Below are 54,409 nucleotides of genomic sequence, written 5' to 3' on the forward strand. Positions count from 1 at the left end.
CTGCTTTATGGCCTTCTCGGCCGAGTCTCGCCTTCGCCGGTGGTCGAACTCAACCGGGCGGTGGCGATGAGCATGGCCTTCGGCCCGGCGACGGGGCTTGCCCTGGTCGACAAGCTGGTCGACGAACCGGCGCTGCGCAAGTACCACCTGCTGCCGACGGTACGCGGAGACTTGCTGGAGAAGCTGGGGCGGCATGCCGAAGCGCGCGAGGAGTTTGTTCGTGCAGCCGATATGACGGCCAATGCGCGGGAGCGGCAGTTATTGTTGGAGCGGGCTACGCGTTGCGTGCCGTCGATCTAAGTTGCCGCGATAAGCACGAACCGAAGTCACTGGATCCCGGCCTACGCCGGGATGACGGCTTAGGAAAGTTAACTTTAATGTGCCGCCACCCACCTATTCGTCATCCCGGCGCAGGCCGGGATCCAGTGGCTGCGGTTTCAGGCTATGGCGAAATCACGACCGCAACTTGTACCCGGTCTTGAATATCCACCACACAATGCCAAGGCAGATCAACAAGAACGCAAACGTCATCGCCGCGCTCACCACCACGTTCACATCCGACACGCCGTAGAAACTCCAGCGGAAGCCGTTGATCAGATACACCACCGGATTGAACAAGGTGATCTTCTGCCAGATCGGCGGCAGCATCTTGATCGAGTAAAAACTGCCGCCGAGAAATGTAAGCGGCGTGATCACCATCAACGGGATCACCTGCAGTTTCTGGAAATCGTCCGCCCACAGGCCGATGATGAAACCGAACAAGCTGAAGGTCACCGCGGTCAGCAGCAAGAACGCCACCATCCACACCGGATGGGCGATCTCGTAAGGCACGAACAAACGCGCGGTCACCAGGATCAGCAAACCCAACATCATCGACTTGGTTGCCGCCGCACCGACATAGCCCAGTATCACCTCGATATACGACACCGGTGCCGAGAGCAGCTCGTAGATCGTCCCGGCCCACTTGGGCATGTAGATGCCGAATGAGGCATTGGAGACGCTCTCGTTCAACAGCGACAGCATGATCAGACCGGGAATGATGTAGGCACCGTAACTGACGCCATCGATATGCCCCATGCGCGAACCGATCGCCGCACCAAACACGACGAAGTACAACGACGTGGACAATACCGGCGATGCGATGCTCTGCATCAGCGTGCGGAACGTGCGCGCCATCTCAAAGCGATAGATCGCCGCAATACCGTAGACATTCATGCGCGCGACCTCACCAGGCTGACGAAGATATCTTCCAGCGAACTCTCGCTCGAATGCAGGTCCTTGAAATCCACCCCTTGCTCGCTCAATCGCCGCAGCAAGGGTGCGATACCCGTGTCCTCGCCTTGCGTGTCGAAGGTGTAGACCAGCGAATGCCCGTTCTCGCTCAACTCCAGCGGCAGGTCGCCCAGGGTCGCGGGAATAGCTTCCAGCGGTGTCTGCAGGTGCAAGGTCAACTGCTTCTTGCCCAGCTTGCGCATCAACACATGCTTGTCTTCCACCAGGATCAGCTCGCCCTTGCTGATCACGCCCACGCGGTCGGCCATCTCCTCGGCCTCCTCGATGTAGTGCGTGGTGAGAATGATCGTGACACCGGCATCGCGCAACCGGCGGACCATCTGCCACATGTCGTGACGCAGCTCGACGTCCACACCGGCGGTGGGCTCGTCCAGAAACAGAATCTGCGGTTCATGCGCCAGCGCCTTGGCGATCAGGACGCGGCGTTTCATGCCTCCGGAAAGCGCCATGATCTTGCTGTCGCGCTTTTCCCATAGCGACAGGTCGCGCAGCACTTTTTCCAGATGTGCGGGGTTCGGCGCCTTGCCGAACAACCCGCGGCTGAACCGAACGGTCGCCCACACGGTTTCGAACGCATCCGTATGCAGCTCCTGCGGCACCAGGCCGATCTTGCTGCGAGCGGCGCGATATTCACGAGCGATATCGTGGCCGTCGGCCAGCACCTGCCCGCTGCTGGCGTTGACGATGCCGCAGATAATGCTGATCAGCGTCGTCTTGCCGGCGCCGTTGGGTCCGAGCAAGGCAAAAATCTCCCCGCGCCGAATGTCCAGGTCGATCTGCTTGAGCGCCTGGAACCCGCTGGCGTAGGTCTTGCTGAGCTTGGAGACGGAAACGATCGGTGGCGCGACCGATGAATGATCTGACGATCCGGTAACTGGCGGCATTCCTGGGGGTCCCATCGTGGCTTGCACCGCCCAGGCATGCGGCCGAATTGCCCGCGTTCAAGCCCACGGCAGCGAATGCCCGCCATTCTCGCGGGCATTCGCCAGCCTGGGCAACGGCTTTGGGCTATGCCGAGGGATAGTCCGCCGAAACGCTCAGCTCACGCCATTGACGATCGGAGGCCATACGAGCCAGATCGGTCTGCTCGGCATAGTTGACCGCATCGGCTCCAAGTAACAGGCGCAACGGCGGAGCATCCATCGCGGCGATCTGCAACATGATCTGCGCGGCACGCACGGGATCGCCCTTCTGCTTGCCGCTGGAGTCGCGCACGAAACGCGTGAGTTCATTGACGCTCGTGTAATCGGGATGGTTCTCGAAGACCCGCATCGAGTCACCCGCCCAATCGGTACGAAAGCCGCCCGGCTCGATGATCGTCACCTTGATACCCAGCGGGCCGACCTCCTTGGCCAGCACCTCGGAGAACCCTTCCACGCCCCACTTTGCGGTCTGGTAGGCACCAATACCTGGCGAACCGATACGGCCACCGATCGAGGATATCTGCAGGACATGACCCGAGCGCTGCTTGCGCAATTGCGGCAGTGCCGCACGCGTGACATTGACCACGCCAAACAGATTGGTTTCTATCTGCGCGCGAAAATCATCTTCGGGCGTGTCCTCGATCGACCCCATATTGCCGTAGCCCGCATTGTTGACAAGCACGTCGATACGGCCGAACGCCTCCACCGCGCTGGCGATGGCCCGACGTGCCGCTTCCGCGTCGGTGACATCGAGCGACAGCGTTCGCATCTGTTCGGGATAACGCTGCTGCAGATCGCTCAATTGTTCAGGCTTGCGTGCCGTGGCAACCAGACGTGCGCCACTCTCCAATACGGCTTCGGCGAGCGCGCGACCCAGGCCGCGTGAGCTGCCGGTAATGAACCAGACTTGTGACATGGAAAACTCTCCTAGCTTCGAATCAGGAAAACGACACGCCGGTCAATTGCGCGGACAGGTCCCACAGGCGTTTGGCGACCGTGGCATCTTTTGCGCGCGCGGATACCTTTGCCTCGGTCGACGTACCGCGCATCTCGAACCAGCCATCGGGGCCGTAATAACCGGCCGGCTTCGCATCGGGTGCCGTAGCCGCCTGCAATGTCGGCCACGCGCCGTCTGCCGCGGACTGACTCATGAACGGCTGTAAAAGCATGCTGAAGCGCGACAGGAACGAATCGGTACCGGGGCCATTGGGGATCAGCTCGGTACGCGCATAGCCCGGGTGCGCCGCATTGCTCAACAAGCGCCAGCCCTGCGCATCGCTGCGCCGCTGCAGCTCGAGCGCGAACATCAACATCGCCAGCTTCGACTGGCCATACGCCCTGGTGGGTGTATAACCGCGCTGCAACTGCAAATCATCGAGGTAAATCTTTCCGCTGCGATGCATCAGGCTGCTGAGGTTGACTACGCGCGGCGCGGGAGCCTTGCGCAACAGCGGCAGCAGGCGCCCGGTCAACGCGTAATGGCTGAGGTAATTCACACCTAGCTGCATTTCGAAACCATCGATAGTCTCCTCCCGCTTGGGCAAAGCCATCACGCCAGCATTGTTCACCAGCAAGTCGATGGGGCGGCCTTGCTCCAGCAAGCTTGCGGAAAAGTCGGCGACTGAGGCCAGGCTCGCCAGATCCACGCGCGCAAAATGCACGTTTGCATTTGGCACGGCCGCGCGTATCGATGCCAACGCATCGCGTCCCTTATCCGCATTGCGCGCGGCAAGAATCACTTCGGCTCCGTGCTGCGCCAATGCCAGCGCGGTCTCGTAGCCAAGGCCACCCGTGGCGCCGGTGACGATAGCAAGCTTGCCCTGCTGCGAGGGCATGTTCTGGGCCGTCCAGCTCACGTCGCACTCTCCGACGTCTTGATCGACCGCTGCGGCATCGATTCTTTCTCGAACGAACGCCACCACGGCGCCAGCAAGGGCGAATCGGGCGACACGGTTTCGCCGGGGCGTGGCTGCACCAGCCGAACGCCCTGCTCTGCCGCCAACGCGCGCGCACGCTCCGCCGGCTCGTCCCAACGGTGCAGCGCCAGATCGAAGGTACCCCAATGCACCGGCATCATCGTCATGCCGCGCACCATCTGGTGTGCCGCTACCGATTGCTCCGGCAGCATGTGCACGTCCGGCCAAGCTTCGTTGTAGGCACCGCACTCGATCATGGTCAGATCGAACGGCCCATAGCGTTCGCCGATCTCGGCAAAGCCTTTATGCATGCCGGTGTCGCCGCTGAAGAACAGGCGCTCCCGACTGCCGAGCACCACCCACGACGCCCATAGCGTGCTGTTGCCGTCGCTAAGACCGCGCCCAGAAAAGTGCTGTGCAGGCGTCGCCGCCAAGGTCAGCGGCCCGAGTTGCGTTTCCTGCCACCAGTCGAGCTCGACGATCTTGGCCGCATCGATACCCCAGCGCTGCAGCCGTTGACCGACACCAAGCGGTGCATAGAAACGCGGCACGCGTTCGGCCAGGGCCAGGATGGTGGCGTGGTCGAGGTGATCGAAGTGATCGTGCGAGAGCACGACCGCATCGAGCGGCGGCAACTGCTCGACACTCAGCGCTGGCGGGGTAAAGCGCTTGGGACCGGCAAATGAAAACGGCGAGGCGCGATCGCTCAATACCGGGTCGGTCAGCAACCGCAGGCCATCCAGCTCGATCAAGGCAGTGGAATGGCCAAGCCAGGTCACGCGCAGTGCTTGTGAGGTCGGACCGTCCAGCACCTCGCGGCGCACCTGAGCGACTGGCAAGGCCTCACGCGGCGTACGACGGATGCCGCGGGCGAGCCAGTACAGCTTCGCTACGTCGGTAATGTTGCCCTTTCTTGTCGCCGCGACATTGCGGAAACGCCCGTCACGCCAGCGCTGCGTACCGGCATAGCGGTCCTGATCGCGTGCCCGGCCGACGCGGCTGCGCCATGCCATGCCCACGAATCCTGCGGCTACCAGCAACACGACCCATACCATGCTCATGATCATCTCGGAAATGTAAACGGTAGCGTTTACTTTATGCCTGGGCGCGCAAGAAGTAAACTACCCCGTATACTTTTGTTCAGCCACGCTTAGCCGGAGCCACCTTGAATCGCAGCGCCAACAAACGCCAAGCCTTGCTCGACGCGGGTATCGAAGAGCTGATGATCCAGGGGCTTGCCGGCGCGAGCATGGAAGCGATCGCCAACCGGGCCGCCGTGTCCAAGCGCACGCTCTACAAGTATTTCCCGTCGATCGACGCGGTTTTCAGCGAAGTGATGGACCTGATGGTCGCGCGCGTCGAGCCTTTAGGCCGCATGCGTTTCGACCCCGGTCGCCCCTTCGGGGAACAGTTGCGCGAGATCGCGCAGAAAGAAATGCAGCTGATCTGCGACGAGGAGTACACCCGCCTCAGCCGCGTCCTGATGATCGAGGCCATGCGTTCGCGCGAGCAAAGCATGCGACTGATGACGCGCTTTCACGAAAAGGAGCTGGGCCTTTATCGTTGGTTTGCCGAGGCGCACCAGGCAGGACAACTCGGCGATATCGCCCCCACGCTCGCCGCCGATATGTTTACCGGCTTGCTTAAATCCTGCGCTTATTGGCAATCGGTGATCGGCTGGCAACCGGCGCCTGAGCTGGCTGTGCAGACGACGATGATCGATGAGGCGTGCCGGATGTTTTTGGCACGACTGGCTTAGAAGGCTCGCTTCGCATCGCCTCTTGCGCCCCCTCACCCCAACCCTCTCCCCCGGCAGAGCCAGGGGAGAGGGGGCACACTGAGGCAAATTTGAATCGTGCGAGCTTTTAGCTCCCTCTCCCCTGGCTCTGCCGGGGGAGAGGGTTGGGGTGAGGGGGCTCTTAAGCCGCCTCGGCAGGCTGCTCCCGCAGATACCGCCGATGCCGCAACGTCACCTGCGCCAACGTAAAAGCGATCAACGAGCAACCGGTAATCCCAGCCACCATCGGCAAGGCCGTGCCGTTGAAGAAACGACCGATCACGCCGACCACCACCGCCCCCACCACGAATTGCATCGTGCCCAGCAGAGCCGCTGCCGTACCGGCGATCTTGCCGTGATCGTCCAGCGCCAATACCGCGGTACTCGGAATCACGAGGCCAAGGAAGCCGTAGCCCACAAACAGCACGGCCATCAACACCGGCAACTGGTTGAAGCCCGCGAGATTGAGCAACAACAGCGCCAGCATCGTCGCGGCGTAGCCGGTCACCGCCGTACGTACCACTTTGGCCAGGCCGTGCTTTGCACCCAGCTTGCCGGCAAACTGCGCCGCGCCGATAAAGGCGATCGCGTTGATGGAAAACGCCATGCTGTACTGCGTTTCGGTCAGACCGTAGTGATTGATCAGGATGAAGGACGAGTTGGCCAGATAGGCGAAGAAGCTGGCCACGCCGAACGATCCGATAAAGATCAGCCCAAGATAGTGGCGATCGCGCAGCAACGTCCTGTACGAGCGCAATGCCGAACCAAAGGTGCTATCCACACGCAACTCGCGCGGGCGCGTTTCCTTCAACACTGTGATCGCCAGGATCAGACCGCATATGGCCGCGCCCATCACGGTCCAGAAAATGCCACGCCAACTGGTAAATTTGATCACCATGCTGCCCGTCAGCGGCGCCAGAATCGGTGACACGCTGAATACCAGCATCAGCAATGCCATCAGGCGCGCGGCATCGTGGCCGGTGTGCATATCGCGCACGATCGCACGCGGGATGACCATGCCCGCACAGGCACCCAGCCCTTGCAAGAAGCGGAAAGCGATCAACGTATGGATATCTGGCGCGAGCGCACAGCCGACGCTGCCGAGCGCAAACACCACCAGGCCGAAATAGATCGGCGTCTTGCGGCCGAGCATGTCCGATACCGGGCCATAGATAAGCTGGCCGATGCCGAGCGAAATGAAGAACGCCATCAGGCTCATCTGCGCGGTATCGACGTCGGTGTGCAGGCTGTCCTTGATCGAAGGCAGCGCCGGCAGGTACATGTCGATGGCGAACGGGCCAATCGCCGACAGCAGACCAAGAATGATCGCCGCCCCAAAAAACCGGGAAGTCATGAAAAGTCCTTTACGAAAGAGCGCCGTGAAATCATCAGGACGACGCGAGCTGGCTGGGGTGCCGCAGCTAATTATTAAACTATTTGGTATAGAAATTCAAGCCCCCACGAATACAACAGGGGCACATTGCAGGATAGCAGCGTAGCGCCCGGCTCTGACGCCATCATGACGCCCATAACGCGCAGTGGCATGCAGGCTCGCCACACGATAGGCTGAGCTCGCCTGGCCTCCCCGCTTCGCGCCAGGCATCGACCACAACGCACGCTCGCCCAGGAGGAAGAACATGGCTTTCTCTGCACGTGTTTCCAGTCCCGCCATCTCGACCATCAACGTCACACCGCTAGTCGACGTACTGCTGGTGCTGCTGATCATTTTCATGATCACCGCGCCGGTGATAACGCACAAGATTCGCACCGACTTGCCGCAACCGGGCCGCACCACCGCCACCGACAACGTCGATCCGATCCGGCTGTCGATTCAAGCCGATGGCAGCATGACCTGGAACGACGCCCCGATTACCGATGCACAACTCGGTGCGCAACTGTCGCTGGCCGCGTCGCGCACCCAACAGCCTGAGCTGCGTATCGATGCAGCAGACGGTGCTCAATACCAGGCGGTGGCCCACGTCCTTTCACAAGCGAAGTCAGAGGGCATGGCACGTATCGACTTCGTCGGGCACTGAGTTTCTTCGTGCGTATGGCGACCTGGCGATATGCCAGGTCGTTTGCATCGTTCGCTGCTTATTTTCAGGCCGTGTCGATCTGGCCATCCGCCGTTCGTCGTTTCCAGGAGGGCCTGCTACCGAAAGGGTGGCGCCCCGCCCAAACCCGATGAGGACATGCCGATGACTACCCGTTTCCAGCGCATCTCGCCGTTTCTCTGGTTCGACAAACAGGCCGAAGAAGCCGCCAGCTTCTATACCAGCGTGTTTCCCAATTCCCGCATTCTTGACAAGGTGCACTACGCCAAGGAGGCATCGGATGCCTCCGGCCAACCGAGCGGTTCGGTCATGACGGTTCAATTCCAGCTCGATGGTCAGGACTTCACTGCATTGAACGGTGGCCCGGTGTTCAACTTCACGCCCGCTCTTTCACTGGTGGTCAACTGCCAGTCCGAAGACGAGGTCGATCATTACTGGAGCAAGCTCACCGAGGGTGGCGACGAAAGCGCGCAACAATGTGGCTGGCTGAAGGATCGCTATGGCTTGAGCTGGCAGGTGGTCCCGACCGAACTGATCGAGATGCTCAAGGGGCCAGACGCTGCGACGGTATCTCGCGTGACGGCGGCCATCATGCATTCGAAAAAACTCGACCTGAAGACATTGCGCAAGGCAGCGGCGGGCTGAACCGTGCACTGGAAATGCGCCCTGCTCCCGGAGAGGGCGCAAAACAGCCGACCTTAAGCCTTGCGCAGGAAACAAACCTTGAGAACAAGGCCCTTGATCTTGTCCGAGTGACCTTCGATATGTTCGGCGTCGCCACCGACGAGACGGATATTGCGAATCACCGTGCCCTGCTTGAGCGGTATCGACGATCCCTTCACCTTGAGGTCCTTGATCACTACTACCGTATCGCCGCTCTGCAACGCATTGCCGTTGACATCGCGCACGATCGTCTCTTCATCGGAGATCGCGTCGGCAACCATCGGCCATTCGTACGCACAGTCCGGGCAGATGTATTGCTCACCGTCGGGATAGGTATTTTCCATGCCGCATTGCGGGCAGGCGGGAATCGTGGACATGACGTACTTCGACATTCGAGGGCCGCACATCATAAAGGCTCGGCGAGATTCATGCTGTCGATGCGACATAGAGCGCCATCCCGCTGGCAACGGTAACGTGTGCTTCGAGCATGAGCCCTGGTCGTTGCATGGCCTCGCAATCGCCGGGGCGAAGGCGTCGGCCATCAAGGCCGCGGATATAAACAAAGTCCCAATTGACATCGATGCCGATCAACGTATCGCCAATCAACCAGCGAAAGCGGGGCAACCGACCTTGCCGCGCGCTCGATATGCCGTCCGATGCGAGTAGCGGCCCTCGAATCACGCGCTTGATACCTGCCTGGTAGTCTGCGCGCGCCAGGTGGCATTGACGAAGCAGGCTCGGCAAGCATCGCAGGCAGAGGAGACCGAGTAGCGCAATACCGGCAAGGGTCGCTAGCGATGCGCCGCCCTTTTTCTCCTGATAGAGCGCCCACCCGGCGCAAACCTCGCCAAGCAGCAAGCACGCCGCCAACAACACTCGAACCAGAAAACGCTGGCGCAGCCGCGCTTGTTCCGCACCGGTCAATGGCGCGGTCGTAATGGACGCTTCGGGCGACGCACCAAAAGGTTGGTATCTTTTTGGAACACCTTGGTTATTCAAAAGATCGGACACGGGAGCAACGATGCGGCGAACCCTAGGCGCGCAACACCCTGCCCACCATAGGAGCAATACGAAACTTCAGCATCGACGGACCGCTTTTCCAACGAGTTCACAAAACTTCCACAGAAAAGTGCCGACCGCCACATGACTGTCATATGGAATGCCTAGGGTTGTCGGATGACATGCGCATTCCGTTTCAGCGGCCTCCTTGCCGCCGTGTTGAACTATTCGTGCAGCACCCTTCGAGGCGACCGGCCATGACCCTGTCGCGACGTCGCTTTCTCGCAGGCGCGGGCGGTCTCCTGGGCGTCTACGCGCTAAGTGACGTCATGCGCCTGGCACAGGCACAGACCATGCATATGCCCATGAAACAGCGCATGGCGATGCCGACCTTGGCCGCACCGAAGGTGCCGATCGTCAATCCGGCGCATCTGGCGCGTTTCGTCGACCCTTTACCGATACCGCCGATCGCGCGTTCGACCGACATGCGTACACACCCTGCCTATCCGGGCAAGAAACTGGCGTATCACCGTATCGAGATGCGCGCGTTCCGCGCCAAGTTGCACCGCGACCTACCCGCAACCCCCATGTGGGGTTACAACGGCCTGTCACCGGGACCGACGATCGAAACCATGCGTGGCGAACCGCTGCTGGTGGAGTGGGCAAATGCGTTGCCCGCCAAACATTTCCTGCCGATCGACCACAACATTCACGGCGCGGAAAGCAGCAAGCCCGAAGTACGCACTGTCACCCACGTTCATGGCGCGCGTGCACCGGCCGGTAGCGACGGCTTTCCGGAAGACTGGTATGCGCCTGGCCACTCCCTGCAGTATCACTATCCCAATGGACAGGACGCGGCCACCCTGTGGTACCACGACCATGCCATGGGCATTACCCGGCTCAACATCTATGCCGGCCTGTTCGGAACATTTCACGTACGCGATCCGGAAGAACAGGCGCTAGGCCTGCCTTCAGGCGAATACGATGTGCCATTGATGCTGTATGACCGGCTGATCGCCGAAGACGGCCAGCTGTATTACCCGGTATCGGACGACCCCGATGCGCCATGGGTATCGGAGTGCTACGGCAACGCCATGCTGTGCAATGGCAAGCTGTTTCCTTATATGGACGTGGAGCCGCGTCGGTACCGGTTCCGGCTGGTCAATGCCGCCAATACACGCTTCTTCGATCTATCGCTTTCGCGCGGCAGCTTTCATCAGATCGCCAGCGACCAGGGCCTGCTGCCTGCGCCGCTGGAACGCACGCGCGTGGAGCTTTATCCCGCCGAACGCGCCGATGTCGTCATCGACTTCAGCGGCCTGGACGGGCAATCGGTGCAATTGCGCCATCAGGCCGATGCCATCATGGAGTTTCGCGTGCGCGACAAAGGCCGCGCGGACACGTCGAAACTCCCGACGAGTCTGCGCCCGGTACCACGCATCGATATAGCCAGCTCCGTGCGAGAACGCATGTTGACGCTCGGCGAACAGGACGACTCGGGCGGCAACCCCATGATGATGTTGCTTGACGGTAAAAGCTGGTCCGATCCAGTGACCGAAAAGCCCAAACAGAACAGCACCGAGATCTGGAGCTTCGTCAACATCACCGGCGATACGCACCCGGTCCACTTGCATCTTGTGCGCTTTCAGGTGATCGATCGCAGGCCCTTCGACATCTTTGCCTGGAACGCCCATCGCACCGTCAAATACACCGGCCCCGCTCGACCGCCGGCGCCGCATGAGATGGGGTGGAAGGATACGGTGCGTGCGGATCCGGGAATGGTGACGCGGATCATCATGCGCTTCGAGGGCGAGCCGGGGCGGTATGTCTGGCATTGCCATTATCTCGAGCACGAGGATAACGAGATGATGCGGCCGTATGAGTTGTTGCCTGCGTGAGGCAACCGAGGGCGCCGTAACTCCCATTTCGCCTCAGCCTCCCTATTTCGTCATTCCGGCCTGCGCCGGGATGACGGATAGGTGAATTGAGGCGAAGGGCAATAACTTGCGAATAGACGTCCAAACCTACGAATAAAACGTGACCTGACTCCCCATCGCCGCGCGCTGTAGCCGCACCGTCACAAACCACGTAAAGCGTGTCTTCCTAACGCCAAAGCAACGTCATGTATACCGACGACACTGCTTGGCGGTCGATGCGATTCCCTGTCTTTCATTCGCATCGATTAACCAGGGGGACCACGCTCGATTCGCGACTTCCATGACGGGAGTTGCTGGGGATCAAGTTATGTCCAAGATGTTCGGCCAAAAGCGGCTTCATCCGCTGTTTCTCGGCATGCTGGCGACCGGCCTTGCTGGTGTCGTCAGCGCACAAACTACAGTTGCACCCGACAAAGACGCCTCTTTCAGGAAAGACATTCCGACCGCTCCCCTGCAAAGCCAGCAGGGTCTGCCGGGCGGCGTGGTGACCTTGCATCGTCCTGGCAAGGGCGGTGGCGACAACAGCAGCAACACGCAGACGCCGATCAAACACGTCATTTTGCTGATCGGTGAAAACCGTACTTTCGACCATGTCTACGCGACTTATAAGGCGCCGCGCGGGCAGACCGTGTTCAATCTGCTCTCCGAAGGCATCGTCAACGCAGACGGTACGCCGGGACCGAACGTCGCCGCCGCGCGTCAGTTCCAGGCCACCCAGAGCGGCAGCTACGAGGTCGCTCCGACCCGCACCGTGCCGTACGAAACGCTGCCCGCCATGAACACCGGTGGTGCGCCGACCCAGGCACCGTTCGCTTCCGCCGCACAGGCGCAGTCGATCGAGCCGGCACTGCCGGACGATGCGTATCAAGAGCTTGCCGAAGGCGGCACGGGTCTGCCCAGCGGCGTGGTCGACACGCGCTTCCCGGGCAATCTGACCAATGCACCGGTCGATATGCACGCCTCGATCAGCTACAACGACTACGCCAACAGCCCGGTGCATCGTTTCTTCCAGATGTGGCAGCAGCTCGATTGCAACATCAAGGAAGCGACCAACAAGAACCCCAGCGGTTGTCGTGCCGACCTGTTCCCGTGGGTCGAAGTGACGATGGGTGCGGGCAATAACGGCGTGACGCAGCCGGCCAATTTCACCGATCAGAGCACCGGTGAAGGCTCGACCTCGATGCAGTTCCTCAATATGGCCCAGGGCGATGCGCCGTACTTCAAGGAATTGGCGCAGACCTATGCACTCAGCGACAACTTCCACCAGTCGGTGATGGGCGGCACGGGCGCCAACCACATCATGCTGGGCTACGGCACGCTGATCTACTACGCCGACGCCAAGGGCAAGCCGGCAACACCGCCGACCAACCAGATCGAGAATCCGAACTCGCAGGCTGGCACCAACAACTGGTGGGTGCAGGACGGCTACGGTGGCGGCTCGTATGTCAATTGCGCGGATGAAAGCCAGCCGGGCGTCGCCTCGGTGAAGAAGTACCTGCGCTCGCTGCCGTACAAGACCTTCAACGGCACGGACTGCAAAAAGAACGCTTACTACCTGGTCAACAACTACAACCCGGGCTACCTCGGCGACGGTACCGCCGCACCGCTGGGCGCGCAGCAGTTCACCATCCCGCCGTCCACGCAGGAAAACCTCGCCACCCTGCTCGAGCGCCATCACGTGAGCTGGAAGTACTACGGTGAAGGTTGGGGCCAGGGCAAGGAAAACGGTGAAGCCGGTACGTTCTGCAATATCTGCGATCCGTTCCTGTACTCCACCCAGGTCATGACCAACCCGGACCTGCGCGCGAACAACCAGGACATCAACGATCTCTATACCGATATCCAGAACAACACGCTGCCGGCGGTGTCGATCGCCAAGCCCGATGGCATTCTGGACGGCCATCCGGCGTCCTCGAAGCTCGAGCTGTTCGAAGGCTACGTAAAGAAGATCGTCGACATGGCCAAGGCCAACCCCAAGGTGTGGGCTGACACGGCCATCGTGGTGACCTTCGATGAAGGTGGCGGTTACTACGACTCGGGCTACATCCAGCCGGTGGACTTCTTTGGCGACGGCACGCGCATCCCGATGCTGGTGATCTCGAAGTACTCCGAAGGCGGTCGTGTGGTGCACACCTATTACGACCACGTCTCGTTCGACAAATTCGTCGAAGCCAACTGGGGCCTGCACGATCAGATCTCCGATCGCAGCCGCGACAACCTGCCGAACCCGATCGCATTGCCGCGCAACCCCTACGTGCCGGTCAACGCTCCGGCGATCGGCAACATGATGGACATGTTTGATTTTGGACGGCATGACCGCAAGGACGACGTCACCGCAGCGACCACGGACTGATCGCCTGCCTTGACACCTGTGCCCTGCCTGGGTAACCAGGCAGGGCACACTCTTTTGATCGAGAGCCACGCCACCCGATGAATATCCTTCCCCGGCCCCGCCGCCGCCCGCTGCAGATCGTTACCCTTGCAACATTCAGCCTCGCCGCCGCACTGGCCGCTCCCGCCGGTCATGCCGACCCCGGCGACTTCGGCGCCATGCCCGGCCTCTGGAAAATCGTCACCCGCCTGTTCAGCCATGGGCAATGGGGCAAACCTGTCGTGCAATGGCATTGCGTCGACGAGGGCGCCGATCCCTGGGCATCGTTCAGCCATATCGACCCGCCCGCTGCGCATCAGTGCCAGCAGGCCGATCAGCGCCGCAGCAGTACCACCCTCGATTGGACCCTGCGCTGCGAAGGAAAGGGCGCGGCCGCCATGCACGGCCATGTCGGTTTCGACGAGGCCGAACACTACACCGCCAGACTCACCCTGCCCGACGGCAGCGACGTAGCGAGGGTGGAAGGAAAGCGCTACGCGGCCTGCACCAGCCCGGCCGATTGAGGCTCCATACACGCAGATCGGAGCCGTGAGTGACGGTTTGGGCGTCTAGGCGTCCGCTTGACTGCGAAATTTTCCGATACCCAAGACCCAAGCCCTTCCCCCACACTGTTGCTGTCGGTCCGGCCCACCGACGACGAAAGGGGGAAGCTATGCGCCGTATCGCACTCATAATCACGCTGAGTCTGCTCGGCACGCACGTTCTCGCCGAGACGGTTGTCGAAGACACGCCACCGGCTGCATGCGTCAGTTTTGCCCGACCGTTTTACCTGATCGCGCGCAATCGCGACCGTGGCGTCACCAAGGCAAGCGCCATGTCGAACTTCAAGCACAACAAGAATCGCGAAGACGACGCCGATCCCAATGCACCGGAAAACTGGATGGCTACGACCGTCACCACGGTCTACAACTATCCGAACGTCACACCCGACGAGCTGCAGAACCGGGCACTGAAAGCCTGTTCGGTCGATGCTACGGGCAAGATCCAGTTCAAGGGGCTCTAAGCTTAGAATCCCGAGGCCGGCATCCGCGACCTTGCTCAAGGCCTTTATGAACGACTTGCCCGAGGCCCTGACAGGGCTGCACGACGCGACACTCGCATCGGTCGAATTCGACTGGTGCGAACGGCGCTGCACCTTCTTTTTTCAGGGCGGCCCCGGCGAAGGGCTTCAGCACGAATTTTCGATTGTCTTCAACGATGTCACCAAACTGACGATTCCGTCCGAACGCCCCTGGGGACCGTCCCTGTCGTTACTGGAAGTCGATAGCGTCGATACGGGACGGTACGTTCTGGTGATGCAGTCGGGCGACGAAATCTGGATCTCTGCCGGCCAGGAACCCATCCGGGTTTTGGGAAACGAGTGACCGAAGCGCGTTTAGCTTTGTGATTTCCACGTAAGCCATGCGAACCAAGAACGATCTAAACGCGCGGCCGAAGAAAACTGAACCGTATCCTCACCATCTTCTAATAAGTGCCAACGCATAGTGGGCGTGTGGGAAAGCTCCACGCCGCCGCCGAGGTCATTACCATGTTCGCCAACACCACGACCCCGACCCCGTCGCCCGTGGAAAACTGGCTGCACCGCATATTGCACGCGGTGCGTCACGTCACAACACCGCAGAAATCCGAGTGCGACTCCGCTCGACCGCTGACGCGTCGACAGATGTTGCTGATGGCGCAAGATCAAAAGCGTGCCCAAGAGCGCGCACGCTGCGCCGAACTGGCACGTATCGCCAAACAGCAAAAGCATCAAGGCTGATTCACGGATCAGGCTGCACGGACTTTTTGATAACCCGGTGGCAGTGCCGCCTGTGGGCGGACACTTATCGACCAGGCCAATGCCAAGCCGGCTTATCCAGCAACCCCTGGCCAGCGACCTTCGTTTCGCTCAGTGTTTTTTCCAGATGGATCGAATGGCAGTCGTCTGCCGCCTCGAGCGCGGCAATCAAGCGCGATGCATGCGATACCACCCAGACCTGGCTACGCGAAGACGCATGCACGATCAATCGCGCCAGCGCCGGTAACAGGTCGGGATGCAGACTGGTCTCCGGTTCGTTCAGCACCATTAACGGCGGCGGACGCGGCGTATGCAAAGCGGCGATCCATAGCAGGTAACGCAACGTGCCATCGGATAGCTCGGCCGATCTCAACGGCCGCAACAAGCCGGGTTGGCTGAACTCCAGCACCAGACGGCCGTCGCTGTCGACAACACTGACCTGGCCGCCGGGAAAAGCATCGTCCACCGAGGCATCGAGCGCTTCCCTCTCGCCCAGTTCGCAAATGGTTTGCCAGGCCGCAGCAAGATCATGGCCATCGTGGCTCAGCACCGTCGTGCGCGTACCGAGTTGCGCCATGCGCGCCGGCGCGTCGGCGTCGGAGCGGAAGTGATCGTAGAAGCGCCAGCGCCTGATCGCGTCGCGCACATCGAGCATCTCCGGGGCGCGCTGCGCGTCGGCCACATGCGTAAACATGCTTTCGAAACCGCTTATATGCTGCGCCAGCACCTGCCACGACTTGCCCGCGCGCGCGCGAATCATCGGGCCCCGTCGTTCCACCAGCATATTGGCCTGACGCAAGAACGGTCCCGCCCAGATCACTTCCGATTTGATCTCCGGATCGAGCGAGAACATCGAGCCTGCCGGCAACTGGTTCGGTAAACCGAAGTCGATGGCGTAACCGAAATCCGTTCCGGAAAAGCCCAGTCGCAACGCCTTGGGCTCCCCTCTTGCCGTGCCTTCGATCGCCACCTCGCCACGCTGCATTCTTCGCGACAACTCCTCGGGGCCGGCCCAGAAGGTCGACGACAAACCGCCTTCGCGCGCCAACGCACCGACCACGCCGCCTTGTGCCGTTTCGGCAAGCAGACGCAACGCGCGATAAAGATTCGATTTGCCGCTGCCATTGGCACCGGTAACCACGTTCAAGCGTCCCAGCGGCACGATCAGCGAGCGCAGGGAACGATAGTTGGCAATCGCCAGCGTGGTCAGCATCGGGCAATCCCTTGCGGTGCGTCAAAGCGCTTTTTTATCACCGCCACGCAAAGGCCGCCAGACAGTCCCTGCCCTCGCGAGGAGGTTTGTTCAACGTAGCTGGCTATCCTTGCTACCGCGACGGTTGAATAGCGCCGCGCCACGCTCCGCATCCAACGCCTCCTGGCACGCCACGCACAGACGCACTCCCGGGACGGCCTTGCGCCGTGCCTCGGGGATAGGCGCCTCGCACTCTTCGCAATGCGTAAGCCCCGGACCTTGTTTCAATTGCCGACGCGCCCGCTGGACTGCGTCACTGACCGTCGCGTCGATCTGGTCCTGAACGGCGCCGTCGCCTGCCCAACCTGTGGCCATGGGAGTCTCCGGGAAGTGCACTCAGGGCGAAGCGTCGCTTCGCCCGAACCGCATTTATGGCGGCGAGATTCGAAAAATCAAGCGATTGAGGACGTTACGCCGCCTCATGCGCAAACTCAAGCCGTCTCAAGATGGCCCTGCCCGCTGGCCACATGCTCGGGAAAATACTGCCGCATCATGCGATCGACATAGGCAACCAGGGACGGATGACGTTCCGCGCCGTGGCGTAAAGGCGATTCGAAAAAGGGCGTCATTACCGACGCGAGCACGCCAAAAGCGGTCGCATCGACCGCGCTATGTCGTTCGCCGAATAGATAACGCTTCTCCCCGAGGAGCACCGCCAGCGTGTCGATCGAACGCAGACCCAGCGCTGCGATCTGATCACGCGAATGACGCCCAAGACCATGGCCACGCAGGTCGTCGAGCTTGCGAGCCTGTATCTGCTGGCGTAGCTGCACGCGATCGGCTTCTGGCGCCCTGTCGGCAAAACGCGCCGGCCCCTTGGCAAAGTTGTCCGGATCGATCCAGCGAAACCACACCATCGCAAAATACAAATGGTCTTCGAGCAGCCGCTCTATCGCCCACGACTCCGCACGTTGCCGCACATCCAGGCCATCGTCCAGATCCAGCTCGTACTTGCGCTCGATATGCGCGCGGATAAAGGTCGAATCGCTGACGACTTCGCCCTGATCTTCGATATAGGGCACCTTGCCATGGGGCGCTTGCGGTGGGATGCAAAAGGCCTTTTCAAAGGCCAGCCCCGCCATCTTCAGTTGCACCTCGGTCTTGAGCACAAACGGGCTGGTCTCGGGCATGCCAAAGCCAGCCCCCGTGGAATACAAGGTAATACCGGAAACTGACATGCCAGGCGTCCTGTCGTGGGAAGTTACGCCAGTGTGGCCGGGTCCTGCTGACAACGTCCTGTCAGCAGGCAGCCGTTTCCGACCCCACCGCACAAAACCATCACACTCGCTTTGAGTAAATCCGTAGCCGGTATACCCTTGCGAGCGCCAGCTGCCAAGGAACAGCACTCTTGCAGGGAATCTGGCTGTCGTTTCGAGTACATCGCGCCGGCGCCCTTGCCGGCCTTAATCACGCAACGGATGTTGCACGTGAGGAGGTTACGCTGATGTCCCGCCTTTCATTCGTCTCGATCTGTCGACAATGCGTCTTCGCCATGGCGGCGCTGAGCATGATCGCCGTATCCATGCCGGCCGATGCCCAGCGCTATCGGCATGGCGGCTATCATCGTCCACCACCGCCACGCTACTACGGCCGTGATCGCCACCGCGGCGGCGGCTCCGGCAATGTGATCGCAGGTGCCTTGCTCGGCGTCGTCGCCGGCGCGGTCATCGCCAACTCCGCTTCGAATGCTTCGCAGCCGCCGCCGGCGGTGGTCTATCGCGATCCACCGCCGCCACCGCCACCGGGCGTGTATTACGACGACGGTTATTGAGCAGCGCGACGCTGTCGCCACGGAACGCTTTTTTCCCGAACGCCTCGAATCGGAGCATCCCTATGAAGAACGCCATTCGCAAGGTCGCCCTCCCTGCCCTGCTATCGCTCGCTGTTTTTGCGCCGGCGGCATGGGCACAGCAATCACCGACACCATCGAGCGATGCTGCAGCAAGCACACCCGCCAAGTCGCACGCGCAGCGCCGCGCCGATTCGGTGGAACGGCGCATCAACGACCTGCATACGCAGCTGAAGATCACCGACCAGCAATCCAAGCAATGGGACGCCTTTGCCCAGACCATGCGTGACAACGCGCAAAATACCGGTCAGGCCTTTCACGAACGCTCGCAGAAGCTGTCGACGATGAGCGCGCCCGATGCGATGAAATCGTATGCCGATCTTACTCAGATGCATGCCGACAACATGAAGAAGCTCTCGTCCTCCTTCAGCGACCTCTATGCCGTGCTGTCCGACGAGCAGAAGCAAACCGCCGATACCTTGTATCGCAATCAGAAAATGGGACACAACAAGGGCCCGCATAACCGGCACAAGGGCGGCAAACCGGCCAGTTCCTCTTCTGCAGGCGCTGCCGCCACGCAGTGATCGATCGTCGGTTGTCTGATACAAAGGGCCAGGTACGACCTGGCCCTTTTTTATGGTTCCGAAACTTTGTCAGGCAGGGCTGCGATCAGGCACGTTCCACGCGCTTTCGGCGTGCTGCTTCAACCGATGCATCTGATCCTCGGAAGGAAAGCCGCTGACCCGATAGCGTTCGGGCAGCAAGTGCGGCTCGCGGCTCAAACCACCGAGCACTTCGACCACGATGTCCCAAGGCACCGAGACGATCTCCTTGACCGCCGTGCAATAAAACCAGACATAGTCGGCACGCGGGAGTAACGCATCGACGTTGCGTGTCCATTGCACCGAGCTGATAAAGCCACCGAGCTTGTCGTTTTTGAACACCCGGTAGCTCGCCACGAAAATATCGATGTTTTCCTTTTCGTGTATCTGGTCGAGCAGTTTTTTCTGATCGTCGTACACGCTCATCGTGCCGCGATACCTCGCCTGGCGAAAGCGCTCGCTCGCCGGCAGGTTCTCATCGAATGCCGACCATTGACCATCGCGCAGACGGAACAGCTGATATCCCAACGGCCGCGTGTTCGTTTCCAGTACTTCGACCGCAATATCGGCCAGTTCGGCGATGCCCTGGTCGTTGCCGCTGCCTGTCACCAGCAAGTGGTCGCGCGACGGAATCGCAATCACCGGATCGCCCTGAATCGGTAGCCGATAAAGCATATCGGTCAGCAATAACCGGGAGGCGTCAAAGACATCGCTCCAGGCCGACAGGAACACGCCATGGGGGCTAACCCGGAAATTCGGCTCGGTACGATCGCGCAGATTGTCCATCGCCCGCTTCAATGCCGTGTCGAAATCGAGCCCCCACTCGTCGAGCTTGTCCTGGGACACGGATGTCGTAGCGTGCGCGGAATCGACCACCAGCGTAATCACCAGGCGATCAAAGAACGGCTTTGACGGCGCAAGTTTATACGCCTTGTCGCCATCGGCCAGACGTGCCATCAGACGCGCGAATTCGAAGGCCGCGCCGTCGCGGATCACCGGCATGAGATTGGCGAGCGCCGCCTCGCGATCGGACATATCTGCGGGGGCGACGAACGCCATGATGTACTTGTCCAGCACATCGGCCCGATTGCCACGGGCAGCTTTTTGATAGTCCTGAAAAACATTGCGCAGATTGAACGTCATCGCGCAATCGCGCGAATCCTTGAAACTGAGGCTGAAATCGCGGCTGTTATAGACGATATCGCTGAATGCACCCATTTTCGGCATGCGCCGCATCGCCACCGACGCAAACCGGTCGGGCGTAAGGTCTCGCCGAAAAATATCCAGGATGCCCACGAATCCCCCGATTCGGAACAGCAAAGCCACATAGATACCTTTTTACAGCAAATCCAGGCACATGGCGCACCTGCTTACGGGGTGCGGCCGCGATCGCCTATGATCCAGGTCTCAACTGGAGACCGCAGCATGTCCGACACCCCACCCGATGGGCTTCCCAGATACCGGCTGTTGACCGGCAAGGACGACGCCTCGTTCTGCCAGCGGGTTTCCGAAGCGCTGGCGCTCGGCTATCAACTTTATGGCTCGCCCGCCGCCACCTTCAATGGCGAACACGTCGTGGTGGCCCAGGCCATCGTCTGGCCCTGATCGGGTTTCAAGGAGCAATCGCATGTTGATTCACGGCAAGTGCCACTGCGGCAACGTGGCTTTTTCCCTGACCTGGACACCCGACCCGACCGAGATCCCCGCGCGTGCATGCACGTGTACGTTCTGCACCTCGCACGGTGCCGTATGGACGTCCAATCCGCAGGGCGCGCTCGAGATCGTCGTGAACGATCCGGCGATGGTCTCCCGCTATGCTTTTGGCACCGAGACCGCCCAATTTCTTGTTTGCTCGCGCTGCGGTGTCGTACCGGCATGCATATGCGTTGCCGAAGACCGTCTCTACGCCGTCGTGAACGTCAACACCTTCGACAATATCGACCGCGCCCTGTTCAATCATGGCACCGTCAGTTTCGATGGCGAGGATGCCATGTCGCGCGTAGCGCGTCGCCAACGCTATTGGATCGGCGATGTCACCTATGTAGAAAGCGACAACCGCAACGTGTCCGCGCACACGGGCTAATGGGACGTAGCGGTCTCGCCGGCAACTCGTGGCATTGGCAGGGCCGGATCGTCGCCGCCTTCGAAGTAGTCCAGACGGACGACCTTGCCGCTTGCATCGCGCACCGGCGTGAAATAGCTCAGCTCGTCAGGTACGAAATACAGCCGCTGATCGACGGTAAGCATCAACGGCACCGCATGGCGGTTGCTGCGCTGGCCATAAAGCTGACCGTCCTTGATGGAGAGCGCCTCCGTCGTAGCGTCATCGATACGATAAACACCTTCGAAGGCGCGTAGCTGATCCTCAGTGGGCTTGGCGGGCTCCGGGTCGGCATACGGTCGCCCCAATGCGATCGCAGCCATCCGACGCGCCATGGTGCGGGCATCGAAGTTGTCGTCGTTGGCCAGGACAACGACGGTAATGTCCTGTTGAGGCAAATACGCCAGCGCGGAAGCGAACCCGTCGATCTGGCCGGTGTGCCCAACCATCTCGTTACCACGCACCTGCCAGATATACATGCCAAATCCATAAGGATGCGTCGATGCACCCGATACATTCGCGACCGCCGTCGTCATTTGTTTGAAGCCGTCGCGCCCAACTACTTTGCCTTGTGCCAACGAACGCATCCAGTGCAAGAGATCGCTCGCGGTGGACACGAGGGCGCCCGCAGCTGCCGGCACGCTGGCGTTGATATACGACGCGTTCTCGACATGATGATTTGCGTTATCCGTGGTGTAACCGGCTACGCGCCTCGGGACGATCCTCGCGTTGTCGCCGTAAGCGGTCTCTTTCAGGTCCAGCGGCTCCAACAGGGTCGTGCGCAGGGCGTCCTGCCATGGCTTGCCGGTGACTTTTTCAATCACGGCACCCAGCAAGATATAGCCGGCATTCGAATAGGCAAAACGCGTACCTGGAGGAAACGACGGCTCGCGTTTCTTGATCTCGGCAATCAAGGTCGCGGTATCGACCTTGCGGGCAAAAAAGCCCGGTTGCGGGTCATGCACGATATCGGACACACCTGCCGTGTGGTTAAGCAGTTGACGCAAGGTGATCGTTTCACCGTTGGCAATACCGGGAACATAGGTTGCGAGCTTGTCGTCAAGCGACAATTTGCCGAGCTGGGCAAGCTTCACCACCAGTGCCGCGGTAAACATCTTGGTGATCGAGGCGATTCGAAAGGTCTGGTCCGCTTGAAGCGGTACGCCCAACTCTATCTGTGCACTTCCCCGAGCGGCTCGATAAATGATCTCGTCCCCCCGGGCTATCAGGATTACCGCGCCAGGCCCGTCGCTCGATGTCGCACGCTCCAGGGCAGCCTGGGCCTGTTTCGCGACAATCGCCGATGTCGCCGGCACCGCGACGGCAATCGGCGCCAGAGCGGCCATGACAACGAAGCAGAACGAACGCATGACCATGATGGATATCCCGCAATAGCGCAATAAAACGAAACCTCTACATCCATGTTGAGATGCGGTGGCTCCCGTTTCAGTTTAAAAGCATGACACCCCATTTTCGCCGGACGCTGTCCGCTTCATAATCCATCGCGTCGCCGGGCCTCATATCTATCGAAGGAAACGCATGGATTCCCAGGAAGTCGCCAAGGTTAAACAACCCCCCGTCCTTTTCAGCAAGACCCAGGGGCTGATCGAAAAGATTACCCAGAAGCTGGGCGCACCGATGGTCACCTATTGGAACAACCCGCGCGGCTCCATCTGCCATAGCGATGCGGTGGCATTGTTCGAGCTGCTGAACAACCTGGGCCATCCCGATACGTTGTACCTCTTTATCAAGTCCGACGGCGGCGCCGGCCAGGCTTCGCTGCGCCTGGTCAGCCTGCTGCGCCAGCATTGCAAGCGGCTGATCGCACTGGTGCCGCTGGAGTGCGCCTCGGCGGCGACCATGATCACCCTGGGCTGCAACGAGATTCAGATGGGCCCGATGGCCTATCTCACGGCCGTGGATACCTCGCTTACCCACGCACTGTCGCCGGTCGATCGCGACAACGATCGCGTCAGCGTCAGCCTGGACGAGCTTACCCGCGTGATCCGCCTGGGCCGTGCCGAACACAGCAGCACCACCGAAAACCCCTATCAGGCGCTATTCCAATATGTACACCCGCTGGTGATCGGTGCGGTCGATCGCGCCGAATCGCTGTCCATCATGCTGTGCAAGGAACTGCTCGCCCATCACATTGCCGATGAAACCACCGGCGAGCGGATCGCCCAGACGCTCAACTCCAAGTACCCGTCGCACAGCTACCCCATCCTGCTCGAAGAGGCGCGCAAGATCGGCCTCAACGCTACTCATCTGTCACCGGAGATCAACAGCCTGCTGCTTGAACTTCACCAGCAATATGCCGAGATGGGCCAGAAGGCATCGACCGATTTCGACGAGTGTCACGCGCACAGCAACGAGATCCTCAATATCTGGGAGACCGGCGGCATGCAGATCTTCTTCCAGCAGGACAAGGACTGGTTCTACCGCTCCGACGAACGCCGCTGGATCACCATGAACGACCATAGCGGCTGGCGCCGCGTGCAGCGCGTTGGCGGCAAGATCAAGAAGGAGTTGTTGCACATTGTCTGAGCACGATGCTATCGGCGCCACGACGACATCGTGGTGCCTTTACCTGATCGAATGCCGCGACGGTACGTTCTATGCGGGCATTACCAATCGTCTTGAGGCTCGCTACGCCGACCACGTGGCGGGGCGCGGGGCGCGCTATACGCGCGCTCATCCGCCTTTGCGGCTGATCGGTGCCAGGCCGTACGCGAACCGTGCCGAAGCGTCGCGAGCGGAGTGGCAGATCAAGCAGTTGCCCAAGCAGAAGAAGGTGGCGTTTTTGTTGGAAAGCCCTACTGCCTGAAGGCCCCCATCACCCCAGCCCTCTCCCCCGGCAAAGCCGGGGGAGAGGGGGCAAAAGCGCGTAGTGTTCAAAGCTTGCCTCAGTGTGCTCTCTCGTATGGCGGCGCTTTTCGTAGCGGAGCACTTGGGCATATGGCCCCACCCCGCCATAATGGTCGATTGCCTTACCCCTCTGATCCCCATGCACATCGGCATCGATTTCGGCACCAGCTACTCGGCGGCCGGCGCCATCGTCAACGGCGAGCTCACTCTGGTCCGTTTCGGCAATGCCGAGCAGTTCCGTACGGCTGTGTTCTTTCCGGAGCTGGTACCCGACCCCAACGACTTCGAGCTGACGCCCGATCTGGAGGCACAGCTCGAAGCGCAGCTGCGCCTGGCACGTACCCAGCACCGTCAGGAAGCTGCGGCAGCCAGCGCTCGCGGACAGCTCGCAGCAACGCGAAACGACGACGAGCTGAGGCGCGAAGCGCTGCGCGTGGTTCGCCGACAATGGATGGAAGACCAGACCCGCGAAGCGGTGGCATCCGTTGCAAGCTTTCAGCATGCGCTGTTCGGCGAGGAAGCCGTGGAGGGTTATCTCGATAGCGGCGGCGGCAACCTGATCGAGTCGCCCAAGTCCATGTTCGGTTACCGGCTCGATCCGCAGGTGCGCAAGGTGATCGTGCATATCGCCACGCACATCCTCGAACACATCCGCCTTACCGCCAGCCGGCAGTTCGGCACGCCGGTGCGCGGCGCGGTGATCGGTCGGCCAGTGGAGTTTCGCAGCTCGATGGGTGCCAAGGGTTCGGAACAGGCGATCGACATTCTGCGTGAAGCTGCCGCTATCGCCGGTTTCGACACAGTGAATTTTCTCGAAGAGCCCGCAGCCGCCGCGATGCACTATCACAAGAGTCTGGACACCCGGCAGCCCGCACTTATCGTGGACATCGGCGGCGGCACCACCGATGTGACCTTCGCCCAGCTCGGCGGCGACGAGCACCCGCAGATCGTGCGCAATTGGGGTTTGCCCAAGGGTGGCACCGATCTGGACGTCGCCTTGAGCCTGCACAGCTTCATGCCGTTGCTGGGTAAAGACACGGTACGCGTACCCCAACATCAGTTCGTCGAAGCTGCCAGCGTGCACAACCTGCCCAAGCAGCGCGAGTTTCGCAAACAGAACTATCGGTTGATTCCCGAGCCGTTCGGCTCACGCCTGCGCGCATTGCAGGAGCTGGGCGCCACCACCCGGCTCAACCAGCTTGCCGAGCGCACCAAGATCACCTTGAGCACCGAGGCAAGCTACCAGGCCGACCTGGATTTCATCGAATCGAACCTTGCCGCGGAAACCGGCCGCGAAGATTTCGACGCAGCGATCGAGTCGTTTCTCCAGCAGCTCGAACGCACCCTTGGCACGGTGCGGAGCGACCTGGTGCAACTTCCCGATAGCGTCTTTCTTACCGGCGGCACGTCACGCTCACCGCAGATTCGGGAGCGCGTGAAACAGAGTTTTCCCGAGATGCCACTGGTACTGGGCGATCCATCGCTGGGCGTGGTGTCGGGTTTGGCGGTGGCCGCCAGCGAAATGGACGACGCCTGAGTATCGCTTCGCAGCGCGCCGGCGTGGCCGGACAGCCCAGACCAGGTCGCGTATAGTCGCCAATCGGGGAAACTATCCGCGCATACGATGCCGACAAACACCTTGACTGAATCGCAAGATCTGGCCAAAGGCACTGCGGCTCTAGCGCGCGCCTTCGCCGCGGCAATGGTGACCATGCTTGCCGCGCTCGCCACCCTGGCATGCGCCATGGCGATCGACCCGGAGCCGGGGCCGGGCGTGCTGGCGATCGTGCTTTGCATGTCCTTTGCGCGCAGCCACCTGGATCACAACCTGCGGGGGCGGATCGAAGCCGCTATCGCCTTACCCATCGTGGGCCTGGTGGTTACCGGGGTAGGTTTGTTGCTTCATCGCACTCCCTGGATCGGTGCGGGCGTATTTGTGGCAGGCATTTTCGTATCGATCTGGATGCGGAAGTTCGGACCCGACGCGCGACGCGCCGGCTCGCTTATCGCGTTGCCATTCATCGTCATTCTCACTACGCCTTATATCCCGACGAAACATGTCAACCACCTTGTTGCGGCCTTGATTCCGATCGTCGTGGCGTTGCTGGCCTTGTTCTGGGTGGCTGTATTTCAAGCGTTGGCGCGGCGGCTTCATATCCTGCCCCCGTTGCGCGAGGTCGCCGAGCCTATCCCGGCAGCAGCGGCAAATGAGAGCTCGCTACATCCTTCGGCAAGCACACGCATGGCGTTGCAGATGGCCGTTGCGTTGGCCGTTTCGTTTGTCGTCGGGTATGTTTTTTTTGCCGAGCGCTGGGCCTGGATCGTGCTCACTGCATTCATCGTCAACAGCGGTAATCGCGGTCGGCTGGATGTTGCCTATAAAAGCGTGTTGCGCGTCGGCGGTGCTGCCGTCGGCACCGTGCTGGCCCTTGCCTTTACGCTGCATATCGGCGCGCACGATGCCACCACGATCGGCCTGATTCTCGCCTCGATTTTCCTCGGCCTGTGGCTGCGCCCGCTCGGATACGCATGGTGGGCACTGTTCGTCACCCTGGCGCTGGCCCTTTTGCAGGGTTTCAACGGCTCGACTGCACAAAACATCCTGTGGCCTCGCCTGGAAGAGATTGTCATCGGTGCCCTCATTGGCGTGCTATCCGCCTGGGTGGTGTATCCGGTCAAGTCCACCGCGGTCCTGCGTCGGCGCATCGCCGATGCGCTGTCGGCCTTGTCGGAGGCCGTCGACCCGGCTACACCCGAACGCAGCGCGAAGGGTTTTGTCGCCGCACTAGCCCAGGTAGAACAGGTCGCTCCGGCATTCAGGGCCAGCCGCCTTGCCACTCGCCGGCTCAAACCGGTTCATCCTGCCGATTGGATCGATGCCCTCGCCGCATGTCGCGCCCCTGCCATCGCACTGATCGCAACGGGCCAGACCCCAGGAGCGGTGCGCAAAGCGGTCGGAGCCGCGCGCAAGGCTCTACGCGAGCCTGAAGGCTTGCTGCCTGCGCTGGAGGCCATGCGACAGTCGCTGATGGATATAGACTTGGCGCAACCACTCACGCCCCACGACTAGACTCCGCGTCGACTCTCCATGCCGTCACCTGATCCACGCCACCCATCCGTCGAGCCGTTCTTTCACAAGGACACCGGCACATTTACCTATGTCGTTCACCATGCGAACTCGGCGGTGGTTATCGATCCGGTGCTCGACTACGACGCAGCGGCGGCAAGCACAAGCACCGCTTCCGTCGATCAGGTAGTCGCATTCGTTCGCGACCGGCAATTGAACGTGGCCTGGATTTTCGAAACCCATGCGCACGCTGATCACCTGAGCGCAGGTAGCTACCTGCGCGATACCTTCAATGCTCCATTGGCCATCGGGCGAAAGATCGTCAACGTCCAGGCGCACTTCAAACCCCTGTTCGATCTGGGCGACGAATTCATGCCCGATGGCAGTCAGTTCGATCATCTGCTCGATGATGACGATGTATTGACCGCTGGCGAGATGAATATCCGCGTGATGGCCACGCCCGGCCACACCGACGATGGCCTCACCTATTTGATCGGCGATGCGGCATTTATCGGTGACACGCTCTTCGCGCCCGATACCGGCACGGCACGCTGCGATTTCCCGGGTGGCGATGCGGCTTTGCTCTACCGCTCCATACAAAAGATTCTTTCGCTACCTGCGGATACGCGCATCTTTCTCTGTCACGACTATCCTCCCCAGGGACGGAGCCAGGCACCGGAAAGTACGATCGCCGCGCAACGAGAGAGCAACGTGCACGTTGGGCGAAACATGGCGGAGAACGAGTTCGTCGCCATGCGACAAGCACGCGACGCCAGCCTCGCCGTTCCCAGGCTCATTCTTCCGGCTCTCCAGGTAAATATTCGCGGCGGGCGCCTGCCCTCGTCCGATGCAAACGGCATCGCGTATCTCAGGCTTCCCCTGAACCAGATAAGACGCAAGACATGACGGCCTTTCCTCAGGCCGACTGCCTGGCGTACCTGGAGTCGCTTCGCACTGCGCCCATGGCCGATACCTCGCTGCCCTCATGGCTTACGCAAGCGCTTCCTCATGGGAATGCCGATGAGAGCCTGCCAGCCATCATCGATTGCCTTGTTAAATTACTAGCGGCAAAGAAAGGAATGTGGCAAGCGGCGCTCGATACGGGGCTGGTCGCGGACGAACTGCGGCGCTACCAGAAGTTCGCAAAACCTGGCCGGCCATCAGCTCATATCGTCCAGCTGCGACAGCAGCAGGCTGCGGCCCGCCAAGCCTCCAGCATGGCGAGACAATCGTTTATCAAGGCTGCCGCTGCATTCGTTCGCGAGGCTCATATCGACGTGCCACGGCCCCTGACACTCGAAGCGTTCGTCGACCGTTGGATCGAAAACGTTATACCGACCTCAACTATTCCTGGCTAAACATTGAAATCCCTTGAAAGTCGGGCGTTCAACTAGCCCGAATCCCCATCCCTCCGATCTTGCATCTCTCTTTAAATGGAGAGGAATGTCTGTCTTTCGGGACGGACTCCCTATCGTCGGCACTTGTCGACCCGCCATGCTCCACGTACTTTTTCAGCCTGCATCCTGGATCGACCGCCCGGCATAGGGAATCCACAGGAGGGGCCGCATGCCTAAGCAATATGGAAAGTCCACAAAAGCATCCGGAAACACAACGCCAAAACATCCTTCGCCCAAACAGCGCAGGTACGAGGCGCGCTACGACCGTACGCTCACCGCATCCCAGGGCAAGGCGGGCTCGTTTCGGGACAACGTCGTTGACAGCGTGTCCAGCGGTAAATCGATCAGCAAAGGTGCTTTCAGATCGCCTTCCAACCCTACGCGTCGCGGCTTCAGCAGCGGCTATCACGAATCCTATCTGGTCACCGACGCGGTCGATCAGCTGTCTCGGCGCAAGGTTGGCAGCAAGCAGGGGTTTTCGAGCCTGCCCAAAAACACCCGCGGTTACTGGAAGAAACATTCCGGCGCCAAGTTCCCTGAAAAGGGCCTGCGCGCTGCCCTCAGAGCCGGCGACGGCGCAAGGACGGACACGGCACGCACCATCCTTAGCGCACCTCACGGAGGTTCGGCCGGCCATTCGGGTTCAGGCGTGCATACCGGCTCGCAGTCCCAGGCTCATGACCTGCTGCGCGATCAATCGATACGCGCACTATCCGACCCGAAGATCAGTCCGGAAGCCCAAGGCGTGCTTGCCGGTTTGACGACTGTCTGGTCCATAGCGCCCGGGAAGCATGCCAGCCGGGTAAAGAACGCGGCAAAGCTGAAGGATTCCTCTGCCAAGTCGAGCTGGGAAGAGGATCGCAACGAAGCAAAGCTCCGCGTGCGACAGTCATTCCGCCAGCTTCCCAAAAAAGATCAAAAACGCGTACTCAAGCACGAAGAAAACTTCGTCAAGAGCCTGGGCGATAACACCCGCAAGCGCTCTCGAAACGAACCTGGCTCACCGCTGCGCGAAACCGGCTCACGAAAAGGAAACGCCATTCATGGCGGCGACTATTTCGCTAAATCATCCAAATCATCTAAATCATCGAGTTCGAAACGGCCGCGGCTGGACCCACCCGCCAAGGCCAGCCCAAGGGACACGGCGCTGTATATCACCGAGCCTTTCCGCGTAAAGCGACAAAAATAAGCCGCATGGCTACAGCGCCCGCTTCGCCAGCTGTCCAAGCTGTTTAAGCGCCAGCTCGAGCCTCTCGTCCCACGGCAAGCCACAACAGAGCCGCATACAGTCGGTGTAGTCGCCACGGCTGGAAAACAATACGCCGGGCGAGGTGCCGATACCTTTCGCAAGCGCGGCTTCGAACAGTGCACGACCATCGCCACCATCTGGCAATTGCAGCCACAAAGACAAACCACCCCGCGGTTCGCTGGCCCGGGTGCCAACGGGCCAGTGGCGGGCAATAGCTTCATGCAGGCGTTGCGCGTTGTCGGCCAGCGTGCAGCGCAAACGACGAAGGTGCCGCTCGAGGTCGTGTCGCTGCAGATAGTCGGCCATGGCCAACTGAGGCAGGCTGGCGCAACCGACGCTGGAAAAATATTTGGCGCGTACCAACGCTTCGGTCCACGCACCTCCGGCCAGCCAGCCGACACGAAGGCCGGGCGCCAGTATCTTGGAGAACGAACCGCAACTGATCACCATGCCCTGCTTGTCCCAGCGGCGCAGAGGCGATGGGCGCTGGCCGGACCAGGCAAGCTCGCCGTAGATATCGTCTTCGATGATGACGGTGCCATGCCGCGCACAGCTTTTCAGCAGTGCCTGTTTATCGGCATCGCTGGTCAGGCTGCCAAGCGGGTTGTTGAAGTTAGGTATGAGTACTGCTGCTCGTACCGTGTTCTGTTGCAACAGTTGTTCCAGACGAGCCACGTCGATGCCCTGCCCCGGAAGATTGGGCACCTCCAGCACCTTCAATTGCAACGCCGCCACCGCCTGCAGAATGCCGTGATAAGTTGGCGTTTCAACGACGACGACATCGCCAGGCTTGGTGACGGTGCGCAGCGCCAGATTGATCGCCTCCATCGCACCAGCCGTGACGACAATCTCATCCGGCGCCACCGCCGCACCGACCTGCGCGTAGCGCTGCGCGATCTGTCGCCGCAATACCAGATGACCTTGCGGCGGCGCGTAATCGAGCGATGCGGCTTGTCCATGCCGCAGACAACGCGACAGCGATGCAGACAATGCCGCCTGCGGCAGCAGCGATGGCGCAGGCGTCGCGCTATGCAACGGCAACACATCGCTGCGCGCCAACATATCCAGCACGCCCTGCAAGGCCGGGTTACTGACTGCGCCGGGCACACGGCGGCGTGTCGGCTTCGCCAGAGGCGGCTGAGGCATGGCCGCACGTACGAAATATCCGGAACGCGGGCGCGCCACTGCCAGCCCCTCCCGCTCCAATTGCAAACAGGCCTGTACAGCCGTGGCTACGCTGACGCCGTGACCTTGCGCCAACTGACGAATCGAGGGCAGCCGCTCCCCGGCGCTCAGCGCGCCTTGCGCGATCTGCTCCCGCAATTCCTCCGCCAAGCGCTCGTAGAGAAGCATGGGCTCGTCCCATCTGTACTGGTCAAAATACATATTATCTGAGTCTGTACCTGTCAAGGCGACCTGCCTAGGCTGGGCTACCATCCCCAAGGAATACGTCATGTCCCCGACCGCTGACCGTGGAGGCGTACGCACGGCATTGTTCCAACTGTTGTTTGCCGAGCTGCTGATTGGCTCGGTAGGCGTCTTTGTCCACGAAAGCGGACAGGACCCAATTACAGCGGTGTTCTATCGATGTCTTTTCGGCGGGCTCTTTCTGCTGGGCTGGGGCCTCGCTCGCGGCCATCTGAACGGCCTGCTGTCGGACCGGACGCTATTGCGCGGCGCGCTGATCAGCGGTGTATTGCTGGTGCTCAACTGGGTCGCGCTGTTTGCCGGCATGGCACGCTCGTCCATCGGCGTGGCTACGCTGGTCTATCACTTCTTTCCCTTTGTCATGCTGATCCTGGCTGCCCTGTTTCAGGGCGAACGCACACAGCCGGCCGATCTGTTATGGACGCTGCTTGGCTTTGTGGGTGTCGCGTGCGCAGCTGACCCGGGACGTCTGTGGCACGACGCGGATGCGTCTTACCTGGTCGGTATCGGGCTCACCCTTTTGGGAGCGGTCCTGTGTGGCGCATCGCTGCTTATGTCCCGGCAGATCGGCCGACAGCGACCATTCGCACTGGTGATGATTCAGTGCTGGGTAGGCGTGGCGATGCTGGCGGGTTTCAGCAGCGGCGAAGTGTTTCATGCTGGCCCGCATTGGGCATGGCTGGTGGGGCTGGGCGTGATACACAGCGGCATCGTCTACGTGTTGTTCTATTCGTCGTACCCGCGTTTGCCGGTGGTGACTATTGCGGTCGTCGCGTTCGTCTACCCGCTGGTGACGCTGATTCTCGACTATCTGATCTACGGGCACCGGCTGGTACCGGTGCAACTGATAGGACTTGGGCTGATCGTGCTCAGTACGCTTGGGGTCAATCTGAAATGGCGCTTGTTCGAGTGGCGTGGTCGGCGGACTGGTGCTTCGCATCCTTGAGTGCTGCAGGAGTTGCATCTGCCAAGATTTACCTCGATGCAATCGAAGGACACCACTGAAGGAGCACCCCCCCGTACTCGTCATCCCGGCGTAGGCCGGGAACCAGTGGCCTTGCGATCAGTTATCGCGAGAATCAACAAGCCTCTGCTCTACCGCGGGAACCGGAAACCGAAGTCACTAGGTCCCGGCCTGCGCCGGGATGACGATGATTTGAAGTTGTCGTCATGGCATAGCCACCGCCTTTCTTGCATCAAACTGACGGCGACGTAATATTTATCGCCCAACCCGACAGCCGCAAAAAATCGCAAGTCTCACTACAAGAACTTGCGATACCGTGCTCACCTTTCCGCAGGGGGCTGCATGGATTCGTTGGGTTATTTCGCGCGATCGTTCCGCGAACGGCATGACTGGCAAGACACGTTCAGTGGCTTGAAATATCTGATCCGCAGTGCATCGCATTGGCGTCAGCATCGGGATTGGCTTGCGTTCCTGCAGTCGCACCCGTTGCTTCGTGCAACGGTTCGCCGCCATCCGCGCGTGCAGGAGCGCTACCAGCACCCCTACCTGTGTCAGGGCCTGGATACGCCGCAACGCCTGAGGGTTCTGCGAAATCATTACCTGGCCGCATTGCGTCATCTGCATCCCGATGCTTATGCCGAGATCTATATCGGCAACGGCCTGCTTTGCGGTCCCTTCGAGCTACGGCAAGGACGACAGTTTCACTTGAGAATATCCGCGTGCAGCGGCGTGGAATGCGAAGGCGAGCTGCGCGTGGCCCTGGTCGATACGGCATCCGGTCGCGATATCAGCCACGCTTCCATGAGCCTGACCGATCGAGGCCGCACGTTGATCGTTGGCTGCCTGCAAGGCGCGCGTGGTGAAGGCAATCGCGATGTGGTGCGCGACTTCACTCGCGAAAGCCACGGCTTGCGCCCCAAGAACCTGTTGCTGTCGATCATCTATGTCATCGCCCAGGGGATGCATGCACGCATACTCGGCGTCAGTGGCAAAACCCATCCCCTGCAGGGACGGCAAGGCTTCGTGGCGCCGTATGACGACTTCTGGCAGGAGAACGGCGGCAGCCTCGACGACCGAGGTTTCTATCTGCTGCCCGAGCGTGAACCGATACGACTCGAATCAGCCGTGGAGAGCAAGAACCGTTCGGCATTTCGTCGTCGCGAGGCGTTGCGGCAATCGGTATGCACCACACTTTCGGAAGCGCTGTTCCGCCGCGGTTATCCCGAGATCGAGCAGGCATTGGGCAAGCTGTTGGGCGCGAATATCCAGCCCGACGAGAAACTAGTGTCCGACAGGGCGCTTGCCGGATAAAGAGTGGCGCCCGCCCCCGGAAGGAAGATTGCCCAACCCACGGTAGAGCTTGACCCCGAGATCGATAAGCAGGAACAACACAATCGCGCTGATCAGGTTGGGAGCGGCCTTGTTGAGTGCCGGCGATTTGAATATATCGCCTGCGGCGACAAACCAGATGAGGACCGCGATAACCGCTACTCCCAGGCCAAAATCGACGCGTCGCAGCCATGGATTCCACCGCCCGCGGACTGCAAGCACCGCACACAACACGGCCTGGCATAGCCACAGGGCAAACAGCACAGGCAGGCGCGACGCATAGAAGGCCGGATCGTAATCGAGCGTTGCGGAAAGCGTTCCCCCACGGGTGATCTGCGAGAAAAGCCAACCCGGCGCGCCATACGCCACGATGCCGACAATGATCAGCACAATAAACGAGATAGGAACAAGCCGATTCACGCTGTCGCGCCCACGTGGCACCCACGATGGCGCCGTGCGTTTGCGCCGCTGAACGATGCCCTGCAAACCGAAATACGTCACCAGCACGCCCAGCCATATAAAGATCGCTTCGCCCAGATCACCCGACTGCGGCGGCGGATTGCCAAGCGGACTCAGCGCAATCAACACCGCGATGCCGATGATCGCGGCAAACAGAAACCTGCGTGTCTCCGTCGGCGCAATGATGGTTCTCGGCTCGAAATAACGAGCGGCCACTTCTTTGGGCGCGCCAAACGCTCTCAAGCCTTCCAGCGCGATATCCGCGTCCAGCGCACGCCCTTGGGCTTCGGCCCTGGACTGCAGGTCTTCGCGCAGCAGTTCGCGCAGTTCAAGAGCGACATCGTTGCGCTGCTTGCGCGGCAACAACTGAGCAACGTCCTGGACATAGGCATCGATCAAGGTATCAACGTCCATCGGATCCTCCATTGGTGAGCAACCGATCCATCGCTTCGTTCAGGCCATACCAGGTCTCGGTCAGCCGCTTGAAAAGACGCCTGCCTTCCGTGCTCAGCACGTAGTAGCGCCGTGGTGCGCCTTCGTTCGTGCGCCATTCGCTGGTCAGGACTTCTTGTGTCTCCAGACGACGCAGCAAGGGGTACAGCGTCCCTTCTTCGATAGGCATGCCTCCCTCGGCAAGCGCCTGCCGCAGCTCATATCCGTAGCGAGGCGTGCGCAGCTGCGACAGCGTCGCCAGCACGATCACGCCACGGCGCAGCTCAAGCGCAAGAGTCGGGGTGTCATTCTCAGCCATGCGCCACACAGTACTGTGTGGCACATAGGTCGTCAATAGCCCATCGACGAACCGCCTCAAATTCTTTCGAGCCAAGCTTGACGTACGCGCTGAACCAAACCCGGCATCAGACGTATAGACTCAGTTGACCTCCCAACCACCCGAGGAATCACTGTCATGAAGTCACTCATCAAGCTCGCCGCGCTCGCCCTGGTCGGTACCGCCACCCTGGCCGCACCGGCGTTCGCCGCACTGAAGGAAGGCACGCAGGCGCCCGACTTCTCGGCACCGGCCTTTCTCGCTGGCAAAGCCTTTACGTTCAAGCTCGCCGACGCGTTGAAGGAAGGCCCGGTGGTGGTCTATTTCTTCCCCGCCGCGCATACCTCCGGCTGCAATGTCGAAGCCCACCTGTTCTCCCAGGCCATCGATCAGTTCAAGGCCCTGCATACGACGGTGATCGGCGTCACCGCCGGCAATACCAGTGAACTGGCGGACTTCTCGAAGGAAACCGAGCATTGCAGCGGCAAGTTCCCGGTCGCCGCCGATGAAGGCGCGAAGATCGCCAAGGAATACGACTCCACCTTGCAGATGAAGCCAGGCTGGTCGGACCGCACCTCCTATGTGATCGATCCGTCGGGCAAAATCACCCACGTCTATTCCAACCTGAGCCCCACCAAGCATGTTCAGGAGACGCTCGACGCGGTAAAGGCGATCGAGAAGAAGTAATCCGGCCGAACGACGACCTCGACACCTGCATGGTTGTCGAGGTCGCTCTTTCCCCTCAAGGGTCTCCCTGTGAGAATGGCGATCGGTACACCCCGCTTTCGCCCCAGGAGATCACCTCGTCGTGTCGCATTATTCCGGCCCTCTTCTCACGCGTCCCGATGCCGACGCACTGCTGGCTGCACGCGATGCTGGCGCGGTGGAATGGACCGGGTCGCTGGACCTTGGGCGCTCGAACGACAGTGCGGCATTGCAAACGGATGCGTGGCACTGGAAAGGCCAGCCCTACCCTTTTCCCGGCAAGCTGAAAGATCGCACGATCTATTACTGGGACGGCGAGGATTTTGCGCCGGTGTCGCGCTTTTCCGGCTCGCTGATCAAGATGGTTCCTACCGAGTGGGGCGCGCCCACGTTCGAGATCGACGGCATCAAAATGCTGCCCACCGCGAAGGAATCGCCGTTCGATGATGCACGCCGAAAGGTGGCGCTGGTCGAGCCGAAGGGCAAGATAGTCCTCGATACCTGCGGCGGCCTTGGCTACTTCGCCGCCTGCTGCCTGGAGGCTGGCGTAGAGCGCATCCACTCGTTCGAAAAGAACCCGGATGTGCTGTGGTTGCGCACGCTCAATCCGTGGTCGCCGGATCCCGATGCGCCTGCCAGCGGCGGTCGCCTGCAGCTTGAGCATGGCGACGTATCGCAAACGATCATGCACATCGCCGACGGCTCAGTCGACGCGCTGCTGCACGACCCACCGCGCTTCGGCATCGCCGGCGAGCTTTATTCCCAGGCGTTCTACGATCAACTCGCGCGCGTCCTGCGCCGTGGCGGCCGCCTGTTTCATTACACCGGCAGCCCGAACAAACTCACCAGTGCTCGCGATGTACCACGCGAAGTGGAGAAGCGTCTGGAGAAGGCCGGTTTCAAGGCGCAATTAGCGTTAGATGGCGTGTTGGCAACGCGGCGCTGAACTTCGGATGGGTCTGCCGTATATCCAAGGCCAACCGATAGCGGATCTCGTGATTGGATAAGCTCAACGGCAAGCCGTAGATGACGGAGGAACGTATGGCCGAATGGTCTGGAATCATTTATCGCGGGTTTTATGACGTTCCCCGCATGATCCTGGCAAGCCGCGGCGAGCAACTGTATCTATTCGACTCTCGCTTCGATGAAGATATCGATGACTACATCGACCACTACGAGGTTTGGCGTTTGCCGCCCTTGACCGGCGCTCAGATCGAAGGTTCTTGGCTGGGGCTGGCACAACGGGCGCTGGAACGAATGCCCGATATTGGCCTGAAAGAATTACCCTTCGATTGGCGCAATTATTCACGCCAATGAGCGTAACTTGCCATGGGCGGCCCTAGAAAGTTGGCATGCCAGACTCACGCCATCACCCCTCTCTGCCTTTTGGGGCAATAGCGCTACAGTACCCACCATAAACCCAGGCCAAGGAGACGAGTATGCGTGTCCACTGGATTCTTATCCTGACAGCGGGACTGGCACTCTCACTGGCCGCCAAGGCCGGCGATATCACGGCAGAAAAAGACGCCAATCTCGAGCGCTTCTTTGCCGCCACGCATCTCACCGAAGCATTCAAGGCAAATGCCGCCCGAGCCAGGCTCGATGACGCGTTCGATCCGCTTGGCGAAAAGACATCGCACATGAGCGGCGACGAAGTGGCCAAAGTCATGGCCTCGGCGCTTCGAAACAAGTTCACGTTGGAGGAAACCCGCGCGCTTGCAGACTACTACGCATCCGGCGCATCACAAGCGATCACGGATCGGCGACCGCTGACATCGGCGCAACAAATCGCCTTCAACGAACTGTATCCCGCGCACAAAGACGTGCCGGGACGCATGAAATCCATACTTGCCTCGCCGGAATTCCAGCATCGTGCATCTGAGTCCATCCGCGCCTATGCGGCTAGCGGCGGGCGTTGATCGGCAGCTAGCTCCAACCCTCTATTTTGATCGACGCTTGGAAGGCAATCGTACGACGGTGTCTTCCGAAGCCAACACATGCCCATCTTGTGAGCGTGGCAAAAGCTTCGGAACAGGTCGCCCTTTGGCATCGGTCAGGACCACGTGCGCCTCGCCGGGCTCGAAGAAAAAATCTTCGCCCCATTGCCTGAGCGTTACCAACAACGGAAACAGTGCTCGCCCCTTCTCCGTCAAGATGTATTCCTGATAGGCACTGCCATCGGACGCGGGCACCGTCTCCATGATGTCGTAAGCCACGAGGTGGCGCAGGCGCGCCGCCAGAATATTCTTGGCAAGCCCAAGACTCCGCTGAAACTCTCCAAATCGGCGCATGCCGTCGAACGCATCACGCACGATCAATAGCGACCAACCATCGCCTATGGCATCGAGCGGCCGCGCTACGCCGCATAAAGATTCGTTGTGGGTGGTTCGCTTGACCATCGCTGCCTCGCTTCTGCAGGTTGCAAGATAAAACCATCGATGCTACAAAGCAAATGGTTTCAATTTAAAACCAAAACCTTCAAGGCGCCCCATCGATGATCCAGCCCGACGAAACATTCAACGGCAGCTTTCCCTATTCCGCGAAATTCACCGAGTCTCCAGGCTTTCGGATGCATTACATCGATGAAGGGCCACGTGACGGGCAAGTAGTGCTTTGCTTGCATGGCGAACCCACATGGGGCTATCTCTTCCGGCATCTGGTTGCGGCATTGCATGAAACCTGTCGCGTGCTGGTGCCCGACCATATGGGCTTTGGAAAAAGCGCAACACCGCAAGACCGTACCTATTGGCTCCAGGACCATGTCGATAACCTCGAACGCTTTGTGCTTGCGCTGGATCTGCGTGACATCACCCTGGTCATGCATGATTTCGGCGGCCCGGTCGGCATGGGGCTGGCGGCACGGCATCCAGATCGGATTGGCAGAATCATCGCTGCCAACGGCCCCACACCCTTCGGACAAGCCAGCCTCGTCGAGCGCCTGACGGCAAATGCCCAGGTATCCCCCTGGTTTCAATGGATCATGAAAGCGCAATCGCAAGACCGTCTGAAAACCGTACTGGGCGAGCTCGGTTTCAATATTCTCAGCACGCTGAAGCTCAACGGCTTCGAAAATCATGCGTTGATCAGCGACACCTGGTTGCGTGCCTACGGAGCGCATTTCATGGACCCGTCCGACAGCGCAGGTGTTATCGGCTGGGCCGATGGTTTTGCGATAAACGCGCACCGTTTCGAAACGCCTGATGCAGGCGCAAAGCGAACAATCCAGTCCAGGCCCGCGCTTTCAATCTGGGGGCTGGCCGATCGCACTCTGCATGCCGAGCACTTCTTGCCCCTGTTCAGCGAGCTGTTTCCTCAAGCGCCCATCCACAAGCTGGCTGGCGTTGGGCACTACTGCCTGGAGGATGCGCCCAATACGATCGCCGCTCATGTAACAGCGTTCATGCGGCAAACCTGAAGCCAGGTGCCAAGACGAGACTTTATTTGGCAATCGCTCTGTCAATAATCGTCCACTTTAATTCAACGCATTGATTTAGTGGAAAATGGGCAAGTAATCTATCTCCGTGATTACTTGCCTTAGCAAATCCCTTGCAACGGACACTTGCATAGGCGTAGTGTTGCGCGACTTTCGATCGGCTTTTTTCAAACAGGGGGTTTGAACAATGGCATTTCCTACATCAGTTAACTCGCAGATTACCGACGCCGTCACCCAGTCCAATGTAAAGGTGCTCGCTGAAGCGCCGGCCATGGCGATGGGATCGATTTACCAGACCGCCGCCCATTCGATCGGCATCGCGCTGGAAAACGCGGTAAGCAACCAGCAATTGACCAATCAGATCGCGCAGGCGGTGACGACGCGTTGCGTTGAATCGCTTTTCAGCTCAGCCGGCAAATAAGGGGATACGTCCATGGCATTTCCGACTGCAGTCAACGACCAGATCACCGATTCGGTCTCGCAAACAAACGTCAAGGTACTAGGGGAAGCCCCCGCCATGGCGTTGGGTTCGGTCTACCAGACCGCGGCCCACTCCCTCGGCATCGCGATGGAGAACGCCGCGGCCAACCAGCAGAATGCGAACAGCATCGCGCAGGCCGTCGTGACGCGTTGCGTCAACTCGCTCTTCGGTGAACCGCTACCGAAGGAGTAACGCCATGGCAGACGAAACCGAAGTCAACAGCCAGATCACCGATGCGGTGTCCCAGGTCAATGAAACGGTGCTTGGCTCGTCCGAAGCACTGGCGCGCGCCATGGCGGACCAGGTCATGGCACAGGCCATCGGCCTGGCGATGCAGAATGCCGTTGCACAACAACAGCAGCTCTACATCCTGCGCAACGCCGTGACTACCGCTGCCGCTCGATCGATTCTCGATTCGAATCCGCAGGAAGCATTGCGCTTTGCCAGTGAGGCGCTTAATTCCGACGATATCGCGCAAACCCTCGAGCGCCTGAGCGCACTGGCAAAGAACGGTCCCGCCGGCAAATCGCAAGAAGGGAAATGACGATGGCAAACGAAGATACCGAGTCGCAACCCAACGATGTTGCCGCCCAGATCGCGAGCACGCATGCCGCCGTGCTTGCCGCGATCACCGCCGGATACAAGAGCACCGAAGACGCCATGCAAGCCGCCGAAGATGCGGTAGCGCAAGCGGTCAGCGGTGTGGCGAAAGCCATGCAACTGGCGCAGCAGGCGACAAAGAAGCCAGACGCTTGATGAGTTCCCGCAAGGTATAAGACTGGGCGGCGGACGCAGTGACGCCGCCCAGCGCATTCGTGATCAAGCCCCTGCCGGTTTGATCCGCGTCAGATCGGCAACGAAGTTGGTTTCCCAGGTTTTCCCGCCATCCTGGGAAAAGGCCTGCTCGTAACGATGTGCGTTCGGCGTGATATTCGACCAGATGCCACGCACCAGAATGGCGCGGCCCTGATACGACTCCTGGTCATAGAATTCCCCGCGGCCATTCTTGAATTCGCCCACGCTGGGCGTTTCCAGCACACCCTCGTCGCTGCTGGCGAAATACTGTCGCCACTGATGGCCCGCGGGGTCATACAAGAACAGCGTCGTCCCTTCGAAATGCACGCCAGCACCGTCGGCTTCGATTTCCTCGAGCTGGGCCTTGCCGTTCCAGACCTTGCGCACGGTGACGGTACCGTTGAGCTCCATCCAGTCGGAAGCTCCGGATAACGGGCTTTTCAGACGCCGGATATGCGTATGCCAGACGCCGATATTGAAGTCGAAATCATGCTGCCCATCGGCAAGTGTTGCAGCAGAGGGCTGACCACTCGCCTGCCCGGCCCATGTCGTGGCCATGGTCGATGCAAGAATCGATAGGGATAAAACAAGCAGCGTTGCTATCGCTTTCATGGGTGACCCTCGATGGTCTTTGGCATTCGAGGGCTACGCTATACCTGGCGACTGGCTCGTGAGAATGACCACTTTTCGCTCATCTATATGACCACTATGAGCGCGCCGCACTCGATAATCTCTTTGCCGTGCTTCAAATAGCCACGGCTGAAGGGAACCTCGAATAACCTCAGTTTTCACCGTCGTCCCGGCGAAGGCCGAGACCCATCCCTCAGCGCAGATGCCTGCCACAGGCCCCCTGACAAGCGACAACTGAGGAATGAATGACCAGCTTCGCTGTTGAAATGCGCCTCCGGCCTTCGCCGGGATGACGAATGGGAAGGTCTTTTGACTCCCCGTTTCAGTCGCAACAAGCCGTGATGCAAGCATGGGTTACAGCTGAGGCCGCCCCTCAAACAGCCGACCTTCTCAGCGCAAACGCCCTACCGCCCCATGCGCCGCAACCACCGATAGTGCGACGCGATACCCGCACCAAACGAGAGATTGGCCCGATACGGCACACCGTATTCAAGACAGGTCGTCTCGACCACCCGCGAAATCGCCGGATAGTGAACATGGCAAACGCGCGGAAACAGATGGTGCTCGATCTGAAAGTTCAAACCACCGACCAGCCAAGTAATCAGCCGGCTATCGCGCGAAAAATTGACCGTCGTCTCTAGCTGATGGATCGCCCAGGGCTTGTCCATACGCCCGGCTTCATTAGCGACCGGAAACGAGGCTTCTTCCACCACATGAGCCAGCTGAAACACCAGCGCGAGCAGCAAGCCCGCGACCATCGCGGTAACCGTGTAATACAACAACACCGCGCCAATCGAATGAAAGACCAGCGGCAACGCAAAGGCAAGGCCGAAGAAAACCACTTTGCCGATCACGAAAACCGCAAGCTCCTTGCCCCGCGGCCGCGGCATCGGGCGCTTGCCGATGGTGGCGGTGGCGATATCACGGAAATCGTCATGCAGATGCCAGCTCACCGCGGTGAAGCCGTAGAGCACCCACAGATAGATATGCTGCCAGCGATGATGCCAGTGACGCTTCTGCCCCGGCGAAAACCGCGCCAGCGCCCCCAGGTTGATATCGCTGTCGTAGTCGTCGATGTTGACGTAGGTATGGTGGAAGTGTGCGTGCTTCCAATGCCAGATATACGAACTGCCACCCACCAGATCGAGCGTGCGCGCCAGCCACTTGTTGACCGAGCGCCGCTCCGAATACGCCTGGTGGCCGGCATCGTGCTGAATATTGAAGCCGATCTGGGCCATGGTGATACCTAGCGCAACACTGAGCAGCAGCCCCTGCCACCACGTCGTCGCAAAGAACACGAGCGACACGTACGAGACGACGAAAGCAACAAGGATGACCGCCGTCTTCAGGTACATCCGCCCGCTGTCGCGCTGCTTGTGCTCGCTTTGGCCGAAATAATCATCCACCCGCCGCCTCAGCTCACGATGGAAAGCGTTGTCGCCGCTGAACTTCAGCCGGTCCGCGGGGGCGTCCACGGACGGGTGTCGAACGGCGTCGGCCGTTCGACGGGATGACTCAGGGGACATGGCGTGCGCTCAGAGGATGTGAACGCATGGTAGTTGATATGAGGGTAAGAGCGTGTTGTGGCAGCATTGGAGGGATTAGCGCCGAGATGTAGCCTCTCAAGGCTCTGGATCGTGGCGGGAATGGGTCGTTCCATGGTCCTCGCCTGCCATGACACCTAAATCTGGACAAGGGAAAAGGTCGTCACTTTCGCGCTTTCGTGAGCCCATGCAAGCACGCAAGATCAAAATCACTGTGCTCCCAAGGAAACTCAGCGAACGATGGGCAAACCAACAACACTAAGAAATTCTTCGAATTCTCTATCAAACATCGCTCCTTCCAGAGCGCCTCCGCGGAGAAACAGGACCTTTCCGCTCCTCGAATCAATGACCTCCGCGTCATAAGCACCCGTTTCCCAAACGGTGATTCGAGCAATCACTGTTGGCGTATCCACATCTAGTCGAACGGAAGGATTGCCCGATGGCTCACTTCGAGTAACCTCGATAGTCGTCCCATCCATTTCATTTTTCTCAGCCAATCCTTTAGACCAGTCTATAAATAGCTCAAGCATGGAATTTTCCCAGCGCGTGACATCTTGTTCGCCATACGCCAGATCCTCGTTGCCGTGGCAACGTTCCGTCTTTCTTTTTCGCTTGGCGGCGTCGGACCAGTCAGCAAGAAACACCATTAGCGCCAAGAATCCGTAAAGCGACACACCTCCTATAATCGCACGCCAAAATCCCCGCTCCCACCAGGCTACTAACGATAAAAGCAAGCTCAGAAAAAAAACGTAACGAAGATGCAAGTTACGGATATATCGATGCACCGATTTTTCATCAGGAAGATCGATCAATTTAGGCCTTTTTACCATCCCAGTAATCCGCCCATTAACTCCGCCATTTTTTATCTTGACAACGATCCTCGTGAAGAGGACCGTCGCGCCCAGAAACCACTTATTTTTGCTTCTCCAACGCATAGTTCTGGTTCTTTACCTCATGACCAACCCAGTTGACTGGTGCAATGGAACCAGACAGTAGTACGTAGTAAGCGCTGCGACTGACGCACTTGTCGCCACCAAGCTGGGGGAGCAACAGTGCGACCCCGGTCAATCCAATTTGATATCCATAACCGGCCACTCTTAAGTAGTGAAAAAGTGCATCCATCCTCCTGCCCGAGGATTCTTCGATCATCCCTTGCCTGAGTGCAAGGTCTACATCTTCCGTGCCATATACGTCATTGCTCATCGCTTTCTGGGGTAGCTCGCTCTTACCTGAATACAACTCCAGCTTGAGCTCTTCGCGAGGATGGACCGTCCTATAACCCTCCCACCATGAAGAAAGAGAAGATTCATATGACTCCCCCCCCTTGGGTTCGCGCCCGAAAAATAGCCGCCGCGCTTCATCATCAACCATAATATAGAGTTGATAGCGTCATCCTTCCTTGCCAATAGCGAAGGCATCTTTATTTTTTTAAAAAAACCCGGCGCAACTCTTTTATTTCTATAAACGTACCATAGAAATATCTGAGTTTTTCCAGAACTCATTCCATCACTTGATTGACTAATGAAATCCGCATCGCCAGGCAAAAATGAATTCGTTAAAGAATCAAGATACGAATAATTAAAAACAGCATCAGGAAAGTTGCATCCAATCTCATCACCCACGCCGCCCGCAAAAACGGGACCCCCGCTTCCTGCGAAAATAAAAAATAGCACCGTCAAAAAAATTAATTTCTTAATCATTACACTCACCACTCGCGATTAACCTACGCACCATAACAGCTGCAAAGGCCTCCGTGCCTGGCATTTTTTTGCACGACAATGGCAAAAAAGGAAAACCGGATCTTCTAATCCGACTTGTTAATTTCAGGCGATGCAAGAAGGCTCCGATAGGCATCTATCTCGAAAAAAATAACCTTTTTCTGAGGTGATATGTCATCACGTTCGAATCGATACTTACTCAGCGATCTCTTTGCGCTCTCTACCAAGATTCTCGTAGACGAATATTTGACAACCTCTATATTTCTCGCCTCTCCATCCCGATCGATATCAAAGGCAAGCAGCACACAGCCGTATGTCCTGTTGGGCCCTAAAAATCCAGCGGGAACGCGAAATCTCGACTCGTTCAAAACCAACAAGCGAGTTGACTCAATCACTTTCTCGTAGCTTTTATAGCCACACCTATCTGCCCTCGCGCGAGCATCGGAGGTTGGCTGGGCATGCACGCCTGTAGATCCGAGCATCAAAAACGCCATCAACAAACACAGGCGAACGACCTGCCCCATTGCTCTGACCATGCGCCCTCCCCCATAAGATGCAGGCCCGAATCGCGAGGAAAATGCAGCAATGCGACCCTGGAACGTCCAGAATTATCAGCATTCGCAATATCTTGCGCAACAGAATTCCTTTTCACCCCATGCGCCAGCGTAAGTGATGGCATCAACGCCCCTCGACAGAAGCCGGCTATATCACTGGGCCCGGAAGGTCGCAACGCCGCGCCAGCCATGGGATAGGACATTCGGAGATCTTGATGACACCCAAACCTGTACGGCCGCGCTTGATGCTTTCCGGCAACCTACGCTGATTGGCTCTGAGATCAGCTCGCGCCAAGCCCATCGGGCACATCACCCCATCGGCTTCGATACCTGCAAGAGAACCGCGCGGTAGTGCTCCAACCCTGGCACCTGCAACTGCGGAATCTTGGCTTCGTCATCCCAACGGCGCAGCCTTACTGCCGTCTTCGCATTCGGCAAAGCCTCGAATGTCGCCACTTCATCAGGCTCCATGGGACCGCCCTGAATAAGCAGGCTTTCGATGGACGCTGGCGATAACCGCGCGGTGTAACCAGGATCCGTCGAGCAGAGATAGCGCTTGGCGGCAACGTGCAGGCGTACCGTTTCAGTGACATCCTCGCCGAACCAGCGGGACAAATAGCCGGCAGCCAGTTCTTCGTGGCCACCGTCGACGCCGTGTTGTGCGATGTCTTCGGGCAACCCGTGCAGCATGTGCCCGATGTCGTGCAGCAGCGCCGCGGCCACCGTTGCCGGGGTGGCATGGGATTGCTCGGCGAAATAGGCACACTGCAAACAGTGTTCGAGTACGGAAACAGGTTCGCCAAAATAGGCCGCTTTACCTTGTTCCGATAACAGACCTAACAGCTTGTCTACATGTTCGCCTTGCGCCATCAGCTTGCTCCACAGTTAACCCGGCTCGCCGGACGACGAAGACGTCGCTTGTCGGCGGAGCGAAAGCCCATAGTTGATCGCCCCTGGGTTGCGGATAAGGCACAGACAGCTAGACGACCGAACCTTCCTGTCTATGCCCCTGCACATGGCCGTGCCCTGTTCGCCGGGAAGGCGCGCCGGCCACCTGTTCGCGTTACGACCCTCTTTCCCGCCACTGCAAAACCATGCACCCTAGCTGCTGTACTCCAGGGGGAGACGGACATGCGCAAGACATGGCTTTTCATCGCGCTCATTGCCCTGCCGGGCTTGGCGCTGGCGTCGGTATCCAAACCATCGGCTCCGGTCGCAACCGACAGTATGGCGGCCATCCACGCCAAGCTGGCCGAAGCGGTCAAGCTGGAACAAAGCGGCGACTCGGTTGCCTCCATGGCGCTGTTGCAGGAAGCCCTGCAGTCGCCCGCATTCGCCAAGCTGCCTCCAAACGAACAGCAGGCTGCCCTGTTTCTTAGCGGCGCCGTCGACTACGATCGCGGCGATTACAAGGCCGCTCACGAATTTCTGGTCAAGGCCACCGATGTCCCGTTGCCGATGCTGCCTGCGTGGCAGGTCCGTCTGGATGCCGCATTCCGGATGCGTGACTATCGTGATGCCGCCCGTTGCGTTGCGACGATAGCCAGGCAATGGCCAAACGAGCTTGGCAGCGTTAGCGATCACATGCTTTATGCCATAAAGCACGAACTCGATATCGCCGACGCCTCCAATGAGGAACTCGTACTGCTCGAAGCCTTATTCGATGCTCACTGGTCCGACCAGAACGGATACGGCGACACTTATTGGTTCGAGTTGACACGCCTGCTTATCGAAAAGGGCGCCATCGCCAAGGCGACCATCGTGGCCAAGAGTATCCATTCGGCACGCATGGCCGTAGCGATGCGCATCGATAAACGTTTCGATGTGGTGGTTCAGGCGAACAAGGACGCTTTCGACATCGACCGCATGGCAGCAGCGGAAATCCAACAGGCTGAAACGGTTTCCAAGGAACAACCCGACAAGCTGGCCCCGCTGGTACACCTGCAAGATCTGTTGAATGACAAGCTGCAATACCAGCGTGTCATCGCCATCACCGACGACACTGCGGCCAAGGTCGCCGGCGACAAAGGTCCGGAGCTGTATTCGGATTACGACGGTTTCTATACCTGGATGCTCAATCGGCGCAGCGCAGCGCTGGAAGGTCTGGGGCGCTGGGACGAAGCCGCCGCCCAACTCGCCAGCGCGGCCCAGCTCTCCGAGGACGGCCACGTCAATGTCAGCCAGGTGTTGAACCTCGCCAACCTCGACGCCAATCTCCTTCGCCCCCAAGACGCCATGGATGCGCTGAAAAGGCTGGGAGAGCCCAGTGCCTTCGGCCGCATGCAGTTGGAGAAGGTCATGCTGAAGATTGCGGTACAGCAAAAAGACGAAGCGGGCATTGCCGAACACATGACCTATCTGCGCAACAACCGCAACGAAGCCATTGCCACATGGCAGGATGCCTTGCTGATGGTGGGTGACGAAGACGCCGCTGCCGATCTGCTGATTGAACGTCTGCGCAACCCGAAATGGCGCAACGATGCCCTTGTCGAAATGCAGGATTACCTCGATACACCGGCTTCGCCGTTCTATCGAGATGTCCAGAAGCATCGGAAGAATGTGATCAAGCGGTCGAAGGTGCGCGAGGCGGTAAATGAAGTGGGACGCATCGAGTCGTTTCATCTGGCCAGTTGAGAGGCTGGATTGCCAACCCGGTTCCGCCCAGCATCAAGGATTGAAAAGGCACACCATGAGACCCTGGATCAACAGACTGGCCGGCATAGGCCGCGGCACATTGTCGGTAATGACGGTAATGACAACGTTCTATCTCGGCTGCCTTGGTGAACGTTCACAGCTGGCCGCGGTTTTGTTTATGTGGCTGTTTTTATGGTTAACCCTGATCGTACATGAGCTGGGGCATGTAGCTGGTGCTCGACTCTACGGCATGACGGTGTGGCGAGTGAATATTTCCGGGCTGGAATTTCACGCGCAACGGCGGGGCTGGCGGATTCGGCTGGCGCGAATTCCTTATCGCCATGTAGGCGGATTTGTACAAGCGTTCCCATCACTCGGCAGCCCCGCGCGCCCACAAATGATCAGCCTGACCATGGGCGGGCCAGCAGGGAATCTCGCGATGGCAATGTTATGTGGAGCATGCGGATGGCTGCTGTTGCCGCAGCACGCGGCTTTTCTGATGCTGTCCTTCACCGCCTCAAACCTGGGTACTGCACTGATTAACCTGGTCCCTTACCAGGGCCCCCTGCCCTCCGACGGCCTGACCCTGATCCGATTGCTTCAGGGCATCGACGAAAACACACCTGGCCATGTACATGCGCGATTGATATCGCGCTCCATCTCCGGTCAAACAGCAGATCAGTTGCCCGAAAGCGAAATCAGCCTGCTGGAGCAGCAACCCGCGCCCATACAGCTAGTCGCCCTGTGGTACCGATTGAAGGCCGATCAGAATCGTGGCGATTGGGCGAGCGCCGACTCGCGGCATACCGAGCTCGACGCCCTGGAGCAAGCGCTTGTCCCTACGCAGAAGGCAGCGCTCTCCGACATGGTGGCTCTACTGCGGATAGAGTTCGCTTTCTCACAGGCCATGCTTACCCGGGATGGTAGGGAGCTGGCGAAACACGCTCTGCCTGCCAAGCTCGCATCCATGCTGCCGTGGATGCAACCCCGCTGCGACGCATTGGTCGCCACATTGCTTGGCGATTCGCTACGCTGCGCTGAATTATTGAAGATCTCGCAGCGCAAGGCAGAGAACTCCATCGACAAAGCGGTCTGGTCCAGCGAAGCCCTGATGCGCGGATATGTATCCGCATTCGCCCCAGGGCACCACTCGGAGGAACGAGATGAAACGCTATCGCCCGCCCCTGTCAACGAGCCGCAGGCATAGTGACGAGAAAGAACAATACAGCGCTATTGGCGCTCCCACGGACGACTCACGGAGATCAAAACATCCATGTTTGAACGCAAAGCAAAAGAACTTCCCATTCCACCCGCGGCAAAAAAGAGCCGCGATGCTGTCGAACTTGTACGGGCATGGGCTGCTGATGGCGAACAACATGTCTCCATCTCAGCCGAAGCCTGGGACGATCCAGGCACGTGGGGAATCATGTTGGTGGACTTGGCGAGGCACGTGGCGAATTTCTATGCGCTGGAACGCAGCATGGACAGAAATGCCGTTCTTGCCCGAATCAAAGCGCTGCTCGAAGCGGAATGGGAGACACCTACCTCCGAGGTCACCGGGGGCACGGTGTAGAGTCCGAGTGAAGTTCGACCTTTTTTATGGGTCGAAAACCGTAGCCCTTGAAGCATCTATACCCAAGTGCTGACTTGGCTACCCCCGTCCCGTTTACGCGTGGGCAAATGCGGCCAGGAATTCCATTTTCTTGCCGTCCGACAGTCGCGCACATGACGCGATCAAGTCCAGCAAGCGCTTTCGCCGTTCAGCTCCCAATGGCGAATAGCTATTCGTATTGAGCCAATCGTCCCTGATCTCCTCCCACCAGGCAATGGTCTCGGGCGAATCCGGCTCTAACGTCAGAATCAACTCCAGCTCATCCCATTTATTTAATGCCCGGATTAGCTGCCTGAGAAACTGTAGCCCATGCGTGCTCAACGTACCGTACCCAAGCAACCCGGTTACTCGTGGCACAGTCAGACCTATCTCGCCTCGTTTGACGCTGCTCGACAGTTCAAGCCGCACGCTCTTGTGCTCGTCGTTCAATAGCGAGACAAGCTCACTATCGGACACAACACCCTTCGCCTTTAGGTAGCCTCGCAGCGCCAGCGCACGCACTCTTGGCGATGCAGAAAACAATAAGCCGGCAAAACGACTTCGATCATCCTCGCCGGCTACGTCGAGCAAGGACACCAGCGCACCCAGCCTTGTCCTCGTCACACCATGGTCGATATGCGCGCGCCAATGCGCTGCTGCATCCTCCGCAAAATGCTGCCGTAACAAGTAGGCAGTGAACGTGCGAACACCACGGGAGCCGTCCATTAGTCCGTGCTGCAGAAAATCTCGCGAAATGGACGGCTCAACGCCGCCATAGGCTCGCCAGGCATGTTGTCTGACGATGGGGTGCCTGGCTTTTATGGCGCGCAACAAGGCCTCTCGATATCTCTCGGAAGAGAGATTCACCTGCGCCTGCCGCATGGCCCAAAGCGCAATGCGAGGGTCCGGGTCGAGTACTGCCTTGCCTAGTAACTCGGCGAATCTCGCCGTATCGATGGATGCCAGAAGCTCATAACCCCAAGCCCGAGTAGTCCGGTCCGGGTTATCCAACATGTCGAAAACCACATAAGGATGTTTCTTCAGCCAAGCATGCAGCACATCGGCAAGCCATTGCCCCGAAACGCGACCGCCTTGTGCGATTCGCTTCGCCAAAGGAAGCATGTGGCGGACGCTCTCCACATCGCAGACAACCAACAGGCGTTGCACCATCTCCTCGGCGCGGTGGCGAACCACTGGGGACCAGTCATTGCAACGGATAAGCGCGGCAGCCAGAGAAAGCGCGCCCGGAAAATCCGCGAGCAGCCCCAGGCTACGTTCCCTCACGCGACCATCGCGATGCCCCGCCTGAAAGAACAGCAACGATTGTTGGATACCCGTCCCGGCACTGGCGATATCCACCAGGTCACGACCGTCACCGGGCCAGTCCTTGAACGCCCAATGGGACCACAATCGGATGCGCTCATCGATATCGAGCAACTTTGCGGGACGAATCCGAAGCAAGACCAAACCCAGCTCAGACGAGGGTGCGTCACTTTCGATCAGGCGCAAATCCGCGAGACTGCAGGCCAGCATGCGCTGATAGTGCGATGGCACATTCGGCTGCTCCGGCGCCTCCAGTGCGCCAGATAAGTTTTTTAGCCAATTCATCCAGTCCATGCCTGCCCCTAAAGCGAGAGAACTGGCGCGAGCTTATCGTGCACGAATGCCCAACGCACACGCCCCCTACTAGTGCGGCACATTAATCTTGAAGCACCCAACCAACGCATTGTTCTGGTTGTAATCAATGATGCCGTATCCAGTAAGGTACCCCGCTTGCTGGCAGTAACGACTGGCAGCGGAGAAGCAAGAGCCGGATACCGTGTCAGAAGACGAGCAGGTATTCTGTTGCGCGAGCGCGGTGAAGGTGGTCCCGACAATAGCCGAGGTCTGGTTTCCAAGGCAGGTAACAATGAGGTTGGATCCGGCCGCTTCGAGTGGTCCGAATCCGTCATCCGGATATCCCTGCGCCCGGCAGAAACTTCCTATGGCACTCTGACAAGGGCCGCTTACGAGATTGCTCGCGGTACAAGCGGACTGATAGCCGCTGAGGGTTCCAATGTCCACCTGGAATTGCCCTGGACCGCCGCTAGTCACACAAGCCACGGAAGTCCCCACCGAGTCATATTCCTCCAACACTCCACCGGCTCCATACCCTTGGCTGGAGCAATAGCGACCGACCGCTGCAAGACAATCTATGTTTCCTGGACTCGGCCGCGGATTGGCGCTGCTGCAGGTCGAAACGAATTGCTGCAGCATGGTAAACGTCGGTGGGAGTATCGTCGTCGTATAGGTCGGGAACGGTGTTGGCGCCGGGTCAGTACTAGCAAACTGAAAAGTACTGGCATCGATCGCGAAGCGCGCCATACCGACAGGAATCGTGCTGCTTGGCGCTGGCGATCCGGTAGTGTTGGTCGGCCCGAAGTAGCCCATGATGAATGTGTTGCCGGAGGGATCGACAACCATCTTGCTGTACTGATTGGGATTGAACGGCAATGTGGGATTTGAAAGTATGCTCGTATTGAAAACGTTGTTGCCAAGTGGCGTTGTCGAGGAGCGTACCTCCAGACGGTAACAACCATAGGCAGGCTCTGCGGATGTCAGACACCCCTTTCCTCCGACACCTGCAAGCAGAAGGATTCGACTGCCGACGACCTGGACATCAAAAGAATCCGCAACGTTATTTAGCAGTGGATTCGAAGGGTCGATTCCCAACACCTGGCTACTGAGTTGGCTATCAACCGATTGTACCGCCACGCCAACAGAACCATTGACCCACAGTCGCTTTGAAGCAGCCGTTTCCTGTACCAACTGCGCCCCGCGCGTCGTGGTATCCGTTAACAACGAACCATCGGCGCCGCGCGAAAAGTGACTTACCGACCAGTAGAGGTAAGGCACACCCTGAAATAGAAGGAGCTTCGGCACGCTGGCTGAATAACCGTCTGCACTGGACGTCTGCGATACGCCCGAAACCACCACCGCCATCCGAGATGTCGTGACGCTATAGTCAGTGCTCGACAACGGTGCGATACACGACGAGGCGGTGTTACCGAACTGTGCGCCGGTGCCGGTACATTCAAAGGCAATCCATAACTCGCCACCGTAAGCGATGATGGAAGGATCGTAGGCGGATCGCACTACTCCATTCTGACTGGGCAGCGCGGCTGGGACGGCCAAGATATCGCGTACGTAAGTGATCGCATTCGACGACCAGTTCATCTGAAACAGCGACAACGTCCAGCTCGTTCCAGAGCAAGGATCGGACGTCGTATTAATCAATCGCCGACCCACAAAAAAGTTGGGATTTCCCGGTATCTCGTGATAGGCAACGCTATTGCACAAATTGGGCATGCTTACCGGGACGGGGCTTACGGTAGTCGCTGCGGCGCCGCCTGAATATATGGCCACGGTTAACGTAGCCATCGCAAGGAGTAAGGAAAGCAAACGATGGATCATCCTGTGCACGGCCACGCCCTTGCTCTGAAAGCTGAAACGATGGCAGATTCCTGGAAGGATTTGAAGCGATTTGGAAAGCCGTAAGTTAAACGACTCATAATCAGCTTGGCACCCATTGGGGTAACCTCTGCCTCGCTCCCAAAATCAGTGACAAAATAGATCAGGCAAGCTTATATTCGCCGGACCAAACTCTGGGGGAGTTATGGGAAAACGGAATAAGGGTGGGTTTGAGGCCATTGCATCGATGCCCTGGCAGGTAGGCATTATCCTGGGCTTGTTCGCCTTCGTGGCGATCCGCTATGGCATTGGCTGGTACTTCAGCTCGCAAGGTGGCCCGGTGCTCGCCGCCATGGGTAAGGCGGCATCCGACGGGGCCTATGCACCATTCGCCTGGCTGGCTCTCGGCGCGTGCTGGATCTGTGCTGTAGCGTCCTATCTTGGTCGGCGGCAGCGGCGACTGTTGCTTGAAACGCAGAGCGGGCTGGATAGCATTCGCGCACTCAACTGGAAAGAATTCGAGCTGTTGATTGGCGAGGCCTTTCGACGCCAAGGTTACTCCGTCGAAGAGACTGGCCTTGGTGGCAAAGATGGTGGGATCGATCTTGTCCTCAAAAAGGATGGTAGGAGGACGCTCGTACAATGCAAGCAGTGGCGGACGCGGCAAGTAACCGTCAACGTGGTGCGGGAGATGTATGGCTTGCTAGCGCACCATGGGGCCGATGAGGTCAAGATTGTGGCGCTGGGTAGCTATACCAATGACGCCGCGCGGTTTGCGGCGGGTAAGCCGATCGAGTTGGTTCATGGGGAGGCGCTACTTCTGATGGTGCGCTCGGTACAAAGAGGATCTAGCCCGACGCAACCAACCCTCTCTAGTCAAACTGACACCGCACCACTCTGCCCCAAATGCAGCCTAGCCATGATTCGACGAGAGAATCGCAAAACACATGAATTCTTCTGGGGATGCTCAGGATACCCCAGGTGCCGTGGTATGAGATCCATGGAAATCTCTGGGCCAAGTGACCATTCTTATGTATCTGATGCCTAACGTTCCGATGTGGTGCTCAGGCACTCCGGCGCGGTTATCCGCAAAGAACGATGGATGCAACCGATCAGACCACAAAAGTGCTTACATTCATGGCGTCGATGAGCAACTTGTTCACCTAAGGGAAAAGAAAGAACAATGCGAATTCGCTGCCTGATCGCACCCTGGTTAGTTTCGCTATCGACCGTCGGATACGTCCAGGCGGCGGATGCAGTCTCCGTAACTCATGACTCCCCAATGGATGTCGCAACTGCCGTCACCACACTGGCGCAAAGGGATGCTGAGATCAACATAGAGTCAGTGGCCCGCATACTGAAACTTCCCGAGCTTCACGACAAGATTATCTGGACAGGTCCGTATTCAAGCATCGACCGCCCGGATTTCTTTGGATATTACATACCGCGGAAATCATCGATGGGCATCGAAAGGGTCGTGATTCGATGGACGCTGGACGGGCACGGCAGGTTCTTGACCTCGCTCACCATTGTTTTCAGGCCTGGCTCTTGCCCTGACGAAACGCTCCTTTCCAAAGCAATCGGCAGTCAGCCGAGAAGCATGCCAGTGCCAGGCGCAGATGGCGGACCAAGCTATGAAATGAAGTCGTTTTCTATCAAGCAGTCAAAGGGAGAGCCGGTAGCCATCATATATAACGCCAAGAACACCTGTAACCTGCTCTTGAGCCGCTTCAGGAGCTATGACTAATTCCCGGCTGCACCTGAAAAAGTAACCTGGATCACCCCTGATTTCTCGGACACCTAAAAGCGAGGACAATCCTCGCACGGAGGTGTTCGATGGAAAAGCGCCAGCGATTCTCAGCCGAGTTC

At 59.2% G+C, this 54,409-nt stretch carries 62 protein-coding genes and 1 pseudogene (1 of these 63 running past the window's edge); 37 read left to right on the forward strand and 26 right to left on the reverse strand.

The genetic code is table 11. From position 1 onward, the window contains the following. Nucleotides 1–300, forward strand: the 3' portion of a protein-coding gene (locus tag ACZ6WW_RS17345; protein ID WP_465275292.1) for an RNA polymerase sigma factor. The gene continues 969 nt to the left of window position 1, outside the view; 300 of the gene's 1,269 nt are visible here — the last part of the coding sequence; its start codon lies beyond the left edge, outside the window; the stop codon is at nucleotides 298–300. A 153-nt stretch (nucleotides 301–453) separates the two neighbouring features. Here ACZ6WW_RS17345 and ACZ6WW_RS17350 read toward each other — a convergent pair whose 3' ends face one another. The 5 genes from ACZ6WW_RS17350 to ACZ6WW_RS17370 form a co-directional block, all read right to left on the reverse strand. Then, nucleotides 454–1,215: an ABC transporter permease gene (locus ACZ6WW_RS17350; protein ID WP_465275293.1), complete on the reverse strand. Its 762-nt coding sequence runs from the start codon at nucleotides 1,213–1,215 to the stop codon at nucleotides 454–456. Then, the gene (locus ACZ6WW_RS17355) at nucleotides 1,212–2,177 is read right to left on the reverse strand and encodes an ABC transporter ATP-binding protein (protein ID WP_281849493.1); all 966 of its coding nucleotides are present in this window, start codon (nucleotides 2,175–2,177) and stop codon (nucleotides 1,212–1,214) included. Before ACZ6WW_RS17355 ends, ACZ6WW_RS17350 begins: the two co-directional genes overlap by 4 nt. A 124-nt stretch (nucleotides 2,178–2,301) precedes the next feature. Further along, nucleotides 2,302–3,132 (reverse strand): oxidoreductase, encoded by an 831-nt coding sequence (locus ACZ6WW_RS17360; RefSeq protein ID WP_465275294.1) that lies wholly within the window; start codon nucleotides 3,130–3,132, stop codon nucleotides 2,302–2,304. Between the two features lie 22 nt (nucleotides 3,133–3,154). After that, entirely contained in the window at nucleotides 3,155–4,072 is a 918-nt protein-coding gene (locus tag ACZ6WW_RS17365; protein WP_465275295.1) for an oxidoreductase, read from the reverse strand. Then, a complete protein-coding gene (locus ACZ6WW_RS17370) occupies nucleotides 4,069–5,193 on the reverse strand; it encodes an MBL fold metallo-hydrolase (protein ID WP_465275296.1) in 1,125 nt (374 codons plus the stop codon). The genes ACZ6WW_RS17365 and ACZ6WW_RS17370 overlap by 4 nt, the downstream gene beginning before the upstream one ends. A 104-nt stretch (nucleotides 5,194–5,297) precedes the next feature. Between ACZ6WW_RS17370 and ACZ6WW_RS17375 the strand changes: the two genes are divergently transcribed. Next, nucleotides 5,298–5,891 carry a TetR/AcrR family transcriptional regulator gene (locus ACZ6WW_RS17375; RefSeq protein ID WP_465275297.1) on the forward strand — a complete coding sequence of 198 codons (594 nt, stop codon included), beginning with the start codon at nucleotides 5,298–5,300 and terminating at the stop codon, nucleotides 5,889–5,891. 160 nt (nucleotides 5,892–6,051) lie between these two features. On the opposite strand, the gene ACZ6WW_RS17380 is transcribed toward ACZ6WW_RS17375, so the two are convergent. Next, a complete protein-coding gene (locus ACZ6WW_RS17380; protein ID WP_465275298.1) occupies nucleotides 6,052–7,263 on the reverse strand; it encodes a multidrug effflux MFS transporter in 1,212 nt (403 codons plus the stop codon). Between the two features lie 283 nt (nucleotides 7,264–7,546). Between ACZ6WW_RS17380 and ACZ6WW_RS17385 the strand changes: the two genes are divergently transcribed. Beyond that, on the forward strand, nucleotides 7,547–7,945 hold the full coding sequence (locus tag ACZ6WW_RS17385; protein ID WP_465275299.1) for an ExbD/TolR family protein: 399 nt from the start codon (nucleotides 7,547–7,549) through the stop codon (nucleotides 7,943–7,945). A gap of 162 nt (nucleotides 7,946–8,107) precedes the next feature. Further along, nucleotides 8,108–8,608, forward strand: a complete 501-nt coding sequence (locus tag ACZ6WW_RS17390; RefSeq protein WP_465275300.1) for a VOC family protein — start codon at nucleotides 8,108–8,110, stop codon at nucleotides 8,606–8,608. A gap of 53 nt (nucleotides 8,609–8,661) precedes the next feature. Here the strand turns inward: ACZ6WW_RS17390 and ACZ6WW_RS17395 are convergent, their stop codons facing one another. Both ACZ6WW_RS17395 and ACZ6WW_RS17400 read right to left on the reverse strand, forming a co-directional pair. Beyond that, nucleotides 8,662–9,003, reverse strand: a complete 342-nt coding sequence (locus ACZ6WW_RS17395) for a zinc ribbon domain-containing protein YjdM (protein ID WP_465275301.1) — start codon at nucleotides 9,001–9,003, stop codon at nucleotides 8,662–8,664. Between the two features lie 49 nt (nucleotides 9,004–9,052). Continuing rightward, nucleotides 9,053–9,637, reverse strand: a complete 585-nt coding sequence (locus tag ACZ6WW_RS17400; RefSeq protein WP_465275302.1) for a hypothetical protein — start codon at nucleotides 9,635–9,637, stop codon at nucleotides 9,053–9,055. 245 nt (nucleotides 9,638–9,882) lie between these two features. Here ACZ6WW_RS17400 and ACZ6WW_RS17405 point away from each other — a divergent pair, with 245 nt between their 5' ends. From ACZ6WW_RS17405 to ACZ6WW_RS17430, 6 genes are all read left to right on the forward strand, one after another. Beyond that, nucleotides 9,883–11,523, forward strand: a complete 1,641-nt coding sequence (locus ACZ6WW_RS17405; protein ID WP_465275303.1) for a multicopper oxidase family protein — start codon at nucleotides 9,883–9,885, stop codon at nucleotides 11,521–11,523. 346 nt (nucleotides 11,524–11,869) lie between these two features. Beyond that, the gene (locus ACZ6WW_RS17410) at nucleotides 11,870–13,915 is read left to right on the forward strand and encodes an alkaline phosphatase family protein (RefSeq protein ID WP_465275304.1); all 2,046 of its coding nucleotides are present in this window, start codon (nucleotides 11,870–11,872) and stop codon (nucleotides 13,913–13,915) included. Nucleotides 13,916–13,992: 77 nt separating this feature from the next. After that, nucleotides 13,993–14,457 carry a DUF3617 domain-containing protein gene (locus ACZ6WW_RS17415; RefSeq protein ID WP_465275305.1) on the forward strand — a complete coding sequence of 155 codons (465 nt, stop codon included), beginning with the start codon at nucleotides 13,993–13,995 and terminating at the stop codon, nucleotides 14,455–14,457. A 149-nt stretch (nucleotides 14,458–14,606) separates the two neighbouring features. Beyond that, nucleotides 14,607–14,957, forward strand: a complete 351-nt coding sequence (locus ACZ6WW_RS17420; protein ID WP_465275306.1) for a hypothetical protein — start codon at nucleotides 14,607–14,609, stop codon at nucleotides 14,955–14,957. A gap of 46 nt (nucleotides 14,958–15,003) precedes the next feature. Beyond that, complete coding sequence (locus ACZ6WW_RS17425) at nucleotides 15,004–15,318, forward strand: hypothetical protein (RefSeq protein WP_465275307.1); 315 nt, start codon at nucleotides 15,004–15,006, stop codon at nucleotides 15,316–15,318. 128 nt (nucleotides 15,319–15,446) lie between these two features. Next, nucleotides 15,447–15,713 (forward strand): hypothetical protein, encoded by a 267-nt coding sequence (locus ACZ6WW_RS17430; RefSeq protein WP_465275308.1) that lies wholly within the window; start codon nucleotides 15,447–15,449, stop codon nucleotides 15,711–15,713. Nucleotides 15,714–15,777: 64 nt separating this feature from the next. Here the strand turns inward: ACZ6WW_RS17430 and ACZ6WW_RS17435 are convergent, their stop codons facing one another. From ACZ6WW_RS17435 to ACZ6WW_RS17445, 3 genes are all read right to left on the reverse strand, one after another. Further along, nucleotides 15,778–16,944: an AAA family ATPase gene (locus ACZ6WW_RS17435; RefSeq protein ID WP_465275309.1), complete on the reverse strand. Its 1,167-nt coding sequence runs from the start codon at nucleotides 16,942–16,944 to the stop codon at nucleotides 15,778–15,780. Nucleotides 16,945–17,034: 90 nt separating this feature from the next. After that, the gene (locus tag ACZ6WW_RS17440) at nucleotides 17,035–17,298 is read right to left on the reverse strand and encodes a DksA/TraR family C4-type zinc finger protein (protein ID WP_281849511.1); all 264 of its coding nucleotides are present in this window, start codon (nucleotides 17,296–17,298) and stop codon (nucleotides 17,035–17,037) included. A gap of 116 nt (nucleotides 17,299–17,414) precedes the next feature. Further along, nucleotides 17,415–18,161, reverse strand: a complete 747-nt coding sequence (locus ACZ6WW_RS17445; RefSeq protein WP_465275310.1) for a glutathione S-transferase family protein — start codon at nucleotides 18,159–18,161, stop codon at nucleotides 17,415–17,417. A gap of 266 nt (nucleotides 18,162–18,427) precedes the next feature. Between ACZ6WW_RS17445 and ACZ6WW_RS17450 the strand changes: the two genes are divergently transcribed. Next, the gene (locus tag ACZ6WW_RS17450) at nucleotides 18,428–18,754 is read left to right on the forward strand and encodes a hypothetical protein (RefSeq protein ID WP_281849513.1); all 327 of its coding nucleotides are present in this window, start codon (nucleotides 18,428–18,430) and stop codon (nucleotides 18,752–18,754) included. 62 nt (nucleotides 18,755–18,816) lie between these two features. Next, entirely contained in the window at nucleotides 18,817–19,356 is a 540-nt protein-coding gene (locus ACZ6WW_RS17455) for a Spy/CpxP family protein refolding chaperone (protein WP_465275311.1), read from the forward strand. A gap of 69 nt (nucleotides 19,357–19,425) precedes the next feature. Here ACZ6WW_RS17455 and ACZ6WW_RS17460 read toward each other — a convergent pair whose 3' ends face one another. Further along, nucleotides 19,426–20,601 (reverse strand): DUF1444 family protein, encoded by a 1,176-nt coding sequence (locus ACZ6WW_RS17460; protein WP_465275312.1) that lies wholly within the window; start codon nucleotides 20,599–20,601, stop codon nucleotides 19,426–19,428. 198 nt (nucleotides 20,602–20,799) lie between these two features. Between ACZ6WW_RS17460 and ACZ6WW_RS17465 the strand changes: the two genes are divergently transcribed. Next, nucleotides 20,800–20,979, forward strand: a complete 180-nt coding sequence (locus tag ACZ6WW_RS17465) for a DUF1737 domain-containing protein (protein ID WP_281849516.1) — start codon at nucleotides 20,800–20,802, stop codon at nucleotides 20,977–20,979. Nucleotides 20,980–21,001: 22 nt separating this feature from the next. Then, nucleotides 21,002–21,457 carry a GFA family protein gene (locus ACZ6WW_RS17470; RefSeq protein ID WP_465275313.1) on the forward strand — a complete coding sequence of 152 codons (456 nt, stop codon included), beginning with the start codon at nucleotides 21,002–21,004 and terminating at the stop codon, nucleotides 21,455–21,457. Here ACZ6WW_RS17470 and ACZ6WW_RS17475 read toward each other — a convergent pair. Continuing rightward, a complete protein-coding gene (locus tag ACZ6WW_RS17475) occupies nucleotides 21,454–22,851 on the reverse strand; it encodes a serine hydrolase domain-containing protein (RefSeq protein ID WP_465275314.1) in 1,398 nt (465 codons plus the stop codon). The genes ACZ6WW_RS17470 and ACZ6WW_RS17475 overlap by 4 nt on opposite strands. A gap of 163 nt (nucleotides 22,852–23,014) precedes the next feature. On the opposite strand from ACZ6WW_RS17475, the gene ACZ6WW_RS17480 reads away from it, so the two are divergent. From ACZ6WW_RS17480 to ACZ6WW_RS17510, 7 genes are all read left to right on the forward strand, one after another. Next, entirely contained in the window at nucleotides 23,015–24,022 is a 1,008-nt protein-coding gene (locus tag ACZ6WW_RS17480) for a hypothetical protein (protein WP_281849519.1), read from the forward strand. 10 nt (nucleotides 24,023–24,032) lie between these two features. Further along, entirely contained in the window at nucleotides 24,033–24,302 is a 270-nt protein-coding gene (locus ACZ6WW_RS17485; protein WP_465275354.1) for a GIY-YIG nuclease family protein, read from the forward strand. A gap of 180 nt (nucleotides 24,303–24,482) precedes the next feature. After that, nucleotides 24,483–25,880 (forward strand): Hsp70 family protein, encoded by a 1,398-nt coding sequence (locus ACZ6WW_RS17490; protein ID WP_465275315.1) that lies wholly within the window; start codon nucleotides 24,483–24,485, stop codon nucleotides 25,878–25,880. A gap of 102 nt (nucleotides 25,881–25,982) precedes the next feature. Further along, nucleotides 25,983–27,413, forward strand: a complete 1,431-nt coding sequence (locus ACZ6WW_RS17495) for an FUSC family protein (protein ID WP_465275316.1) — start codon at nucleotides 25,983–25,985, stop codon at nucleotides 27,411–27,413. Between the two features lie 18 nt (nucleotides 27,414–27,431). Beyond that, nucleotides 27,432–28,316 (forward strand): MBL fold metallo-hydrolase, encoded by an 885-nt coding sequence (locus tag ACZ6WW_RS17500; protein WP_465275317.1) that lies wholly within the window; start codon nucleotides 27,432–27,434, stop codon nucleotides 28,314–28,316. Next, nucleotides 28,313–28,768 (forward strand): hypothetical protein, encoded by a 456-nt coding sequence (locus ACZ6WW_RS17505; RefSeq protein WP_465275318.1) that lies wholly within the window; start codon nucleotides 28,313–28,315, stop codon nucleotides 28,766–28,768. The genes ACZ6WW_RS17500 and ACZ6WW_RS17505 overlap by 4 nt, the downstream gene beginning before the upstream one ends. A 208-nt stretch (nucleotides 28,769–28,976) precedes the next feature. Further along, the gene (locus tag ACZ6WW_RS17510; RefSeq protein ID WP_465275319.1) at nucleotides 28,977–29,996 is read left to right on the forward strand and encodes a hypothetical protein; all 1,020 of its coding nucleotides are present in this window, start codon (nucleotides 28,977–28,979) and stop codon (nucleotides 29,994–29,996) included. A 9-nt stretch (nucleotides 29,997–30,005) separates the two neighbouring features. Here the strand turns inward: ACZ6WW_RS17510 and ACZ6WW_RS17515 are convergent, their stop codons facing one another. Next, nucleotides 30,006–31,409 carry an aminotransferase-like domain-containing protein gene (locus ACZ6WW_RS17515; RefSeq protein WP_465275320.1) on the reverse strand — a complete coding sequence of 468 codons (1,404 nt, stop codon included), beginning with the start codon at nucleotides 31,407–31,409 and terminating at the stop codon, nucleotides 30,006–30,008. Nucleotides 31,410–31,509: 100 nt separating this feature from the next. Here ACZ6WW_RS17515 and ACZ6WW_RS17520 point away from each other — a divergent pair, with 100 nt between their 5' ends. Next, nucleotides 31,510–32,430, forward strand: a complete 921-nt coding sequence (locus tag ACZ6WW_RS17520) for a DMT family transporter (protein ID WP_465275321.1) — start codon at nucleotides 31,510–31,512, stop codon at nucleotides 32,428–32,430. Between the two features lie 360 nt (nucleotides 32,431–32,790). Beyond that, nucleotides 32,791–33,759 carry a VirK/YbjX family protein gene (locus ACZ6WW_RS17525; RefSeq protein ID WP_465275322.1) on the forward strand — a complete coding sequence of 323 codons (969 nt, stop codon included), beginning with the start codon at nucleotides 32,791–32,793 and terminating at the stop codon, nucleotides 33,757–33,759. Here ACZ6WW_RS17525 and ACZ6WW_RS17530 read toward each other — a convergent pair. Both ACZ6WW_RS17530 and ACZ6WW_RS17535 read right to left on the reverse strand, forming a co-directional pair. Continuing rightward, nucleotides 33,730–34,650: a hypothetical protein gene (locus ACZ6WW_RS17530; RefSeq protein ID WP_465275323.1), complete on the reverse strand. Its 921-nt coding sequence runs from the start codon at nucleotides 34,648–34,650 to the stop codon at nucleotides 33,730–33,732. The two genes, ACZ6WW_RS17525 and ACZ6WW_RS17530, sit on opposite strands and share 30 nt — an antisense overlap. After that, nucleotides 34,640–34,987, reverse strand: a complete 348-nt coding sequence (locus ACZ6WW_RS17535; RefSeq protein ID WP_465275324.1) for a PadR family transcriptional regulator — start codon at nucleotides 34,985–34,987, stop codon at nucleotides 34,640–34,642. The genes ACZ6WW_RS17530 and ACZ6WW_RS17535 overlap by 11 nt, the downstream gene beginning before the upstream one ends. Nucleotides 34,988–35,143: 156 nt before the next feature. On the opposite strand from ACZ6WW_RS17535, the gene ACZ6WW_RS17540 reads away from it, so the two are divergent. From ACZ6WW_RS17540 to ACZ6WW_RS17555, 4 genes are all read left to right on the forward strand, one after another. Then, nucleotides 35,144–35,692 (forward strand): peroxiredoxin, encoded by a 549-nt coding sequence (locus tag ACZ6WW_RS17540; protein ID WP_465275325.1) that lies wholly within the window; start codon nucleotides 35,144–35,146, stop codon nucleotides 35,690–35,692. Nucleotides 35,693–35,813: 121 nt separating this feature from the next. Continuing rightward, nucleotides 35,814–36,656 carry a class I SAM-dependent methyltransferase gene (locus tag ACZ6WW_RS17545; RefSeq protein ID WP_465275326.1) on the forward strand — a complete coding sequence of 281 codons (843 nt, stop codon included), beginning with the start codon at nucleotides 35,814–35,816 and terminating at the stop codon, nucleotides 36,654–36,656. Between the two features lie 95 nt (nucleotides 36,657–36,751). Further along, nucleotides 36,752–37,027, forward strand: coding sequence for a hypothetical protein (locus tag ACZ6WW_RS17550; RefSeq protein ID WP_465275327.1), 276 nt, complete (start codon nucleotides 36,752–36,754; stop codon nucleotides 37,025–37,027). Nucleotides 37,028–37,149: 122 nt separating this feature from the next. Beyond that, nucleotides 37,150–37,629, forward strand: a complete 480-nt coding sequence (locus ACZ6WW_RS17555) for a DUF2059 domain-containing protein (RefSeq protein WP_465275328.1) — start codon at nucleotides 37,150–37,152, stop codon at nucleotides 37,627–37,629. A 21-nt stretch (nucleotides 37,630–37,650) separates the two neighbouring features. On the opposite strand, the gene ACZ6WW_RS17560 is transcribed toward ACZ6WW_RS17555, so the two are convergent. Continuing rightward, nucleotides 37,651–38,109 (reverse strand): winged helix-turn-helix transcriptional regulator, encoded by a 459-nt coding sequence (locus ACZ6WW_RS17560; RefSeq protein WP_465275329.1) that lies wholly within the window; start codon nucleotides 38,107–38,109, stop codon nucleotides 37,651–37,653. Nucleotides 38,110–38,204: 95 nt separating this feature from the next. On the opposite strand from ACZ6WW_RS17560, the gene ACZ6WW_RS17565 reads away from it, so the two are divergent. The 5 genes and pseudogenes from ACZ6WW_RS17565 (at nucleotide 38,205) to ACZ6WW_RS17585 (ending at nucleotide 40,380) form a co-directional block, all read left to right on the forward strand. After that, complete coding sequence (locus ACZ6WW_RS17565; RefSeq protein ID WP_465275330.1) at nucleotides 38,205–39,125, forward strand: alpha/beta fold hydrolase; 921 nt, start codon at nucleotides 38,205–38,207, stop codon at nucleotides 39,123–39,125. Between the two features lie 205 nt (nucleotides 39,126–39,330). Further along, a pseudogene (locus tag ACZ6WW_RS17570) lies at nucleotides 39,331–39,549 on the forward strand (RebB family R body protein); the annotation flags it as partial. A 27-nt stretch (nucleotides 39,550–39,576) separates the two neighbouring features. After that, nucleotides 39,577–39,816, forward strand: a complete 240-nt coding sequence (locus ACZ6WW_RS17575; protein WP_465275331.1) for a RebB family R body protein — start codon at nucleotides 39,577–39,579, stop codon at nucleotides 39,814–39,816. A gap of 4 nt (nucleotides 39,817–39,820) precedes the next feature. Next, nucleotides 39,821–40,168 (forward strand): RebB family R body protein, encoded by a 348-nt coding sequence (locus tag ACZ6WW_RS17580; protein WP_465275332.1) that lies wholly within the window; start codon nucleotides 39,821–39,823, stop codon nucleotides 40,166–40,168. A 2-nt stretch (nucleotides 40,169–40,170) separates the two neighbouring features. Continuing rightward, a complete protein-coding gene (locus ACZ6WW_RS17585) occupies nucleotides 40,171–40,380 on the forward strand; it encodes a hypothetical protein (protein WP_465275333.1) in 210 nt (69 codons plus the stop codon). A gap of 63 nt (nucleotides 40,381–40,443) precedes the next feature. On the opposite strand, the gene ACZ6WW_RS17590 is transcribed toward ACZ6WW_RS17585, so the two are convergent. The 7 genes from ACZ6WW_RS17590 to ACZ6WW_RS17620 form a co-directional block, all read right to left on the reverse strand. After that, nucleotides 40,444–41,031: a hypothetical protein gene (locus ACZ6WW_RS17590; RefSeq protein ID WP_465275334.1), complete on the reverse strand. Its 588-nt coding sequence runs from the start codon at nucleotides 41,029–41,031 to the stop codon at nucleotides 40,444–40,446. 422 nt (nucleotides 41,032–41,453) lie between these two features. After that, entirely contained in the window at nucleotides 41,454–42,524 is a 1,071-nt protein-coding gene (locus ACZ6WW_RS17595; protein ID WP_465275335.1) for a fatty acid desaturase family protein, read from the reverse strand. A gap of 299 nt (nucleotides 42,525–42,823) precedes the next feature. Continuing rightward, entirely contained in the window at nucleotides 42,824–43,528 is a 705-nt protein-coding gene (locus ACZ6WW_RS17600) for an immunity protein TriTu family protein (RefSeq protein WP_465275336.1), read from the reverse strand. Then, on the reverse strand, nucleotides 43,506–43,796 hold the full coding sequence (locus ACZ6WW_RS17605; protein ID WP_465275337.1) for a hypothetical protein: 291 nt from the start codon (nucleotides 43,794–43,796) through the stop codon (nucleotides 43,506–43,508). Before ACZ6WW_RS17605 ends, ACZ6WW_RS17600 begins: the two co-directional genes overlap by 23 nt. Then, nucleotides 43,793–44,293: a hypothetical protein gene (locus ACZ6WW_RS17610; RefSeq protein WP_465275338.1), complete on the reverse strand. Its 501-nt coding sequence runs from the start codon at nucleotides 44,291–44,293 to the stop codon at nucleotides 43,793–43,795. The genes ACZ6WW_RS17605 and ACZ6WW_RS17610 overlap by 4 nt, the downstream gene beginning before the upstream one ends. Before the next feature lie 104 nt (nucleotides 44,294–44,397). After that, entirely contained in the window at nucleotides 44,398–44,847 is a 450-nt protein-coding gene (locus ACZ6WW_RS17615) for an energy transducer TonB (protein ID WP_465275339.1), read from the reverse strand. A gap of 327 nt (nucleotides 44,848–45,174) precedes the next feature. Further along, complete coding sequence (locus ACZ6WW_RS17620; RefSeq protein ID WP_465275340.1) at nucleotides 45,175–45,735, reverse strand: HD domain-containing protein; 561 nt, start codon at nucleotides 45,733–45,735, stop codon at nucleotides 45,175–45,177. 261 nt (nucleotides 45,736–45,996) lie between these two features. Between ACZ6WW_RS17620 and ACZ6WW_RS17625 the strand changes: the two genes are divergently transcribed. The 3 genes from ACZ6WW_RS17625 to ACZ6WW_RS17635 all read left to right on the forward strand — a co-directional run bounded on the left by ACZ6WW_RS17625 (nucleotide 45,997) and on the right by ACZ6WW_RS17635 (nucleotide 49,072). Next, the gene (locus tag ACZ6WW_RS17625) at nucleotides 45,997–47,499 is read left to right on the forward strand and encodes a hypothetical protein (RefSeq protein WP_465275341.1); all 1,503 of its coding nucleotides are present in this window, start codon (nucleotides 45,997–45,999) and stop codon (nucleotides 47,497–47,499) included. 55 nt (nucleotides 47,500–47,554) lie between these two features. Further along, the gene (locus ACZ6WW_RS17630) at nucleotides 47,555–48,706 is read left to right on the forward strand and encodes a M50 family metallopeptidase (protein WP_465275342.1); all 1,152 of its coding nucleotides are present in this window, start codon (nucleotides 47,555–47,557) and stop codon (nucleotides 48,704–48,706) included. A 66-nt stretch (nucleotides 48,707–48,772) separates the two neighbouring features. Then, complete coding sequence (locus tag ACZ6WW_RS17635; RefSeq protein WP_465275343.1) at nucleotides 48,773–49,072, forward strand: DUF5076 domain-containing protein; 300 nt, start codon at nucleotides 48,773–48,775, stop codon at nucleotides 49,070–49,072. Nucleotides 49,073–49,165: 93 nt separating this feature from the next. On the opposite strand, the gene ACZ6WW_RS17640 is transcribed toward ACZ6WW_RS17635, so the two are convergent. Both ACZ6WW_RS17640 and ACZ6WW_RS17645 read right to left on the reverse strand, forming a co-directional pair. Further along, nucleotides 49,166–50,707, reverse strand: a complete 1,542-nt coding sequence (locus ACZ6WW_RS17640) for a HEAT repeat domain-containing protein (protein ID WP_465275344.1) — start codon at nucleotides 50,705–50,707, stop codon at nucleotides 49,166–49,168. 69 nt (nucleotides 50,708–50,776) lie between these two features. Continuing rightward, nucleotides 50,777–52,321, reverse strand: coding sequence for a hypothetical protein (locus ACZ6WW_RS17645; RefSeq protein WP_465275345.1), 1,545 nt, complete (start codon nucleotides 52,319–52,321; stop codon nucleotides 50,777–50,779). 424 nt (nucleotides 52,322–52,745) lie between these two features. On the opposite strand from ACZ6WW_RS17645, the gene ACZ6WW_RS17650 reads away from it, so the two are divergent. Further along, entirely contained in the window at nucleotides 52,746–53,588 is an 843-nt protein-coding gene (locus ACZ6WW_RS17650; protein WP_465275346.1) for a restriction endonuclease, read from the forward strand. Between the two features lie 234 nt (nucleotides 53,589–53,822). Next, a complete protein-coding gene (locus ACZ6WW_RS17655; protein WP_465275347.1) occupies nucleotides 53,823–54,287 on the forward strand; it encodes a hypothetical protein in 465 nt (154 codons plus the stop codon). Nucleotides 54,288–54,409 lie beyond the last annotated feature (122 nt).

This window comes from Dyella sp. NPDC103356, assembly GCF_055584465.1.

Bases quoted from the DNA above. Each gene is read 5' to 3' on its own strand.
- ACZ6WW_RS17350 (WP_465275293.1), bottom strand. From the start codon at position 1,215: ATGAATGTCTACGGTATTGCGGCGATCTATCGCTTTGAGATGGCGCGC.
- ACZ6WW_RS17355 (WP_281849493.1), bottom strand. From the start codon at position 2,177: ATGCCGCCAGTTACCGGATCGTCAGATCATTCATCGGTCGCGCCACCG.
- ACZ6WW_RS17360 (WP_465275294.1), bottom strand. From the start codon at position 3,132: ATGTCACAAGTCTGGTTCATTACCGGCAGCTCACGCGGCCTGGGTCGC.
- ACZ6WW_RS17370 (WP_465275296.1), bottom strand. From the start codon at position 5,193: ATGAGCATGGTATGGGTCGTGTTGCTGGTAGCCGCAGGATTCGTGGGC.
- ACZ6WW_RS17380 (WP_465275298.1), bottom strand. From the start codon at position 7,263: ATGACTTCCCGGTTTTTTGGGGCGGCGATCATTCTTGGTCTGCTGTCG.
- ACZ6WW_RS17385 (WP_465275299.1), top strand. From the start codon at position 7,547: ATGGCTTTCTCTGCACGTGTTTCCAGTCCCGCCATCTCGACCATCAAC.
- ACZ6WW_RS17390 (WP_465275300.1), top strand. From the start codon at position 8,108: ATGACTACCCGTTTCCAGCGCATCTCGCCGTTTCTCTGGTTCGACAAA.
- ACZ6WW_RS17395 (WP_465275301.1), bottom strand. From the start codon at position 9,003: ATGTCCACGATTCCCGCCTGCCCGCAATGCGGCATGGAAAATACCTAT.
- ACZ6WW_RS17405 (WP_465275303.1), top strand. From the start codon at position 9,883: ATGACCCTGTCGCGACGTCGCTTTCTCGCAGGCGCGGGCGGTCTCCTG.
- ACZ6WW_RS17410 (WP_465275304.1), top strand. From the start codon at position 11,870: ATGTCCAAGATGTTCGGCCAAAAGCGGCTTCATCCGCTGTTTCTCGGC.
- ACZ6WW_RS17415 (WP_465275305.1), top strand. From the start codon at position 13,993: ATGAATATCCTTCCCCGGCCCCGCCGCCGCCCGCTGCAGATCGTTACC.
- ACZ6WW_RS17420 (WP_465275306.1), top strand. From the start codon at position 14,607: ATGCGCCGTATCGCACTCATAATCACGCTGAGTCTGCTCGGCACGCAC.
- ACZ6WW_RS17425 (WP_465275307.1), top strand. From the start codon at position 15,004: ATGAACGACTTGCCCGAGGCCCTGACAGGGCTGCACGACGCGACACTC.
- ACZ6WW_RS17435 (WP_465275309.1), bottom strand. From the start codon at position 16,944: ATGCTGACCACGCTGGCGATTGCCAACTATCGTTCCCTGCGCTCGCTG.
- ACZ6WW_RS17440 (WP_281849511.1), bottom strand. From the start codon at position 17,298: ATGGCCACAGGTTGGGCAGGCGACGGCGCCGTTCAGGACCAGATCGAC.
- ACZ6WW_RS17445 (WP_465275310.1), bottom strand. From the start codon at position 18,161: ATGTCAGTTTCCGGTATTACCTTGTATTCCACGGGGGCTGGCTTTGGC.
- ACZ6WW_RS17450 (WP_281849513.1), top strand. From the start codon at position 18,428: ATGTCCCGCCTTTCATTCGTCTCGATCTGTCGACAATGCGTCTTCGCC.
- ACZ6WW_RS17455 (WP_465275311.1), top strand. From the start codon at position 18,817: ATGAAGAACGCCATTCGCAAGGTCGCCCTCCCTGCCCTGCTATCGCTC.
- ACZ6WW_RS17460 (WP_465275312.1), bottom strand. From the start codon at position 20,601: ATGCCGAAAATGGGTGCATTCAGCGATATCGTCTATAACAGCCGCGAT.
- ACZ6WW_RS17465 (WP_281849516.1), top strand. From the start codon at position 20,800: ATGTCCGACACCCCACCCGATGGGCTTCCCAGATACCGGCTGTTGACC.
- ACZ6WW_RS17470 (WP_465275313.1), top strand. From the start codon at position 21,002: ATGTTGATTCACGGCAAGTGCCACTGCGGCAACGTGGCTTTTTCCCTG.
- ACZ6WW_RS17475 (WP_465275314.1), bottom strand. From the start codon at position 22,851: ATGGTCATGCGTTCGTTCTGCTTCGTTGTCATGGCCGCTCTGGCGCCG.
- ACZ6WW_RS17480 (WP_281849519.1), top strand. From the start codon at position 23,015: ATGGATTCCCAGGAAGTCGCCAAGGTTAAACAACCCCCCGTCCTTTTC.
- ACZ6WW_RS17490 (WP_465275315.1), top strand. From the start codon at position 24,483: ATGCACATCGGCATCGATTTCGGCACCAGCTACTCGGCGGCCGGCGCC.
- ACZ6WW_RS17500 (WP_465275317.1), top strand. From the start codon at position 27,432: ATGCCGTCACCTGATCCACGCCACCCATCCGTCGAGCCGTTCTTTCAC.
- ACZ6WW_RS17505 (WP_465275318.1), top strand. From the start codon at position 28,313: ATGACGGCCTTTCCTCAGGCCGACTGCCTGGCGTACCTGGAGTCGCTT.
- ACZ6WW_RS17510 (WP_465275319.1), top strand. From the start codon at position 28,977: ATGCCTAAGCAATATGGAAAGTCCACAAAAGCATCCGGAAACACAACG.
- ACZ6WW_RS17515 (WP_465275320.1), bottom strand. From the start codon at position 31,409: ATGCTTCTCTACGAGCGCTTGGCGGAGGAATTGCGGGAGCAGATCGCG.
- ACZ6WW_RS17520 (WP_465275321.1), top strand. From the start codon at position 31,510: ATGTCCCCGACCGCTGACCGTGGAGGCGTACGCACGGCATTGTTCCAA.
- ACZ6WW_RS17525 (WP_465275322.1), top strand. From the start codon at position 32,791: ATGGATTCGTTGGGTTATTTCGCGCGATCGTTCCGCGAACGGCATGAC.
- ACZ6WW_RS17530 (WP_465275323.1), bottom strand. From the start codon at position 34,650: ATGGACGTTGATACCTTGATCGATGCCTATGTCCAGGACGTTGCTCAG.
- ACZ6WW_RS17535 (WP_465275324.1), bottom strand. From the start codon at position 34,987: ATGGCTGAGAATGACACCCCGACTCTTGCGCTTGAGCTGCGCCGTGGC.
- ACZ6WW_RS17540 (WP_465275325.1), top strand. From the start codon at position 35,144: ATGAAGTCACTCATCAAGCTCGCCGCGCTCGCCCTGGTCGGTACCGCC.
- ACZ6WW_RS17550 (WP_465275327.1), top strand. From the start codon at position 36,752: ATGGCCGAATGGTCTGGAATCATTTATCGCGGGTTTTATGACGTTCCC.
- ACZ6WW_RS17555 (WP_465275328.1), top strand. From the start codon at position 37,150: ATGCGTGTCCACTGGATTCTTATCCTGACAGCGGGACTGGCACTCTCA.
- ACZ6WW_RS17560 (WP_465275329.1), bottom strand. From the start codon at position 38,109: ATGGTCAAGCGAACCACCCACAACGAATCTTTATGCGGCGTAGCGCGG.
- ACZ6WW_RS17565 (WP_465275330.1), top strand. From the start codon at position 38,205: ATGATCCAGCCCGACGAAACATTCAACGGCAGCTTTCCCTATTCCGCG.
- ACZ6WW_RS17575 (WP_465275331.1), top strand. From the start codon at position 39,577: ATGGCATTTCCGACTGCAGTCAACGACCAGATCACCGATTCGGTCTCG.
- ACZ6WW_RS17580 (WP_465275332.1), top strand. From the start codon at position 39,821: ATGGCAGACGAAACCGAAGTCAACAGCCAGATCACCGATGCGGTGTCC.
- ACZ6WW_RS17585 (WP_465275333.1), top strand. From the start codon at position 40,171: ATGGCAAACGAAGATACCGAGTCGCAACCCAACGATGTTGCCGCCCAG.
- ACZ6WW_RS17590 (WP_465275334.1), bottom strand. From the start codon at position 41,031: ATGAAAGCGATAGCAACGCTGCTTGTTTTATCCCTATCGATTCTTGCA.
- ACZ6WW_RS17600 (WP_465275336.1), bottom strand. From the start codon at position 43,528: ATGCGTTGGAGAAGCAAAAATAAGTGGTTTCTGGGCGCGACGGTCCTC.
- ACZ6WW_RS17605 (WP_465275337.1), bottom strand. From the start codon at position 43,796: ATGAGCAATGACGTATATGGCACGGAAGATGTAGACCTTGCACTCAGG.
- ACZ6WW_RS17610 (WP_465275338.1), bottom strand. From the start codon at position 44,293: ATGATTAAGAAATTAATTTTTTTGACGGTGCTATTTTTTATTTTCGCA.
- ACZ6WW_RS17615 (WP_465275339.1), bottom strand. From the start codon at position 44,847: ATGGTCAGAGCAATGGGGCAGGTCGTTCGCCTGTGTTTGTTGATGGCG.
- ACZ6WW_RS17620 (WP_465275340.1), bottom strand. From the start codon at position 45,735: ATGGCGCAAGGCGAACATGTAGACAAGCTGTTAGGTCTGTTATCGGAA.
- ACZ6WW_RS17625 (WP_465275341.1), top strand. From the start codon at position 45,997: ATGCGCAAGACATGGCTTTTCATCGCGCTCATTGCCCTGCCGGGCTTG.
- ACZ6WW_RS17630 (WP_465275342.1), top strand. From the start codon at position 47,555: ATGAGACCCTGGATCAACAGACTGGCCGGCATAGGCCGCGGCACATTG.
- ACZ6WW_RS17635 (WP_465275343.1), top strand. From the start codon at position 48,773: ATGTTTGAACGCAAAGCAAAAGAACTTCCCATTCCACCCGCGGCAAAA.
- ACZ6WW_RS17640 (WP_465275344.1), bottom strand. From the start codon at position 50,707: ATGGACTGGATGAATTGGCTAAAAAACTTATCTGGCGCACTGGAGGCG.
- ACZ6WW_RS17650 (WP_465275346.1), top strand. From the start codon at position 52,746: ATGGGAAAACGGAATAAGGGTGGGTTTGAGGCCATTGCATCGATGCCC.
- ACZ6WW_RS17655 (WP_465275347.1), top strand. From the start codon at position 53,823: ATGGATGTCGCAACTGCCGTCACCACACTGGCGCAAAGGGATGCTGAG.